The organism is Methylobacterium litchii (genome assembly GCF_038442315.1).
Classification (GTDB): Bacteria; Pseudomonadota; Alphaproteobacteria; order Rhizobiales; family Beijerinckiaceae; genus Methylobacterium; species Methylobacterium litchii.
Map to the genome: position 1 here is coordinate 874327 of NZ_JBBXMY010000001.1, position 54640 is coordinate 928966.

At 70.7% G+C, this 54640-nt stretch carries 60 protein-coding genes (2 of these 60 running past the window's edge); 26 read left to right on the plus strand and 34 right to left on the minus strand.

From position 1 onward, the window contains the following. The 7 genes from AAHF99_RS04475 to AAHF99_RS04505 form a co-directional block, all read right to left on the minus strand. Window positions 1-42, minus strand: partial view of an MFS transporter gene (locus AAHF99_RS04475; protein ID WP_007563927.1) — the 5' end (the start) only. The gene continues 567 nt to the left of window position 1, outside the view; 42 of the gene's 609 nt are visible here — the first part of the coding sequence; the start codon lies at window positions 40-42; the stop codon falls past the left edge of the window. 184 nt (window positions 43-226) lie between these two features. Then, a complete protein-coding gene (locus tag AAHF99_RS04480) occupies window positions 227-505 on the minus strand; it encodes a hypothetical protein (protein ID WP_238274681.1) in 279 nt (92 codons plus the stop codon). 225 nt (window positions 506-730) lie between these two features. Further along, window positions 731-1672, minus strand: coding sequence for a cation diffusion facilitator family transporter (locus tag AAHF99_RS04485; RefSeq protein ID WP_007563931.1), 942 nt, complete (start codon window positions 1670-1672; stop codon window positions 731-733). A 40-nt stretch (window positions 1673-1712) separates the two neighbouring features. Continuing rightward, a complete protein-coding gene (locus tag AAHF99_RS04490; protein ID WP_007563933.1) occupies window positions 1713-2270 on the minus strand; it encodes a hypothetical protein in 558 nt (185 codons plus the stop codon). Between the two features lie 5 nt (window positions 2271-2275). Beyond that, window positions 2276-5524 (minus strand): efflux RND transporter permease subunit, encoded by a 3249-nt coding sequence (locus AAHF99_RS04495; protein WP_007563935.1) that lies wholly within the window; start codon window positions 5522-5524, stop codon window positions 2276-2278. Window positions 5525-5535: 11 nt separating this feature from the next. Next, window positions 5536-6888, minus strand: a complete 1353-nt coding sequence (locus AAHF99_RS04500; RefSeq protein WP_007563937.1) for an efflux RND transporter periplasmic adaptor subunit — start codon at window positions 6886-6888, stop codon at window positions 5536-5538. A 120-nt stretch (window positions 6889-7008) separates the two neighbouring features. Further along, window positions 7009-7374 carry a hypothetical protein gene (locus AAHF99_RS04505; RefSeq protein WP_342162833.1) on the minus strand — a complete coding sequence of 122 codons (366 nt, stop codon included), beginning with the start codon at window positions 7372-7374 and terminating at the stop codon, window positions 7009-7011. A 230-nt stretch (window positions 7375-7604) separates the two neighbouring features. On the opposite strand from AAHF99_RS04505, the gene AAHF99_RS04510 reads away from it, so the two are divergent. Together AAHF99_RS04510 and AAHF99_RS04515 are read left to right on the plus strand one after the other, a co-directional pair. Continuing rightward, a complete protein-coding gene (locus tag AAHF99_RS04510; RefSeq protein WP_007563940.1) occupies window positions 7605-7841 on the plus strand; it encodes a hypothetical protein in 237 nt (78 codons plus the stop codon). 172 nt (window positions 7842-8013) lie between these two features. Beyond that, entirely contained in the window at window positions 8014-8253 is a 240-nt protein-coding gene (locus AAHF99_RS04515; RefSeq protein WP_007563942.1) for a hypothetical protein, read from the plus strand. A gap of 213 nt (window positions 8254-8466) precedes the next feature. Here the strand turns inward: AAHF99_RS04515 and AAHF99_RS04520 are convergent, their stop codons facing one another. The 6 genes from AAHF99_RS04520 to AAHF99_RS04545 all read right to left on the minus strand — a co-directional run bounded on the left by AAHF99_RS04520 (window position 8467) and on the right by AAHF99_RS04545 (window position 13403). After that, a complete protein-coding gene (locus AAHF99_RS04520; protein ID WP_007563945.1) occupies window positions 8467-8730 on the minus strand; it encodes a hypothetical protein in 264 nt (87 codons plus the stop codon). Between the two features lie 99 nt (window positions 8731-8829). Then, the gene (locus tag AAHF99_RS04525) at window positions 8830-10164 is read right to left on the minus strand and encodes an ATP-binding protein (RefSeq protein ID WP_007563947.1); all 1335 of its coding nucleotides are present in this window, start codon (window positions 10162-10164) and stop codon (window positions 8830-8832) included. After that, the gene (locus tag AAHF99_RS04530) at window positions 10161-10907 is read right to left on the minus strand and encodes a response regulator transcription factor (protein ID WP_007563949.1); all 747 of its coding nucleotides are present in this window, start codon (window positions 10905-10907) and stop codon (window positions 10161-10163) included. The genes AAHF99_RS04525 and AAHF99_RS04530 overlap by 4 nt, the downstream gene beginning before the upstream one ends. 12 nt (window positions 10908-10919) lie before the next feature. Then, window positions 10920-11606 carry a ZIP family metal transporter gene (locus AAHF99_RS04535; RefSeq protein ID WP_007563950.1) on the minus strand — a complete coding sequence of 229 codons (687 nt, stop codon included), beginning with the start codon at window positions 11604-11606 and terminating at the stop codon, window positions 10920-10922. Between the two features lie 7 nt (window positions 11607-11613). Further along, a complete protein-coding gene (locus AAHF99_RS04540; RefSeq protein ID WP_050735097.1) occupies window positions 11614-12600 on the minus strand; it encodes a cation diffusion facilitator family transporter in 987 nt (328 codons plus the stop codon). A 47-nt stretch (window positions 12601-12647) separates the two neighbouring features. Next, window positions 12648-13403, minus strand: coding sequence for a cation transporter (locus AAHF99_RS04545; RefSeq protein ID WP_050735098.1), 756 nt, complete (start codon window positions 13401-13403; stop codon window positions 12648-12650). Between the two features lie 67 nt (window positions 13404-13470). Here AAHF99_RS04545 and AAHF99_RS04550 point away from each other — a divergent pair, with 67 nt between their 5' ends. Further along, a complete protein-coding gene (locus tag AAHF99_RS04550) occupies window positions 13471-14016 on the plus strand; it encodes a MerR family transcriptional regulator (RefSeq protein WP_007563954.1) in 546 nt (181 codons plus the stop codon). A 145-nt stretch (window positions 14017-14161) separates the two neighbouring features. Here the strand turns inward: AAHF99_RS04550 and AAHF99_RS04555 are convergent, their stop codons facing one another. Beyond that, window positions 14162-14587, minus strand: a complete 426-nt coding sequence (locus AAHF99_RS04555) for a MerR family transcriptional regulator (RefSeq protein WP_007563956.1) — start codon at window positions 14585-14587, stop codon at window positions 14162-14164. A 69-nt stretch (window positions 14588-14656) separates the two neighbouring features. On the opposite strand from AAHF99_RS04555, the gene AAHF99_RS04560 reads away from it, so the two are divergent. Together AAHF99_RS04560 and AAHF99_RS04565 are read left to right on the plus strand one after the other, a co-directional pair. Beyond that, window positions 14657-15079 (plus strand): hypothetical protein, encoded by a 423-nt coding sequence (locus AAHF99_RS04560; RefSeq protein WP_007563959.1) that lies wholly within the window; start codon window positions 14657-14659, stop codon window positions 15077-15079. Further along, window positions 15079-15303, plus strand: coding sequence for a GDCCVxC domain-containing (seleno)protein (locus AAHF99_RS04565; RefSeq protein WP_007563961.1), 225 nt, complete (start codon window positions 15079-15081; stop codon window positions 15301-15303). Before AAHF99_RS04560 ends, AAHF99_RS04565 begins: the two co-directional genes overlap by 1 nt. Before the next feature lie 129 nt (window positions 15304-15432). Here the strand turns inward: AAHF99_RS04565 and AAHF99_RS04570 are convergent, their stop codons facing one another. The 11 genes from AAHF99_RS04570 to AAHF99_RS04620 form a co-directional block, all read right to left on the minus strand. After that, window positions 15433-15834: a MerR family DNA-binding transcriptional regulator gene (locus AAHF99_RS04570; protein ID WP_308445189.1), complete on the minus strand. Its 402-nt coding sequence runs from the start codon at window positions 15832-15834 to the stop codon at window positions 15433-15435. 201 nt (window positions 15835-16035) lie between these two features. Then, window positions 16036-17340, minus strand: a complete 1305-nt coding sequence (locus AAHF99_RS04575) for an ABC transporter ATP-binding protein (protein ID WP_007563965.1) — start codon at window positions 17338-17340, stop codon at window positions 16036-16038. Window positions 17341-17406: 66 nt separating this feature from the next. Then, window positions 17407-18204 (minus strand): GNAT family N-acetyltransferase, encoded by a 798-nt coding sequence (locus tag AAHF99_RS04580; protein ID WP_342162834.1) that lies wholly within the window; start codon window positions 18202-18204, stop codon window positions 17407-17409. Window positions 18205-18325: 121 nt separating this feature from the next. Further along, on the minus strand, window positions 18326-18853 hold the full coding sequence (locus AAHF99_RS04585) for a transglycosylase SLT domain-containing protein (protein WP_373320056.1): 528 nt from the start codon (window positions 18851-18853) through the stop codon (window positions 18326-18328). 182 nt (window positions 18854-19035) lie between these two features. Continuing rightward, window positions 19036-19746, minus strand: a complete 711-nt coding sequence (locus AAHF99_RS04590) for a copper-binding protein (RefSeq protein ID WP_342162835.1) — start codon at window positions 19744-19746, stop codon at window positions 19036-19038. Between the two features lie 75 nt (window positions 19747-19821). Continuing rightward, a complete protein-coding gene (locus AAHF99_RS04595; protein WP_050735102.1) occupies window positions 19822-20112 on the minus strand; it encodes a copper-binding protein in 291 nt (96 codons plus the stop codon). A gap of 163 nt (window positions 20113-20275) precedes the next feature. Beyond that, the gene (locus tag AAHF99_RS04600; protein WP_342162836.1) at window positions 20276-21694 is read right to left on the minus strand and encodes a multicopper oxidase family protein; all 1419 of its coding nucleotides are present in this window, start codon (window positions 21692-21694) and stop codon (window positions 20276-20278) included. A 41-nt stretch (window positions 21695-21735) separates the two neighbouring features. Continuing rightward, window positions 21736-23268 carry a TolC family protein gene (locus AAHF99_RS04605; RefSeq protein WP_050735103.1) on the minus strand — a complete coding sequence of 511 codons (1533 nt, stop codon included), beginning with the start codon at window positions 23266-23268 and terminating at the stop codon, window positions 21736-21738. A 47-nt stretch (window positions 23269-23315) separates the two neighbouring features. Further along, window positions 23316-23612, minus strand: coding sequence for a hypothetical protein (locus AAHF99_RS04610; RefSeq protein WP_050735104.1), 297 nt, complete (start codon window positions 23610-23612; stop codon window positions 23316-23318). A 168-nt stretch (window positions 23613-23780) separates the two neighbouring features. Then, complete coding sequence (locus AAHF99_RS04615) at window positions 23781-24209, minus strand: hypothetical protein (RefSeq protein WP_238195257.1); 429 nt, start codon at window positions 24207-24209, stop codon at window positions 23781-23783. Window positions 24210-24454: 245 nt separating this feature from the next. Further along, window positions 24455-25066, minus strand: coding sequence for a DUF2231 domain-containing protein (locus AAHF99_RS04620; RefSeq protein ID WP_050735106.1), 612 nt, complete (start codon window positions 25064-25066; stop codon window positions 24455-24457). Window positions 25067-25588: 522 nt separating this feature from the next. Between AAHF99_RS04620 and AAHF99_RS04625 the strand changes: the two genes are divergently transcribed. From AAHF99_RS04625 to AAHF99_RS04660, 8 genes are all read left to right on the plus strand, one after another. Further along, window positions 25589-26143: a sigma-70 family RNA polymerase sigma factor gene (locus AAHF99_RS04625; RefSeq protein ID WP_039903061.1), complete on the plus strand. Its 555-nt coding sequence runs from the start codon at window positions 25589-25591 to the stop codon at window positions 26141-26143. Further along, window positions 26140-26790, plus strand: coding sequence for an NrsF family protein (locus AAHF99_RS04630; protein WP_050735107.1), 651 nt, complete (start codon window positions 26140-26142; stop codon window positions 26788-26790). Before AAHF99_RS04625 ends, AAHF99_RS04630 begins: the two co-directional genes overlap by 4 nt. Window positions 26791-27149: 359 nt before the next feature. Further along, the gene (locus AAHF99_RS04635; protein ID WP_039903393.1) at window positions 27150-27392 is read left to right on the plus strand and encodes a hypothetical protein; all 243 of its coding nucleotides are present in this window, start codon (window positions 27150-27152) and stop codon (window positions 27390-27392) included. Window positions 27393-27969: 577 nt separating this feature from the next. Beyond that, window positions 27970-28383, plus strand: coding sequence for a hypothetical protein (locus tag AAHF99_RS04640; protein ID WP_050735108.1), 414 nt, complete (start codon window positions 27970-27972; stop codon window positions 28381-28383). 81 nt (window positions 28384-28464) lie between these two features. Beyond that, on the plus strand, window positions 28465-28869 hold the full coding sequence (locus tag AAHF99_RS04645) for a FixH family protein (RefSeq protein WP_050735155.1): 405 nt from the start codon (window positions 28465-28467) through the stop codon (window positions 28867-28869). Beyond that, a complete protein-coding gene (locus AAHF99_RS04650) occupies window positions 28866-30389 on the plus strand; it encodes an efflux RND transporter periplasmic adaptor subunit (RefSeq protein WP_050735109.1) in 1524 nt (507 codons plus the stop codon). Before AAHF99_RS04645 ends, AAHF99_RS04650 begins: the two co-directional genes overlap by 4 nt. Beyond that, window positions 30386-33538, plus strand: a complete 3153-nt coding sequence (locus AAHF99_RS04655) for an efflux RND transporter permease subunit (protein ID WP_050735110.1) — start codon at window positions 30386-30388, stop codon at window positions 33536-33538. Before AAHF99_RS04650 ends, AAHF99_RS04655 begins: the two co-directional genes overlap by 4 nt. A 20-nt stretch (window positions 33539-33558) precedes the next feature. Continuing rightward, complete coding sequence (locus AAHF99_RS04660; RefSeq protein ID WP_050735156.1) at window positions 33559-34035, plus strand: DUF411 domain-containing protein; 477 nt, start codon at window positions 33559-33561, stop codon at window positions 34033-34035. A gap of 242 nt (window positions 34036-34277) precedes the next feature. On the opposite strand, the gene AAHF99_RS04665 is transcribed toward AAHF99_RS04660, so the two are convergent. Genes AAHF99_RS04665 through AAHF99_RS04685 form a run of 5 tightly spaced genes read right to left on the minus strand, consistent with a single transcriptional unit; the run spans window position 34278 to window position 38081 of the window. After that, entirely contained in the window at window positions 34278-35438 is a 1161-nt protein-coding gene (locus tag AAHF99_RS04665; RefSeq protein WP_050735111.1) for an MFS transporter, read from the minus strand. A 7-nt stretch (window positions 35439-35445) separates the two neighbouring features. Continuing rightward, complete coding sequence (locus AAHF99_RS04670; protein ID WP_342162837.1) at window positions 35446-36741, minus strand: arsenic transporter; 1296 nt, start codon at window positions 36739-36741, stop codon at window positions 35446-35448. Window positions 36742-36776: 35 nt separating this feature from the next. Then, entirely contained in the window at window positions 36777-37202 is a 426-nt protein-coding gene (arsC, locus tag AAHF99_RS04675; protein ID WP_050735113.1) for an arsenate reductase (glutaredoxin), read from the minus strand. Further along, entirely contained in the window at window positions 37202-37729 is a 528-nt protein-coding gene (locus AAHF99_RS04680) for an arsenate reductase ArsC (protein ID WP_050735114.1), read from the minus strand. Before AAHF99_RS04680 ends, arsC begins: the two co-directional genes overlap by 1 nt. Next, window positions 37722-38081: an ArsR/SmtB family transcription factor gene (locus AAHF99_RS04685; RefSeq protein ID WP_050735115.1), complete on the minus strand. Its 360-nt coding sequence runs from the start codon at window positions 38079-38081 to the stop codon at window positions 37722-37724. The genes AAHF99_RS04680 and AAHF99_RS04685 overlap by 8 nt, the downstream gene beginning before the upstream one ends. Before the next feature lie 50 nt (window positions 38082-38131). Here AAHF99_RS04685 and arsH point away from each other — a divergent pair, with 50 nt between their 5' ends. The 9 genes from arsH (at window position 38132) to AAHF99_RS04730 (ending at window position 46417) form a co-directional block, all read left to right on the plus strand. Continuing rightward, window positions 38132-38878: an arsenical resistance protein ArsH gene (gene arsH, locus AAHF99_RS04690; protein WP_050735116.1), complete on the plus strand. Its 747-nt coding sequence runs from the start codon at window positions 38132-38134 to the stop codon at window positions 38876-38878. Between the two features lie 35 nt (window positions 38879-38913). After that, window positions 38914-39219 (plus strand): hypothetical protein, encoded by a 306-nt coding sequence (locus AAHF99_RS04695; protein WP_124262909.1) that lies wholly within the window; start codon window positions 38914-38916, stop codon window positions 39217-39219. Between the two features lie 131 nt (window positions 39220-39350). After that, window positions 39351-39563: a heavy-metal-associated domain-containing protein gene (locus tag AAHF99_RS04700; RefSeq protein WP_050735117.1), complete on the plus strand. Its 213-nt coding sequence runs from the start codon at window positions 39351-39353 to the stop codon at window positions 39561-39563. Window positions 39564-39657: 94 nt separating this feature from the next. Beyond that, window positions 39658-40134, plus strand: a complete 477-nt coding sequence (locus AAHF99_RS04705) for a hypothetical protein (protein ID WP_050735118.1) — start codon at window positions 39658-39660, stop codon at window positions 40132-40134. Between the two features lie 371 nt (window positions 40135-40505). After that, window positions 40506-40838, plus strand: coding sequence for a four-helix bundle copper-binding protein (locus AAHF99_RS04710; protein ID WP_050735119.1), 333 nt, complete (start codon window positions 40506-40508; stop codon window positions 40836-40838). 50 nt (window positions 40839-40888) lie between these two features. After that, on the plus strand, window positions 40889-41392 hold the full coding sequence (locus tag AAHF99_RS04715; protein WP_246410790.1) for a DUF305 domain-containing protein: 504 nt from the start codon (window positions 40889-40891) through the stop codon (window positions 41390-41392). 84 nt (window positions 41393-41476) lie between these two features. Next, window positions 41477-43918 (plus strand): heavy metal translocating P-type ATPase, encoded by a 2442-nt coding sequence (locus AAHF99_RS04720; RefSeq protein ID WP_050735120.1) that lies wholly within the window; start codon window positions 41477-41479, stop codon window positions 43916-43918. An 8-nt stretch (window positions 43919-43926) separates the two neighbouring features. Next, entirely contained in the window at window positions 43927-44661 is a 735-nt protein-coding gene (locus AAHF99_RS04725; RefSeq protein WP_050735121.1) for a DUF4396 domain-containing protein, read from the plus strand. Between the two features lie 637 nt (window positions 44662-45298). Continuing rightward, window positions 45299-46417 carry a DNA-binding protein gene (locus AAHF99_RS04730; RefSeq protein ID WP_050735158.1) on the plus strand — a complete coding sequence of 373 codons (1119 nt, stop codon included), beginning with the start codon at window positions 45299-45301 and terminating at the stop codon, window positions 46415-46417. Between the two features lie 464 nt (window positions 46418-46881). Here AAHF99_RS04730 and AAHF99_RS04735 read toward each other — a convergent pair whose 3' ends face one another. The 4 genes from AAHF99_RS04735 to AAHF99_RS04750 form a co-directional block, all read right to left on the minus strand. Then, a complete protein-coding gene (locus AAHF99_RS04735; RefSeq protein WP_342162838.1) occupies window positions 46882-48204 on the minus strand; it encodes a type II restriction endonuclease in 1323 nt (440 codons plus the stop codon). 188 nt (window positions 48205-48392) lie between these two features. After that, window positions 48393-48707, minus strand: coding sequence for an ArsR/SmtB family transcription factor (locus tag AAHF99_RS04740; protein WP_050735123.1), 315 nt, complete (start codon window positions 48705-48707; stop codon window positions 48393-48395). Between the two features lie 627 nt (window positions 48708-49334). Beyond that, entirely contained in the window at window positions 49335-49667 is a 333-nt protein-coding gene (locus AAHF99_RS04745) for a hypothetical protein (RefSeq protein ID WP_050735124.1), read from the minus strand. A gap of 17 nt (window positions 49668-49684) precedes the next feature. Then, complete coding sequence (locus AAHF99_RS04750; protein WP_050735125.1) at window positions 49685-50470, minus strand: hypothetical protein; 786 nt, start codon at window positions 50468-50470, stop codon at window positions 49685-49687. 795 nt (window positions 50471-51265) lie between these two features. Here AAHF99_RS04750 and AAHF99_RS04755 point away from each other — a divergent pair. The 4 genes from AAHF99_RS04755 to AAHF99_RS04770 form a co-directional block, all read left to right on the plus strand. Then, a complete protein-coding gene (locus AAHF99_RS04755; protein ID WP_007565570.1) occupies window positions 51266-52294 on the plus strand; it encodes a hypothetical protein in 1029 nt (342 codons plus the stop codon). 89 nt (window positions 52295-52383) lie between these two features. After that, window positions 52384-52815, plus strand: a complete 432-nt coding sequence (locus tag AAHF99_RS04760) for a hypothetical protein (RefSeq protein WP_050735126.1) — start codon at window positions 52384-52386, stop codon at window positions 52813-52815. A 54-nt stretch (window positions 52816-52869) separates the two neighbouring features. After that, on the plus strand, window positions 52870-53661 hold the full coding sequence (locus tag AAHF99_RS04765; protein ID WP_050735127.1) for a metallophosphoesterase: 792 nt from the start codon (window positions 52870-52872) through the stop codon (window positions 53659-53661). Window positions 53662-53745: 84 nt separating this feature from the next. Further along, a protein-coding gene (locus AAHF99_RS04770) for an AAA family ATPase (protein WP_050735128.1) crosses the window boundary here: on the plus strand, window positions 53746-54640 show its 5' portion. Its footprint extends 1049 nt past the window's final position; only the first 895 of its 1944 coding nucleotides appear in the window; its start codon is at window positions 53746-53748; its stop codon lies beyond the right edge, outside the window.

Here is a 54640-nt window from a genome sequence, read left to right on the forward strand (position 1 = left end):
CATGGCGCCGGCCGCCGCGACGGCGAAATTCAGGGCGAGCAACCCGCGCAGGCGCGGTGTCGCCAGGAAGATCCGCCATGCCCAGTTGGCACTCGATACGGAGACGCCTAAGCCTCAGTGACGGGCCGGGCACCGAGCACAGAAAAGGCGACAGGCGCGTCAGGTCCGCGGGACCTCTGCTCTCCGTCACCAACACTCGATAACTGATAAATGGTCTCATCGGATTTCAACCAAGAGATCTACGCAAATCTTGGACGAATGCCTTCGCGAGCGCCGGCGCCTCGGCCACCACCTCTTCGTAGAACTTGGTCCCCACGGGGCCTGCCTGGGAATAATCCGGGGTCAACTCACCGATTGTCGCCGCGATCTCTGCGAAAACCTCTTCCCGTTCAGGTGCTGAAAGTTTTTGCATGAGAAGGGTCATCATGGCGATGGTCGATGTTCTCAGAACCGCAAGCATCGCCGTTGTCGTCACGGCAAAATGGTGCGTTTGTAGATCATTCATTGAAAACACCTTGCATAGTCAAGCATCATTACTCAGGCATCACTTCATGAGGTGCTTGAAGTATTGGAGAAACAATACGGCCAGAGGCAATCCGATACAGATCGCTATCATCATTCGATCCGCGGCTTTGCGGACGTATGGCCTGACCCGTCGCTTGCGCCGAGGATTTGGCGCCCACTCGCTCTGCAGCCGCGCCGATTTCTTGCTCATGCCGGATGCTCGCCGTCACACGGGCAGGCGCGCGGCCTCGGCCGAAAGCGCCTCGTCCTCGACCTGGACGGTGACGTGCTCGATGCCGTGTCGCTCCTTCACCAGACGCCGGACCGCGCGGATGAGGTCGGGTCCGGCGGCGACGTCGTCCATGACCACGTGGCCGCTCATCGCGTCGAAGCCGGAGGTCAGCGTCCAGGCATGAAGGTCGTAGGCGCGCCGCACGCCAGGCATCGCCTCGATCTCCGTTCGTAGCGCGGCAAGATCGACACCCAGAGGCGTTCCCTCCAGCAGGATGTGAAGCGCCTCGCTCAACAGGCGCCAGGTGCGCGGCACGATGAACAGGCCGATGCCGGCGCCGACCAGCGGATCGACCCATCGCCAGCCCGTCGCCATCACCACGAGGGCCGCGGCGATGACGCCGACCGAACCCAGCATGTCGGAGAAGACCTCGAAGTAGGCGCCCTTGACGTTGAGGCTTTCCGACGATCCGCCCGCGAGGAGTCTCATGCTGGCGAGGTTCACCCCGAGGCCGACGAACGCGACCAGCATCATCGGCCAGCCGAGGATCTCGGTCGGCTCGAAGAAGCGCCGGTAGGCCTCGTACAGGATGTAGGCCGTCACCCCGAGCAGCACGACGGCGTTGGCGAGGGCCGCCAGGATCTCGAAGCGCATGTAGCCGAAGCTCTTGCCCGGCGACGGCGCCTTGGCCGCGTAGTGGATGGCGAGCAGCGACAGCGCGAGGCCGCCGGCATCCGTGACCATGTGGGCGGCATCGGCCAGCAGCGCGAGGCTGCCGGTGAGCAGGCCGCCGACGACCTCCGCGGCCATGTAGGTCAGCGTCAGGGCGAGCGCCCAGGCTAGGCGCCCCTTGTTCCTGCCCGCCGCCGAGCCCGCGGGTATGCCGCCGCCGTGCGAATGCCCGTGGCCGCCGCCGTGCGCGTGTCCGTGTCCCATGTCGCTCCCAGTCTTTCGTTGCCGTCCCGGACCGGCCGCCTCAGGGGCCGGAGGAGCCGATGAGCTCGGCCACGTGCGCGCCGGCGGGGTGTCCGGTCGCGGCGAGGTGGGCGGCCGAGCAGGCCGCGTAGCCGGGACCGAACGCCGCCATGACGAGCTCGTGCCGCCCGTCCGGAGCCTCGCGGCTGGCCAGGAGAGCCCGACCGCCGGGCCAGAGCTCGGAATCGGCCGATGGCCCCGGTGTCGGCTCGCCGTAGCGGCGCACCCCTTCGTCGTGGATGGCGCGGCGCACGCGCGCGAGTTCCTCGCCCGCCAGGGGGAGCCCCACCCAGACGACCTCCTGCAGACCCTCCTCGCGGCAGACCACCAGCACGACCTCGGCCGTTGCCGACCCGACGGCCGGCCGCCAGCCACGCGGGTAGTACAGCGCGGTCAGGTTGGCCTCGCGGTCGGCCTTGAGCGGGCGCGGCACGTCGGCGACGGGCCCCCACGCGAGGCCGAACGGAGCCTCGCCGACGCCTCCGTCCGCGCCCGGAGCCGCACCCGTCAGCGCGAGGAAGGCGAAAGGAGCCGCCAACCAGGTTGGGACGCGTCGCATCTCGTCTACTCCGCCGCCTTGAGGTGTCGTGGCCCCGGCTCCCGCGGCCGCTCCGCGACCTTCGGGACGACAACCTTGCCGAACCGGGCGTACAGGGCCGGCAGCACGATCAGGGTCAGCAGGGTGGCGCTGATCAGGCCACCGATGACCACGGTGGCGAGCGGCCGCTGGATCTCGGCGCCGGTCTCGGTGGCGATGGCCATGGGCACGAAGCCGAGCGAGGCGACCAGCGCCGTCATCGCCACCGGCCGCAACCGGGTCATGGCGCCCTCCAGGATGGCCTCGCGCTTCGGCCGGCCCTCCGCCACGAGCTGCTTGATGAAGGTCAGCATGACGAGGCCGTTGAGGACCGCAACGCCCGAGAGCGCGATGAACCCGACCGCCGCCGGTACCGAGACCGGCATGCCGCGCAGCCAAAGCGCGAAGATGCCCCCGGTGAGGGCAAGCGGCACCGCGCTGAACACCAGTAGCGCGTCCCGCGGCGAGCCCAGGGCCGAGTACAGCAACAGGAAGATCAGGAAGAAGCAGACCGGTACCACCACCATCAGCCGCCGCTTGGCCGAGGCGAGGTTCTCGAACTGCCCGCCCCAGGTGAGGTAGGAACCTGGCGGCAGCTGCACCTGGCTTCCAACCTTCGCCTGCGCCTCCGCGACGAGCGAGCCGATGTCCCGCCCGCGCACGTTGGCCGTGACCACGACCCGCCGCTTGCCGTTCTCGCGCGAGATCTGGTTCGGTCCCTCGGTGACCGAAAAGCTCGCCACCTGCTTGAGCAGGACCGAGCTCGCCCGGCCGTTCGGGCCCGCCGGCAGCGGCACCGGGATGTTCTCCAGGGCCTCCCGGTCCTCGCGGACCTTGTCGGTCAGGCGCACGACGATGGGGAAGCGACGGTCGCCCTCGAACACGACGCCGGCGTCCCGTCCCCCGATGGCCGCGCCGATGACCTCCTGGATCGCCCCGGTGCTCAGGCCGTAGCGCGCCGCCTCGGCCTTGTTGATCTTGATCTCCAGGAACGGCAGGCCCGCCGTCTGCTCGACCTTGACGTCCTCGGCGCCGTCGATGCCCTTCAGGACCGCCGCGACCTGGTTGGCCGCCTTCAGCATCGGCTCGAACTCGTCGCCGAACACCTTCACGGCGAGGTCGCCCCGGGTGCCGGCGAGCAGCTCGTTGAAGCGCAGCTGGATCGGCTGGGAGAACTCGTAGACGTTGCCGGCGAGCGCCCCGACCGCCTTCTCGATCTGCTCCTGCAACTCGGCCTTGGACAGGCTCGGCTCGGGCCACTCCTCCTGGGGTTTCAGGATGACGAAGGTGTCTGAGGAGTTCGGCGGCATCGGGTCGGAGGCGACCTCGGCGGTGCCGGTCTTCGAGAAGACGTAGGCCACCTGCGGGAATTTCGAGACCACCTTCTCGACCTTGAGCTGCATCGCCTGCGACTGGGTGAGGGAGGTCGATGGGATTCGGGTGGCGTTGAGGGCGATGCTCTTCTCGTCGAGCTGCGGGATGAACTCGGTCCCGAGGCGGGTGAACAGGATGCCCGCCCCGACGAGCAGCAGGAGCGCCGCGCCGACGAAGACGAACGGCGCCCGGACCGCCGCGCCGAGCACCGGGCGGTAAGCGGCCTTGAGCGCCCGGATGATGAGGTTGTCCTTCTCCGTGACCTTGCCGGTGATGACGATGGCGATGAGCGCCGGCACGAAGGTCAGCGACAGCACGAAGGCCGCCACGAGCGCGATGATCACGGTCAGCGCCATCGGCTCGAACATCTTGCCCTCGACCCCCGTGAAGGTCAGGAGCGGGACGTAGACCAAGATGATGATCGCCTGCCCGTAGAGCGACGGCTTGATCATCTCCTCGGCTGAGGCGCGGACCGTCTGGAGGCGCTCCTCGGTGTCGAGCCCCCTGCCCAGCTCCTGCTGCTTCTCTGCGAGGTGGCGCAGGGCGTTCTCGGTGATGATCACCGCCCCGTCGACGATCAGCCCGAAATCGAGGGCGCCGAGGCTCATCAAGTTGGCCGAGATCTTCGCCTCGACCATGCCGGTCATGGTCATCAGCATGGCGACCGGGATGACCAGGGCCGTGATGATGGCGGCCCGGATGTTGCCGAGCAGCAGGAACAGGATGACGATGACGAGAGCCGCGCCCTCGGACAGGTTCTTCACCACCGTCTTCACGGTCGCCTCGACGAGCCGGGTCCGGTCGAGGACGGTCTGGACCTCGACGCCGGGCGGCAGGCTCTTGCGGATCTGTTCCATGCGCGCGTCGACCGCGGCAGCCACCGTGCGGCTGTTCTCGCCGATCAGCATCAGGGCGGTGCCGACGACGACCTCCTGGCCGTCCTCGCTGCCCGAGCCCGTGCGCAGGTCGCGCCCGATGCGGACCTCGGCGATGTCCTTGATCCGCACCGGCACGCCGCCCCGGGTGGCGACGACCACGTCGCCGATCTCGTCCATGCTCTCCAGGCGGCCGGCGGCGCGCACGACGTAGCCCTCGCCGTTGTCCTCCAGGTAGCGGGCGCCCTGGTTGGCGTTGTTGGCCTCCAGCGCCCGGGCGACGTCCGAGAAGGACAGGTCGAGGGACGCGAGCCGCGTCGGGTCGGGCTGGACGTGGTACTGCTTCTCGAAGCCGCCGATGCCGTCGACCCCGGCCACGCCGGACACGGTCTTGACTAGGGGGCGGATGATCCAGTCCTGGACGGTGCGCAGGTAGGCGGTCTGCTCCAGCTCGGTCTTCAGGCGCTGGCCCTCGGGGGTCAGGTAGCTGCCATCGGGCTGCCAGCCGGGCTTGCCCGCCTTCGAGACCGTGCGCTCGCCGGGCTTCGCGTAATGGATCGACCACATGTAGATCTCGCCCAGCCCGGTCGAGATCGGCCCCATGCTGGGCTCGGTGCCGGGCGGCAGGTCCCGCCTCACCTGCGCGAGGCGCTCGGCGACCTGCTGGCGGGCGAAGTAGATGTCGAGCTTCTCCGCGAAGACCGCGGTGACCTGCGAGAAGCCGTTGCGCGAGAGCGAGCGGGTGTATTCGAGCCCCTTGATGCCCGCGAGCGCGGTCTCGACCGGGTAGGTGACCTGCTTCTCGATGTCGACGGGCGAGAGCGACGGCGCCGTCGTGTTGATCTGCACCTGGTTGTTGGTGATGTCGGGCACCGCGTCTATCGGCAGCTTGGTGACCGAGTAGCCGCCGAAGCCGGCGGCCAGCAGCGACAGGAGCAGAACCAGCCAGCGCTGGTGCACGGAGAAGTCGAGGATGCGGCTGATCATGTCGGGCTTCCTCAATGGTCGTGGTCGGCTTCGCTCTTCCCGAGCTCGGCCTTGAGGAGGAAGGTGTTGGCCACCGCGATGGTCTCGCCGGGCTTGAGGCCCGAGACGACCTCGAAGCCGTCGTCGTCGGAGCGCCCGAGCTCGACCTCGCGCTTTTCGAAGCCCTCGTCCGTGCGCACGAAGACGACGCGCTTGCCCTCGACGGTCTGGAGCGCCGACTTGGCGACCCGCACCGGCACTTGGTCCGTCGCGGTCTCGACCTCGGCGGTGACGTAGGTGCCGGGCCTCCAGGCCATGTCCTTGTTGGGCAGCGAGACCACGACCCGGGCGGACCGGGTGTCGGCGTTCAGCAGCGGGCTGACGAACACCACCTTGCCCTGCTCGCTGCGGCCGCCGCGGTTCACGGTGACCCGCGCGCCCTCCCGGACCTCGGCGAGGTCGGAGGTGGGGACCGCGAGCTCGATCCAGACGGTCGAGAGGTCGGCGACGGTGTAGACGTCGGCAGGGTCGCCCTCCTTGCCCACCGCCGTGCCGACATCGACCTTGCGCTCCACGATGCGGCCGGCGATGGGCGCCCGCAGCTCGTACTGGCGCAGCGTCGAGGCGTTCGGCGTCGCCTCGTCGCGTTTCTGCGCGGCGGCGACCTCGGCGGCGTTCAGGCCCAGCGCCGAGAGCTTCTGGCGGGCGAGGTCGACGCGCAGCTGGTTCTCCTGGAACACGGCCTTGGCGTTGTCGAACGCCGCCTGGGATGCCGCCGCCGACGCCAAGAGTTTCTGCTGGCGCTCGAAGTTGATCTTCTGGAGGTCGGACTGGACCATCGCGGTGAGGTACTCGCTCTTGGCGTCGGCGACTTCCCGGCTGTCGAGGAGGGCGACCACCTCGCCCTTCCTGACGTCGTCGCCCAGGCGCTTGCGCATCTCGGACACCGTGCCGACGACGCGGGCGGGGACGCGGGCGATCCGGTCGGTATCGGGCGTGATGGTGCCGGGCACCAGGACGTGTCGCGAGAGCGTCCCGCCCTCGGCCTTGGCGACGCCGATGTCCTGCCCCTCGACCTGCTCGGCCGTCATCTTGACGTGGCCTTCCTCGCCCTCCGCCTCGGAATGCTCGTGCTCGCCGTGAGCGTGGGCTCCCTCGGCCTTCGGCGCGGCGGCCTTGCCGTGGTCGTGGCCGTCGCCTTCGGCATGGTCGGCCTCATCCTTCGGCGCCTTCCCGCCAGGGGGCGGGCCGGCGGCGAAGGTGAGGATGGCCGGCGGCAGCCCGGCCGATGTCAGGAGGCCGCGGACGAACGCGGATATGGCGGGGACGGCGGCGCCGACGACGATGCCGGCGGCCACGAGGACCGCGGTGATGAGGATGCGCATGAGACCTGCTCGGCCGGGATCGGGCGCCGTTCGGACGGACGCGGCAGTCCCGCTTCTGTGGCGTGAGGAGTGGCCCGGAGCGCGGGCTCCGGGTTCGGGACGCGCCTCTGCGGCGTCACCTCAGGCGCGGGGGGGCCTCGGCAGGCGGTCCGGCGAGACGGAGGAAACCGTCTGGCTCAAATGCGCATAGGCCAGCCGGGCGACCCCGAAGACCGGCTCCGAGAAGTCCGCCACGGCGGGTGCCGCCTGGTGGCAGCCACAATGGAGGTGGCAGGCCATGCCGGGGTCGGTCGCGCCGGTGTCGGGCGCGGCCTCAATGCTCGCGATCTCCGTGACGTGCCTGCCGCCGCCATCGTGGTACGCGACGTCGGCGGCGAGGCCGGCGGCGGGCGCGACGAGGGACAGGGCGAGCGCGAGCAGGCGTGCGGCGAACGCCCACCATCCCCGTGCCGCCCACCTGCGGCTATGCCCGCGTCCTGAACCCATCTCCGGCCTTATGCGCGATTTATCCCGGATCGGACAAGGCATCGTCCTGGCCTCTTGAACCCGGTCTGAACAGATTTTGTGGCCGCCATGCAAGGTCAGCCGCGGTCACGACGCGAAAGCGGCCAAGCCGTTTCTCGCTCGGCCGAGACGAATACCGGGCGAGGAAAATCCGGGAACGGTTTCGCGGGGGGCCGCATTCCCGGCCGACCGCGAAACATGGAGATCCTTGGATGAAGATCATGTTCGCCGCCGCCGCCGCGGCCGCCCTGGCCCTCGCGCCGGTCGGTGCGCTCGCCCAGCACGTGGACGTCGGCCCCGGCGGAGTCGGGGTTCACGGCGACGGCCACCGCCGCGATGTCGACCATACGCACACCACCGTCGAGGAGAACCATCGCGACCGGCCGGTCGTGCACGAACATCATGACGACCATCACGAGAAGACCGTCGTGGAAGAGCACCGCCACTGAGCGGCTGACATCGCGACGGGGCCGGGCCGGGGGCAGCGACGTCCGGCCCGGCCCCTCGCATTTCGAGGACGTCGGCGAACCTGGGGTGACGGCTTCCTGAACGACGGTCTCAGAACCTGTTCAACGGCCGCCGCGCAAACCGCCGCAATAGGAATCCCCGGAGGAGACAGCGATGCGACGGCACCTAGCAGGCTTGATGGCGGCGGCCATCCTCCTCGCGCCGGCCGCGGCCTCGGCCCAGTATTACGAGCGCGGCTACGGCTACGGCGAGCGGCGGCCGCACGACCATGTCGATGTCTACCGCCACGGCAACCATGACGACGTCGTGGTCCGGCACCATCACCCGCGCCGCGAGGATTACGGGCCGGGCCGGTTCGAGCGGCACCATCACCATCACGACTTCGACGACTGAGGTCGCCGCCTGGCGTCGAGAAGAGGTCGCCCGCACCGGCTCGCGCCGGTGCGGGCGCATCACGACGCGCGAGGGGTCGGCGCATCGTGAACGACGTGCCGAGCAGGCTCAGCGAGCGCGTAGCCGATCACCGCGGCCAGGAGCGCGAAGACGACGAGCAGGGGCAGCATCCGCATGTCCGCGCCTCCCGCCCCCGCGGCCTGCCCGGCGAGCTCACTTCTTGCCGGGCTTGTCGTGGCTGTGCCCGTGGGCATGCCCGTCGTTGTCCGAATGCGCCGGCTTGCCGTCGGGCCGCTTCTCACGGGCCTCGCTGACGCGCGGGTCGTCGCGATGGGCCGGGCCGCCCGACACGCCACCGGTGTTCGGGACGGCGCGCTCGGGGTTCGAGGCATTGCCGTGGCTGTCCACGGCGAAGGCGGACCCCGTGGCCGCGGCCAGCATCCCGGCGGCGAGGACGGCGGCGAGCGTGCGCTTCATCTGTCGGTCTCCTGTTCGGCGCCGACCGCGTCGGCCGCTTCGAAGTCCGAGATAGCCAAGCCGTTTGTCTCCGGGACGCCGCGTTCGTGACGAAGTGTGTCAGCCGCCGCGCCCAGCCCGGGGCACGCGGATCTCGGCCCGCAATCCGCCCTCCGGCCTCGTGGTCAGGATGAGCGTGCCTCCCTCCGCTTCCACGGCCCGCCGCGCGATGGTCAGGCCGAGTCCGGTCCCGCCGGTGTTTCGGTTGCGCGACCCCTCCAGGCGGGTGAAGGGCTCGAAGGCGCAGGCGACGTCGCATGCCGGGATGCCGGGCCCGTCGTCGTCGATGCGCAAGACCAGCGCTGTCTCTTCGGCCGCCAGGGCGATGCGCACCCGCGCGCCGTAGCGCACGCCGTTGTCCACGAGGTTCTCCAGCGCCCGCCGGAAGGCGACTGGGCGCACCGTCGCCAGGGCCCGGCCGGGTCCTCCGTATGCGACCGCCCGGCCGGCATCCGCGGAGGCGTCGGCGACCCCCATCAAAATGCTCGCGACGTTGGTGACCTGCCGCGGCTCCGGGTCGGCGTCGCCCCCCAGGTAGGCCAGCGTCGCGTCGACCATCGCCTGCATGTCGTCGAGGTCGGAGGCCATGGCGCGGCGCCCGGCCGGGTCCTCGACGTGGTCGAGGCGCAGGCGGAGCCGGGTGATGGGCGTTCGCAGGTCGTGGGACACGGCGGCGAGCGCCTGCGTCCGCTCGCCGACCAGCCGGTGGATGCGCTCCTGCATCGCGTTGAGGGCACGGCCGATCCCTCGGGTCTCGTCGGGACCAATCTCGGGAACCCGGACGGGGGCGCCGTGGCCGATCCGTCCGGTGGCCCGGGTCAGCTCCCGCAAGGGGCCGGCGATCCGATGCATCAAGACGACCGCGGCCACCCCGACGAGGATGGCCATGGCGGTGGCGAGCGAGGCCCAGGGCGCGACGGGGACGAGGCTCGGGGCGTGCGCGGACCGGAAGGTCAGCGCGCTCCCGTCCGGAAGCGGGATGATCCCGCGCAGGTCCTGCCGGTGGAGCGGCTCGTCCGGCGCCTCCAGGTTCAGGGCGAGCCCCGCCCCGAGGACCGGTTCGAGGGCGAGGAGGCGGTCGCGCAGGTCCCGGAGCGCGGGATCGGTCGCCCCCGGGGGGCGAGCCGGCGCTGGGGCGTCCCAGCCGATCTCGAAATGGTTCGACGAGAGGGCCTCGGCCTCGTCAGCCCGCTCCTCCGGCGGGCGCCGCGACACGGCCTCGCGCGCGATGACGAGTTGGCGGGCGACCTCGGTGGCGAAGGCCTCGTCGGCGGCGGCCGCCGCCGAGAGGCGGTAGATCGCCAGCGCGCCGCCATGGACGAGGAGCACGGCCAGGAGCAGGACGACGACGGTGCGCCCCTCCAGGCTGCGGGCGAGGCCGAGGACGCCCCTCATGCCCGCTCGACCTTGGCGGCCAGCATGTAGCCGGTGCCCCGCACCGTCTTGATGACGGCGGCCGTCCCCGCGGGCGGTTCGAGCTTGCGCCGCAGCCGGCTGACCAGGGTGTCGACGCTGCGGTCCGACGGCGCGGAGAGGCGCCCGCGGCCCATCTCCAGGATCTGCTCGCGGCCGAGCACCCGGCCCGGGTGTTCCAGGAACACCAGCAGCAGGTCGTGCTCGGCGCCCGACAGGTCGACGGCGGCGCCTTCGGGATCGGTCAGGGCGCGGCTGCGCAGGTCGAGCCGCCAGCCGGCGAAGGCGAGGGATTCCGGCCGCGACGCCGCGCTCGGCACCGGCGCGAGCGCCGACCGGCGGAGCACCGCCCGGATCCGGGCGAGGAGTTCTGGGCGTCCGAACGGCTTGGCGACGTAGTCGTCGGCGCCCAGTTCCAGGCCGAGCACCCGGTCCGCCTCCTCGTTGCGGGCGCTCAGCATGATGACCGGGACGGTGCCCTTCGCCCGCAGGGCCCTGAGCAGGTCGAACCCGGACGCGCCCGGCAGCATGACGTCGAGGAGGACGAGGTCAACCGGCGTGTCGGGCAGGAGCGACCACATCTCGGCGCCGCCGCGGCAGCCCGTGACCCGGAAGCCGCTCTCCCGCAGGATGCGGCCGACGAGCACGCGCATGCCGTCGTCGTCCTCGACGAGCAGGATGTGGGCCTCGTCCGGGAGGGACCTGGTTTCGCCCGCGGCAAGCATTCCGGATACAGCCTAGCCGATCATCCCGTCGAGCAGGAGCAGCAGCAGGAAGCCCGCGAAGAACATCGCCGTCACCCAGGGGCGGTCCTCGGTCTCGTGCGCCTCGATGAGGAGTTCCTCGGTCACGAGGTACAGCAAGGCGATCAGGCCGAAGGAGAGGAAGCCGGCCTGGACGGCGGCGGGCAGCGAGCCGACGGGCCCGCCGAGCAGGGCTCCGAGCGGGAGCAGCAGCACGAGGGCGGCCGTCAGGCCGACCACCTTGCCCTTCGACGCGCCGCCCTCGCCGAGTTCGTTCGCCACGGTTAGTCCCAGGAACAGCACCTCGATGGTCAGCGCGACGGTGAGCAGGATGCCGGCCTTCGCCCCGGCCGCGAAGGCGATGCCGAGGACGAGGCCGTCCACCAGGATGTCGATGCCGGTGACCGACATCAGCCCGGCCGGCCCCTTCACCCGCTTCTCCAGGATACGGACGAGGAGCATCGCGGCGACGCCGAGCGCGCCCCCGACCAGCATGGCCCAGGGCGATCCGGCATGCTTGACGTCGGGCAGGATCTCGCCCGCGGCCGCCGCGAAGACGACGCCCGCGGCGAAGTGCTGGATGGCGCTGACCAGGACGGGGCCCGGCCGCAGGTTGACCGCCACCGCCGCGCCGACGACGGCGGCCGCGGCGGGGATCAGGGTATAGGACCAGGCTTGCATGCCGCGCTCAGACCACGTGGTCCGGAGCCAGGGCGCAGGCGGTGGCCTCGCTCGTCTCCACCTGGAGGGTCGTGTGGCTGATGCCGAACCGCTCCCTGATGCCGGTGGCCGCCGCCATCAGGAAGGCGTCGTCGGGACGGCCGCCGGGCATGAGGAGGTGCGCCGTGAGGCAGGTGTCCGTGGTGCTCATCGCCCAGATGTGCAGGTCGTGCAGGGCCGCGACGCCGGGCAGCCCTTCGAGGTGGCGGCGTACGGCGACCGGGTCGATGCCCGGCGGGACGGCGGCGAGGGACAGCGTAAGACTGTCTCGCAGGAGCCCCCACGTGCTCCAGACGATGACGGCCACGATGGCGAGGCTCACCACCGGATCGAGCCACGTCCATCCGGTGTAGAGGATGACGAGGCCGGCGATGACCACCCCGGCCGAGACGGCGGCGTCGGCCGCCATGTGCAGGAACGCCCCGCGGATGTTGATGTCGCCCTTGGCCCCGGAGGCGAACAGCCACGCGGTGATGCCGTTCACCAGGATGCCGATTGCGGCCACGACCATCACGGTCTTGCCTGCGACCGGGACGGGCTCACCGAACCTCTGGATCGCCTCCCACGCGATGGCGCCGACGGCGACCAGCAGGAACACGGCGTTGAAAAGGGCCGCCAGGATCGACGAGGCCTTCATCCCATAGGTAAACCGCGCGCTCGGGGCCCGCCTGGCCAGCACCGTCGCGATCCAGGCCACGATGAGGCCGAGCACGTCCGAGAGGTTGTGGCCGGCATCGGCGAGCAGGGCCACCGAGTTCGCCAGGACCCCGTAGGTCGCCTCGACGGCCACGAAGCCGACGTTGAGCGCGATGCCGATGGCGAATGCCGTCCCGAAGCTTGCGGGGGCATGGCTGTGCCCTGGCCCATGGGAATGCCCGGCATGGTCGTGACCCGCCTCGCCGTCGTGGTCATGCGATCCGTGATCATGTCCTGCGCGTGCGTCGTGTGATGTCATGGTCGTCCCTGTATCCGTCTTGGTCTGTACGCGGATCGGTGCGCGCCTTATCCGGACGCCGCGGTTCGCGTCGTGACGGCGCCTTCGCGATACTCCGCCCAGGCCTGCCGCAGGATCTGCACCGACGAGGTCAGGAAGATGCCGGCCATCACCGCCGCGACGGCGAGGTCGGGCCAGGCCGACGCGGAACCCCAGACACCGAGCGCAGCCACCATCACCACGACGTTGCCGATGGCGTCGTTGCGCGAGCACAGCCAGACCGAGCGCACGTTGGCGTCGCCGTCCTTGTAGGGGCGCAGCAGCAGTACCGAGCCGAGGTTGGCTGCCAGGGCCATCAGCCCGATGACGCCCATGACCTCGGCCTTGGGCACCCCGAGCACCAGGACGTGGTAGGCAGTCGAGCCAAAGACCCAGACTGCCATCACGCTGAGGGACAGCCCCTTGGCGAGCGCCGCCGTGGCCCGAGCCCTGAGGGACGCTCCGATGACCGCGAGGCTCAGGCCGTAGGTGACCGTGTCGCCCAGGAAGTCGAGGGCGTCGGCCTGGAGCGCCTGCGAGCCGGCAAGGTGCCCGGCGGCCATCTCGGTCAGGAACATGGCGCCGTTGACGGCGATGACCGTCCACAGCACGCGCTTGTAGCGCGGGTCGACCCCGTCGAAGACGGGCACGCCCCCAGAGCAGCCGCAGGCATCCCCCGTGCCGCAATCGCCCCCCGCGACGACCTGCGGCGGCGCCGCCGGATGCGCACGTTCCGCCCTCGATGCCTGACAGCCAACGGTCGAGCCGCAGCACTCCTTGGCCATGACGCCTCCTTTCCAAGTCGTGGACGACTGCCTACTTCCTCCAGCGACTAGAGGAGCAAGCGGAAAAATGGAGCTGTCGATAGGCGAGCTGTCGCGGCGTACCGGCGTGCTCGCCACGACCATCCGCTACTACGAGACGGCCGACTTGATGCCGCCGCCGCCGCGGACGGAAGGCGGCCGCCGCCGCTATGGGCGGGCTGACATCGAGCGCCTGGCCTTCATCCGCCACGCGCGCGAGCTCGGCTTCGAGGTGGACGCCATCCGTGAGTTACTGGCGCTGGCCGCCCAGCCCGACCGCTCCTGCGCCGAGGTCGACAAGATCGCCCGGCGTCACATGGCCGAGGTCGAGCGCCGCATCGAGCGGCTCATGGCCCTGAAGGGCGAGCTCGCCCGCATGACCGACGCGTGCGGCCAAGGCCGGGTCGGCGAGTGCCGTGTCATCGAGGTCCTCTCGGACCATGCCTGCTGCGAGGATGAGGGCCACCGCGCTACCCGGAGCCGGCGTCCCACAAGGCCGGAAGCGAAGCAGGGAGCCCGGCCCCGGAGCGCATCGTCGTCGACATTCGATCAGGAAGACGACATGATATTTCGGGAGGGCCGGGCTCAGCCGTGATTGGGACTTCCGAACATTCGAGGTTTGAAGCAACCGAATGCCAGGACCGCTTCCTGTAACCGCTCTGGTTCGCGGCCGGAGCGGACCGACGGTGGGGGCCTCTGGGTCTACCGAGGATGCAGGCGTCGGATGGGTGCTCCGAAGCTCACTCGGCGGGGTCGATCATATCGAGCACCGGGCATCCAGGAGCCGCCCCACCGGGGCACTGCTCGATGGTTTCGGCCAGGAGACGTTCGAGCCTTGACAGGTCCGCGATCTTCGCACGCACCCGGTCAAGGTGGTGCCTCGCGATCCCCTGTCCCTCGCGGCAGGTTGCCTTACCAGGCCGACGCAGTTCGAGCAGCGCCCGAACCTCGTTCGGCGTGAAGCCAAGTTCGCGTCCGCGACGGATGAAGGCCAGGGTGCGCTCGTGCTCGACGCCGTAGGACCGATGGCCACCCTCGGTGCGCGGGGGCGAAGGGAGTAGGCCGACCTTCTCGAAGTACCGGATGTTCTCGATGTTGACGCCGGTCCGCAGCGACAATTGACCGATGGTCAGGGCCCCGCTTCGCGCCCCCTTAGCCGTACCCATGAAGATCGCCCTTGATCCTGTAGTGGCTACAGGATGCAGGGTAGCCGAGGATCACGATGGATACGAGACATGACCCTCGATCAGACACCGCCTGCCGAACGACCCGTCCACGAACCGGCCGCGGTCAGCGTTGGCAGCATCGCTGCGCTCGGCGCCATCACGGGGCTCGGTGCCCTGGCGGCATCGTCGTGCTGCGTGCTGCCCATAGTCTTGGGCGGCCTCGGGATCGGTGCTGGGGTCTTCACGGTCCTCGGCGTGCTCGCCTCTCTTCGCACGCCGCTGATGCTCGTCAGCGTCCTGGCGGTCATCGCCGGCTGGTTCTTCTACGCGCGGCGGCGACGGGCTGCTTGCGGGCCGGATGGATCATGCCCAGCTCCGCGTCGGTCATCCGCCCCCCTGGTGCTTCTCAGCCTCGCCACGCTGTTCATCGCCGCCGCTGCGGCCGGGAGCTACTTTGAGCCCGCCCTGATCAAGATGCTGCGGACAGCCTGATGAAGCTGATCTCGATCCTGACCTGTCCGCATTGTGGGCACCGGGCTTCGGAAACGATGCCGACCGACGCCTGCCAGTTCTTCTACGAATGCCCTGGCTGCGGCACTCTGCTCCGCCCGAAGAAGGGCGATTGCTGTGTATTCTGCTCGTACGGCGATGTCCCGTGCCCGCCGATCCAGGAAGCTCAGGAACGAAATGAACCGGCGAGCTGCTGCAAGGGCTGAGCAGCCATACTGTTTAGCTCCATCACGCCCACCCGGTGAGTGGCGCTGCGCCAAAACCGAGGTCGGCTTGCGCAAACCCATCCGAACGCCGTGCGGGTCGCCTGATGCAAAGCGTCCCAGTCTGGCGCGCTAAGGACAAAAACACTGCCGGCGCAGCAGCCAGAAACCTGCCCAGAATCGTAGGATTGTGAACGTGGCGCACGCGCGCCCCATGGCAGCCAGCGGCGGCGCGACTATCGACGGATGCCGCGCGTGCACGAACCGCAGCCTGCGCACCTCGTCCTCGGCGTAAACCCGAAGGCCCGACACCGACCGGGTCGGTGTCGGGATCAGGCCCGTCCGCACGTAGTAGCGGATCATCTTGGGCGAGATCCCGCAGGCGCGTGCCACCTCCCCGATCCTCATCGCCCCACTCCTAGTTCCGTCGAGGCACGTCGGCGCACCCGGATGAGTCTGGACGCCGCGACCGACCCGGCCCCGCGACCGCTTCGCTCGGCTCGAACGCCGGTGTGATCCGGAGCGTGCTCGCATCGCCGCCGGCCGAGCCGCGCCGGACGGCCTTAGGGCACGCGACGTCGCCGTGGCCGGAAGCACCGACGGTGGAGCCCCGAGGGCCGCGGTCGCCTTCGCTACCGGGGGCGGCCGCGCCAGGACCTCGTATGGTGCGGGCCCCGGGAGGCGGAGCGGGGGGAGGCCGCGGTCGGGGAACGGCACAGGTTGGGCGCCCGTCGGCTAGGCCGCCTCCCGTGCCGAAACCGACCTCGTGATGCCTGGCTGAACGGCAGCCGGAAGGTCGACGGCCCGCGTGACCTCGGCGAAGCGCGCCGCCGCGTCCGACCAATCCTGGGCGAAATCGAACAGCTCCCTGAGGGCGGGCGCGATCTCCTTGTAGGCCGCGAGCGCCGCCACCAGGGCGCCGAGCGTGAGGCGGCCTTGCACGACGAGATAGCCGCCGATCAGGAAGAAGAAGAACGGCGTGAGGTTGGACGTGTAATTGTACAGGCTCTTGATGCCGCCCTTCATGTCGTTGATGGCGACGCGGAGCCGCTCAAGCTCCTCGACGTGCGCCATGTGGCGCCGCAACGACGAGGCGGATGCATCGCGCTCCGCCGCGGAAGGGGCGAGGCCCGGACGCCCGGCGACCTCGGGCGTGGTGACGAGGGCGCCCAGCGTCCGCGTGGCGAGGACGCGCTGCCGGACCTTCGCGTTCAGACGCCTTTGGAGGCGCGGCAGGACCGTAAGCTGCACCGGCAGCATGATCAGCGCGGCGAAGGCAAGGGCGACGTCCTGGAGCAGGAGGAAGGCGACGCTCGTGACCAGCACGCCCCCCTGCACGATGGGGACCGCGACGAGGCTGCCGCCGAAGTAGCCGATGGGCTCGACTTCCTGGACCGCCACGGCGGAGAGCGTCGTGCGGCGTTCGACCGAGCGCTCCGTCCGCACGCGCCGCAGGACGGCCAGGCGCAGGCGTCGCACGACCCGCTCGTTGACGCGTCCGCGGACCCGGTTCGCCGCGTACTTCAGGAGGCCGTTCACGGTGAGGACGGCGAGGTAGCCGGCGCACAGGGCGAACAGGAGTTCCGTGCGGCCGAGGGGGAGTCCCAGGAACGTCATGCCGGGATGCCCGTCGCCCCGCGCGTCGTCGAGCGTGTGGTTGACGATGTGCTTGGGTATCTCAAGGGTCAGCCAGGCGGCCGGCAGCGTGGCGAGAGACAGGAAGACCAAGCGGACCTGGATGCCCGCCGTGGCACCCAGGACGTATGCCTCCAGGCGCCGTCCCGGCCGGAGCGCGAAGCCGCGATGCCGACGGCCACGGGACGGGGCGTCCCGCAGGGCATCGGTGGCTCCCGCCGCGGCGACAGCATCCGCCGTCCGCCGACGGCGGCGCAGCGCGGCGCGGCCGACGAGCCACGCGGTCCACACAGGCGCCACGACGAAGACGAGGAGGGCATCGGCGACGATCCACCAGTGGCCGTGTGGGTAGTCGAGGCCCGTGAGCCTGTGGGCGAGGGCGTGGATGGCTTCGATTGCCGTCACGGGGCGGATCGGTCCGAATGTCCGGGAGGGGAGGGCGCGCTTCGCGGCCCGGCGTGATTGATGGGCTCAGTCGGCATCCGGCGGCTCCGCCTCTCGTGCGTCCACCTCCGACTGGATGCCGTCCCCTGGGTGAGCGCCGTAGCCCTCGTCCCGCAGCGTGGCGCGCGCGCCGCGACCCACGGCCCCCGCCCGCGGTTCGAATCGGACGGTTCGGAACGTCCCGAAGGCGAACTGGCGTCTCGTGCGGATCGAACAGGGTCTGAAGCCCGCCCGTTCGACCGCCTTGAGGGAGGCGGCGTTGTCGGCGTCGACGAAGGCCACCAAGTGTCCCTTGCCCAGTGACCGGGCGCGTTCGGCGATCAGGTACACGGCGGCGGCCATGGCGCCCAGGCCGCGGAAGCCCTTCGGCGTGAAGGCGTTCTCCAGCATGGCCTCGTCGGCTGCCAGAACCGGCAGGGCCCCGGACCGACGGACCGCGTCGCCGTAACCCGGGTCGGTGAGCCACTGGACGTGGCACGGGCGGCCCGACCTGACCTCTTCGAGCACGTAGCAGCGGCTCGGCAGGACGCCGTGCGCGGCGGCACGCAATCGCCACTCGACGTCATCGCGTTCGCGTTTCGCCGCCTCGTCGCCGCCGGAGGGGAAGAGGGCCGCGAGGTCGTCCGGCCGGAAGTCGCGCAATCGCACCGGGATTTTGGCGACCGGCGGTTCGATGGCGACCGACAGGTTCCGCCCAAAACCTATCGAGACCCGCCTGGAGTAGGGGCCCAGGGCGATGCGCCGGGCCACCCTGGCGCGCAGCATCGCCAAGCCATCGCCGAGGGAGCCGTCGCCGCGCGCGTGCGGGTAAGGCTTGAACGTCATGCCGAGCCTCCCTCCATTCGCCGCCGGCGCACCAGGGCGGCCATGCGTCGACGCGCACGGGTGACCGGCGCCTTCCGGCGCACCCAGGGGAGCGGCGGGAGCGCCGCCCATTCGGGCCGCATCAGCCGCCCTCCATGATCCGGGCGGTCCGGATCTCGACGGCCCGGACGCGCGCGACGTGCGCGGCCCAGAACCGGTTCGCGAGGAACATGACGGCCGTCGGCGCCGCGCGGGTTTTCGATGCGGATGTCCGCGGGATGCCGGGACCGGCCGTCGCCGCGACCGCCGCGAGCGGCGACCCCATGGCGGCCAGCCGGTCGTGGGCGCGCCGGCAGTGATCGACGGAGTGCGGCGTCATGCGCTCCTCGCCGTGGCCGGCACGATACTTGGCCAGGGCACGGCAGACATCGCCGCCCGCGAGGCTCCAGGCCCGTGCGAGGTAGGCGACGCCGAAGCGGATGTTCGTGGCAGGGTCGAGAAGTTCCGCGGCCGGCCCGCGATGACCGAGCATCGCCGCCGTGGCCGGCCGGACCTGCATCAACCCGAGTTCGCCGACCGTTCCGACCGCCCCGGCGTCGTAGCCGCTCTCGACGAACGCGACCGCCTCGGCGAGCGCGGGCGGGACCCCGCGTGCCGTCGCCTCCCGCATGAGGAGTTCGCCATAGGCGGTGCGACCGCGGGCCTTGGCGTTCCCGGGGGCCGTGGCCGTCGCGGATGGTCCCGCGGTGCCCTCCGCCGCGGCCGCCCCGGCGCCGGCAACGGCGGCGAGGCCGAGGAGGACGCCCAGGGCGCGAGGTGCCGCCGGGCGTGGGACGTTCCGGCCGTATCCCACTACTTGGCTTTCTGGATGCGGGTGACGGCGATCGAACCGTTCACGCGGTCGGCCGAGAACCGCACCCGCTCGCCGGGCCTCAGGCCCTTGAGCATGGCCGGGTCCTGGACCTTGTAGGCCATCGTCATCGCGTCCATCCCGATGTTCGGGATGGTCTCGTGGTCGAGGGTCACCTTGCCCGCGGCGTCGTCGACCTTCTTGACGGTTCCGGCGACGAGCGGGGCGTTCGACGGCGTCGCCTGCGGAACCGGCTGCGGGGCCGCCTTCTCCGCGGGGGGCGTTTCCGGCTGACCCTGGGCCGGGTCGCCCTTCGCTCGACGGTCCAACGGTCCCTCGCCCGACGGCGTCTGGTTCGGCTGCGGCCGGTAGCCGGCCTCGCGGCTGCGGACCTGCCACTGCTTCAGGGCGTCGATCTTGGCCTGCTGCTCGTCCTGGATCTTCTGCGCGAGCTCGCGCAGCTGCCGGTCACCGCCGTAGTCGAGCTGCGTCTTGGCCAGGAACAACGTCTCCTCGTAGCTGGCGATCAGCAGCTCCGCGAAGTCCCGGTCCGGGTCGCCGGTCAGCTTCGTGTCCCGGAAACGGTTCGACATCGTTTCGCGCGCCCGCTCCAGGGCTGCGGGCGCGCCCTTGGCGGGCTGCGCGCCGGCGTGCTGCGGGATCGGGGCGACGAGCGCGGCCGCGAGCGCGGTGGACAGGATCAGGCGTCGCATGGTTGCTCCATCTCAGGGCTCCGAAGCCCTCGCGCGGGACCGGGCGGAAGCCGCACGGGGCTTCCCTCCAGGGCGCTACTTCGTCTTCTGGATCTTCGTGACGGTGTACGCGCCGCCGGCCTCCGCGACGTCGAAATCGACCTTGTCGCCGGCCTTCAGATCCTTGAGCATCGCGGGATCCTTGACGGGGTACGCCATCGTCATCGCATCCATGTCGAGCTTCGGGATCGCCGCGTGGTCGAGCGTGACCTTGCCCGCGGCCGGGTCTACCTTCGTCACCGTCCCCTTCACGGACTGCGCCCATGCAGGCGCCGCGACCGCCAGGAAGGCCGCCGAAAGGACGGCGAGCGGGAACTTGCTTCTCATGGTTTCTTCTCCTCAGGTCGATTGAACCGCCACGCCGGCGCCGTTGAGGGGATCGGCGACCGGCGCGGCGGACTTCGGACGGGATCGCTCCCGTTCCGAACGGGTTCGCCTGCCTCGCTCGTGGCGATTCCGGCAGGCCGTCTGGCGCGTTGTGGGCGTCCGCCTAGTGCTCGTGGCCGCCCGCGTTCGAGGCCGTGCGGCGCGTCCGCGGATCGACGACCCGCAGGTCGGTCTGCCGGGCGCGCCGGGCCTTCGGGGTGTCCGGGGCGCGGGCCGGCTCCGGCATCGGCTCGCCGGTCCACTCGTATGCGAGGGTGCCTTCCGGATGCCTGTACCAACCGGGGTCGCGGTAATCGTCGGCCGCCAGTCCCGGACGGACCTTCAGGACCGTGAACATCCCGCCCATCTCGACCGACCCGAACGGGCCCGCGCCGGTCATCATGGGCAGCGTGTTCTCGGGCAGCGGCATCTCCATCTCGGACATCATGCCACCGCCCGTCGAACCCATCGGCATGTAACCTGGGGCGATCTTCTGGATCTGCTTGGCCGTGCTCTTCAGGTTCACGCCGATGTAGGTCCGCACGTTGTGGCCCATGGCGTTCATGGTGTGGTGCGACTTGTGGCAGTGGATCGCCCAGTCGCCCGGGTTGTCGGCGTTGAACTCGATGGCCCGCATCTGCCCGACCGCGACGTCGACCGACACCTCCGGCAACTGATAGTTTTCGTTGATCCAGCCGCCGTCCGTGCCGGTGACCTTGAAGTCGACGCCGTGGACGTGGATCGGGTGGTTGGTCATGGTCAGGTTGCCGAAGCGCATCCGGACCTTGTCGCCCTGGCGCGCGACCATCGGATCGATGCCCGGCCACACCCGGCTGTTGAAGCACCACATGTTCATGTTGAGCATCGTGTTGACCTTGGGCACATAGGACCCGGCCTCGATGTCGTAGGCGTTCAGCAGCCAGACGAAGTCGCGGTCGACCCGCCGCTCGGCCGGATCGCGCGGATGCACGACGAAGAAGCCCATCATGCCCATCGCCATCTGGACCATCTCGTCCGAGTGCGGGTGGTACATGAAGGTGCCGGAGCGCCGGAGGATGAACTCGTAGACGAACGTCTTGCCCGGCGGGATGCCGGGTTGGGTCAGGCCGGCGACCCCGTCCATGCCGTTGGGCAGCGTCTGCCCGTGCCAGTGCACGGCGGTCGCCTCCGGCAGGCGGTTGGTGACGAAGATGCGGACCTTGTCGCCCTCGACCGCCTCGATGGTCGGTCCCGGCGACTGGCCGTTGTAGCCCCAGAGCCGCGCGTCCATGCCGGGCGCCATCTCGCGCACGACCGGCTCGGCGATGAGGTGGAACTCCTTCCAGTCGCCGCGCATGCGCCACGGCAGCGTCCAGCCGTTGAGCGTCACCACCGGCTGGTAGTCCGGCCCGCTCGTCGGATAGAGCGGGGGCTGCATGGTCGCCTTGTCCATGATCGGGGCTTCCGGAAGCCCGGCGGCCTGGACGCGCCCGCTGATCATGGAGGTGCCGGCGAGCACGAGGCCGCCCGCACCCAGGATCCCCCTGCGCGAAATGTCTGTCATGGTTTCCCTCCGAATGTCATGGGCGGTCCGGGGTCCGGATCTCAGCCGCCGGGCGTCGCGACGGCGAGGCTCGTCCCCGGGGTGCCCCCGGCGGCCTCGCCGCCGAAGTTGCCCCCCGAGAAACCGCCGCCGACAGTCGCCGCCTTGAGGTCGGTCGCCGCGATCCAGAAGTCGCGCTGCGCCTCGATCGCCTGGATGTTGCTGAGGATCCTGGCCCGGGCGTCGACGATCAGCGTCGTGACGTCCAGCAGCATGCCGCTGTACTGGAGCAGCGCCTGGTCCTGGATCGTCCGCCGCAGGGGCAGGACGCTCGTCTGGTAATGCCGGGTGATGTCGTACTGGCCGCGATAGCGCTGGTACGCCTCGCGCACCTCGGAGCGGGCGTTGACCGCGCGCTCCGCCAGGCGGTTGGCGCTGGCGATGTAGCTTTCCTGCGCCCCCCGGACAGCGGTGGCCCCGAAGTCGTAGATCGGGATGACGAGATCCGCCGAGAACCCGTTCAGGCTGGCCTTGTCGACCTTCGGGGCACCGCCCTCGCCCCCCGCGGTCCTCGACCGCGAGAACCGGTTCGCGAAGCCCGCATCGAAGACGCTGACGAAGCCGCTGGCCTGGTTCAGCCCGAACTGCCCCACGAGCGATTGCAGCTCGAAGCGGGCGGCCTGCACGTCGGCCCGCTTGCTCATCGCCTCGGCCTCGATGGCGTGCCCGTCGACGAGCCTCCCAGGCAGGGGCGGCAGGCCGTTAGGCAGGCGGAAATCGATGTCCCGCCCCCAGAGACCGAGCAGTCGGGTGAGCCGCTCCCGTTCGGCGCGTTGCTGCACCCGCGCCTTGGCGAGCTGCGCGCCCAACTCGCTGTAGAAGGCGTGCTCGCGCGCCTGCTCCAGCTTGTTCAGCGCGCCCGTCTCGCCCAGCTGCTTGGCCAGCGTCGAGGCGGATTCCGCGCCGGCCAGCGCCTGTTCGAGGAAGGCGGTCGCCTGGTTGGCCGCCACGGTCCGGTAGAATTGCCGGCGCGCCTCGCCCCCGAGCCGCAGGACCTGCTCCGCCGCGTTGTACTGGTCGGCCGTGAACCGCTGCCGCGCGATCTCGGCGCGCACCGGGAGCGTCGCCAACTCCAGCACGCTGGCGGCGACGGCGCGCTCGATCTCCGTGTTGAACCCCAATCCCCACTGCGTGATCGAGAGGCGCGGCGAGGGCGGCAGCGTGGCCTGCACGTACTGCGCCTCGGAGACGCCGAGGTCGTTGAAGGCGGCCTGCAAGCCCCGGTTCCTCAGGAGTGCGACCTGCACCGCGCCGTCGGCGGTCAGGGGACGGCGCAGCAACGCGTCCACGCGCGCGTCCGCGCTCGGCGCGACGCCCTGGTCGTCCGCCTTCACGATGTCCTTGCGCAGTTCCAACGCTGCGTAGCCGCCTGCGACGGAGAGGCCCGCGTCCGGCGAGAAGCTCGCGCAGCCCCCCAAGGCGAGGCCGAGGCCGGTAACGCTCGCGGCCACGCGCACGAACCGCCCCCGGACGGCCTCGTCCGGCGGTCGCGCGGTCGTACCGGCGTGTCCCGGCGCGGTCGTCGTGCCACTCATGTCCGGTAGTCCGGCGCCGCCGCCCGTTTGGTTACAGCGACGGGCCATCACCGCCCCCCCGAATCGCGCTTGCCGCCCATGCCGGGCATCCCGTCCATGCCCGGCATGCCCCCCATCCCGCCGGACCCGGCCTTCGGCGCGACCTGACGATTGAGCTCGCGCCAATCCTTAGGGTCGACGACGCCGAAATCCTTCACGCCCTGCGTCACCTTGGCGTAGCGGGGCGGCCGGACCGGGATGTCCGGCTCCGAGGGCAGGACGAGCCCGGCGGGAACGGCGGCGGGCAAGCAGCCGGCGAGCGGCAGGACCGCCGCGAGCGCGGCCGGTCTCGGCAGCTTGAACATCTTGGATTTCCCGAATTGAGGCGGACGGCCGAAGGCAGTCCCAGGCGTTGCACGGGCCGCGGGCCGAGCGGCGACGGCGTCGCGCCCAGCGAAGGCGTCGGCTCGTTGTGGGTGTGCGAGGCCGTCCCTTCGGAGCGGCCGGGGGCGGGCGCTAGATCCGCCCGCGCGTCACGCTTGGCGCCTCGGCGGCCGCTCGATCCGTAGCGGATGCGCGTCGACGGCCCCGTCCACCTGGACGATCAGGACCCGCTCGGACGGATGAAATTCCAGGGTGATGCTCGCCCATGGCAGGGTGGGAAGCGCGGCTTGGCACGCGAGCGGGCAGCAGGTCGCCGGGCAGGGAGGATGCTTGGGGCGATGCCGATGGCCGGGGCATCCTTCGTCGGCGGCCGCCGCCGGCACGGCGAGGGAAGTCCCCCGTATCCCAGCCTCGTCCGGCTCGTTCTGGCCGCCCAAGGCGCCGGCGGCGTGCGCGAGAGGCGTCGCCGCGGCGGCTGCTATGTGGCGGTGAGCCATCGACTGCCGGCCCATGGTGCACGGCGCTGCCGGCGCGATGGCCAAGGCCAAGGCGAGTACGGCAAGCAGCAATGCGCGCACGACATTCACTGATCAGGGCCCCTGCCTAATCTTCGCGGACATTCTCACGCCGGGGTGGAAGCTGCAATCCGTGGTGCTCGACCGATGTCCCACAAACTCAGCGTGTTGGAAGTTCGCCACATGCCGGTGTCGACGGCGAAGCCGCACTCGGCGGATTGACCGCCACACCGGTGCCAGGACCCCCGCCGCGTTCATGCGACGGGCGCTTGGGGGTACCCGGGACGGGTATCACCGCGGCCCGTCCGTCAATGAGCGTGTTCGTGCGGTGTGGAGGGGGCGTCCGGCGCCGGGCGCGTCACTACCTTGCCCGCGGCGGCATCGGGCGTCTTTGGGGCGTCCGCGGTCTCGTGGTCGTGGCCGTGCTCATGGGGATGGCCGCCGCTTGCGGGGTGGACGTGGTCGCCCGATCTCGGGAGCGCCATGACGCCCAGGCCGTAACGGTAGACGTTCTCGCCGCCGAGCCAGCCCGTGACCACGAGGGCCCCGGAACCTCCGGCGAGGAGCACCAGCAGCAGGACGCCCGCGCCTGCGACCTTCCGGCGCTCCAGCCAGGCGACGCCGGCGGCGGCGAGGAACACGAGCGCGGTGGCGACGGCCCAGCGAAGGTGGACGGTCATGTTCGCGTGCGAGGGCGCGTCGTGATCGACCGTGTTGTACGCCGACCAACCCGTGGCGAGGGTCGCGACCGTGACTGCCGCGCCGATCGCGAGGTTCCATCGGGCGGCGGCCGTGAGCGCGCCTCCCGATGCCGCTTTCCTGAACAGGGTCCCCGCGGCGAAGAGGACGCTGGCCGTGATGAGGAGGGCGACCGTGAAATGGACCGCGACCGGATGCCAGTTCGGGATCACCTCGATCATGATCGTACTCCTAGGAAAACGTCGATGGCGGGACGGGCCGGCTTCTTGCCCGGACCGCCCGCGGTGAGGGGAAAAGCGATGGCGCCGAACGCCGGCCCCGGGCCGAGCCCGCCGTCTTCCCCGGATCGGAGACCGCCCTCTCCGCGGCGCTCTCGGCAAGCCTGTCCATGCGAAGGGAGAGCGCCGGCGGCGAGGCTCCGGAGGCTTCCCGCCCGGCCCGTGGCGTCGGGTACGGCTGGGTCTAAGATCGGGGCATAGGCTTGGCAATTATGCGCGGCACATGCCTACGCTCCCGGGCATGCCGCGAGCGCTGTAACGTTTCGGCGGCCGCTTGCGGATTGTTCTCCGAGCGGCGCGGCCGATCATACGTCGCTTTCGGCCGACGAGCCTCAGGGCGCAGATCGCCGTACGACACGCTCCTACAGGATGGTGCTGCGGTCGTGAGGACACGGTGGGGTGGCGGAACATGCGACGTATCTCTGACATCCGCTCAGCGGCTACGAACCGGCCCGCCTAGTCCCGGTGCTGCAGGTGGAAGAGGAACTGCGCGCGCTGCTCATCGCCAGCCTTGCGGGCAGCGCGGCCGACTACCGGCGCTTCCTGGGGCGGCTCGGGTCGCACCTACGCGCGTATTACAAAGGCAAGCTGGCTCGCTCCGGCCGTACCGACACCGAGGCGGAGGATCTCGTCCAGGAGACGCTGATGGTGATCCATGTGCGGCGGCACACCTATGACGTCACGCAACCGGTGACGCCGTGGATCCACGCCATCGCCCGCTACAAGCTCATCGACCATTTTCGGCGTACGCGTACGGCCGCGGCCGACGTCCCGGTCGAGGATGCCGGCGTGCTGGTGGCTCGCGACGATCATGTCGCGGCGGAGAGCTCGCTCGACGTCGAGCGCCTCCTGGCGCACCTACCGCCCAAGATGAGGAACGCGATCCTCTCGACGAAGGTCGAGGGCCTGAGCGCCGCCGAGGCGGCCGAACGTGCCGGGATGTCCGAGACCGCGATCAAGGTGAGCGTCCACCGCGGCCTGAAGACCCTGGCCAATCTCGTGGGAGGCAAGGCGAGATGAAGACCGACGAACTCATCGGCCTGCTGGGCGCCAGCTTCGAGCGCGAACCGGTCGGGGCCCCCTGGATGACCCGCCGGCTCGCGCTGGCGGTCGCGGTCGGCGCGACGGCCGCGCTGTGCCTGGCGCTGGCGTTTCTGGGCCTGCGTCCCGGCCTGACCGAGGTCCGGCCGCTCCTGTTCCTCGCGTTCAAGTTCTCGTTCGCGGCCGCGGTCGGGAGTCTCGCGCTCCGGTATCTCGTCAGGGCGGTCAGGCCCGGCGGCGAGAGCCGCGTCCATCTCGGGGTCGCCGCCTTGCCGTTCCTCGTGGTCGCGGCGCTGGCGTGCGTGAGCCTTTTGATGGCGCCGACCGAACATTGGCACGGCATGGTATCCGGTCACACCTGGCTCGAATGCCTCATCTCGATCCCCGTGATCGCCGTCGTGCCGTTCGCCGTCGTCACCTGGGCGGTTCGACGGTTCGGAGCGCCGACGGATCTCGTGCGGGCGGGTGCCCTGGTCGGCCTCTCCGCGGGAGCCGTGAGCGCGCTCGGCTATTCACTGCACTGCATGGACGATACCGTACCGTTCGTCGCCGTCTGGTACGGGGGGACGATCGCGATGTGCACGCTCGTCGGAGCGCTCCTGGGACCGCGCCTCCTTCGCTGGTAGCGAGCCGGTTCGGAACATCCTCCGGATCGCCTGCCGGGGTTCAAGGGGCGACGCGACGGTTTGGGGGCCTGTCGCCGGCCGACGCTTCATGTCACGGGCCTCGCTGCGGTATCGCCGCGGATGGGATCCGGCACGACGACGGGCATGACCCTCCCACCCGCCCGGCCGCGCGAGGCAATGCGGCCGCCGCGCATCCCACAATCGCTTGCAGGATCATCCCCCCGGTGAGCGAGGCGCCGCGCCGGGCGACCCCGGCCCAACCCCACAAAGGTTCGCAGCGCGCTGTAACGGTACGTCCAAGACATCCGGACTTAAAGACAAGGAGCGGCAAGCTTCTCGTCAGATCAACGGGTTCCGCCATGAAAAGCAAGATCATCCCCGCCTTTGCAGGAATCGCCATGCTCGCCGGACTGCCGGGTTACGCGCTCGCGGGATGGATGGACAACGTCCCACCCCGTTTTCTGCCCCAGACGCATCAATCGCAACGGACCGAAACGCCTCAGGTCGAAGCTCCGGACGTCGGCCTGACGACCGGATCGATCAGCGCGGTGCCCCGTCGCCCTGCCGCCGCCCGGTCGGCACCCCCCGCCCAGCACTTCTGAACCTCCCGCGGGGTCCGAACCGCCGGACCGGCCGATTGGGGTTGTACGGGGTGAGGTTTGGCGCGCCGCCCTGCACCGCCTACCGCGCGGAGGGCCAAGTGTGCGGTAGGTTTCCCAGATGCCCGGACAGCACGCGCGCGGATGCCGGGAGCCCGGAACCTGCGCCCTTGCGATGGGCGGCCAGCGCAACAGCCCGAGGGCGACGACCGGCTCACGCCTGCGATGCACGCGACCATTCCCCTGTTGACCGCCTTCCAGATTGCGCGCCCGGCAGACGGCCACCCCATGTCCGCGGGCTTGCCAGGGGACCGACGGTGTCGATGCGGCTTCCATGGGTAGCGGCCTCGATCCGGCCTCTGCCTGCCGTTCGGGGACGGCCATGGCACGGCAGGCCGGACGCGCCATGGCGCGGTCCGGCGGGCTCACGAGAAACGGGTCGCCGAGACGCCCGCCCGGCGAGGTCGGTCGGCGGATCGACCGCCCGACGGAACGAAACCTTGACCCTCAAGACTTGAGACGCGCCGTCTCCCGTGACACTGGCCTTCCGCCCGGATCGAAAAGCTGGCATCGTACCTGCGTGACGTTCTTGATCGCCCTTCGGCGACTGTTGCCGCTCCTGGCGGTACTCAGCCTCGCCCTGACGCCGGTGGCCGCGCCCGCGGCCGCCGCGGGGATGCGCGCGTTCATCATGGCGCAAGCCGCGCCTGAGGCGACCTCGGCCATTGCCCATGCCGAGATGGAGGGGATGGACGTGGGCGACGCGGACATGGCCGACATGCCGTGCTGCCCGCCCGGGAAGGTGGCGAAGCCCGACTGCGCCAAGGCCGGCTGTCCGCTTTTGGCGCTCTGCCTCGCCAGCGTCGCCTCCCTCCTGCCGACCGCGGCGTCCGTCCCGGCCCCGGTGGCGACGCGGACGAGCCGGGTGTGGCCCGATGCGGCGTCCTTCGCCAGCCTGTCCGGCCGCCCCCTACCTGAGCCCCCCCGAGCCTGAGCCCGATGCCGCCGGCGTGAACGCCGGCACGACGCCGCGCGTCCGCGCGTGGCCATCCATCGCGTTCAGGAGACGAAATCCGTGACCACGTACCCCTTCGCGCGCGCCCTCGGTGCCGCGCTGCTCGGCGCCGCGCTGTCGGTCCCGGCCCTGCCGGCGCTCGCCGGCATCAAGGACTACGCCTTCGAGCCGACCCGGACGGAGGCGAAGGTCGGCGAGACCATCCTCTCGGTGCGCCTCATGGACAAGCGCACCGGCAAGCCCGTTCCGGACGCGGTGATCTTCGCCAAGCGCATCGACATGGCGCCCGACAGCATGGACGAGATGACCTCGACGATCGAGCAGGTCCCGTCGACGGAGCCTGGCATCTACCGCTTCAAGGCGAAGCTCACGATGGCCGGGGGCTGGCGGCTCTCGCTGGGGGCGAAGGTCCAGGGCGAAACCGGCACCGTCGAGGACAGGCTCGTCTTCCAGGCGGTCAAGTGAGCCGCTCGGCATGGCTCGCCGGGATCCTCGCCGCGTTGGCGGCGGGGGGCACCGGGTACTGGGCGGGGCGCGATGGCAGCCCCGTTCCGGTCCTCGTCGAGCGCGCACGGACCGAGTTCGCCCACTGGCTGCCGACCGGCATGCCGGGTCCGCAGGCACCGGCGCCGCCGAAGGTCACGGGTCCGGTGGTCTACTACCAGGATCCGGATGGGAAGCCGGTCTACTCCGCGTCGCCGAGAACGACTGCGGAGGGGCACGACTTCCGGGCGGTTCGGGCCAGCGAGGACGTGCGCTTCGACCAGGCACAAGGGAGCGAGACGACATCCCCCGACATGGCCGGCCACGACGTGACCGGGCACGGCATGGCGGCGCCTGGAACGGCGGCGGCCGGAAAGCCCGACCGGGGCACGCGCAAGGTGCTCTACTACCGCAACCCGATGGGCCTGCCGGACACCTCGGCGACCCCGAAAAAGGATTCGATGGGGATGGACTACATCCCCGTCTACGCGGGCGAGGACGAGGGCGGCAACGTCGTGACGGTCTCCCCCGGCAAGGTCCAGCGGACCGGCGTCCGAACCGAAACCGTGGAGCGGCGGGTGGTGGCGCAGCCGGTGCGCGTGCCCGGTACCGTCGCCCTCGACGAGCGGCGCGTGACGGTCATCGCGACCCGGTCGGACGCGTACGTCGACCATGTCGAGGACGTCACCACCGGCGACCGCGTCCGCAAGGGCCAGCCGCTGGTCCACGTCTACTCCCCCGACATCAATTCCGCCGCCGCGCAGCTCATCGCCAACCCCGGCTTCGACGGAGCTCGGCGACGCCTGCAGAACCTCAACGTCTCCGAGGCCGTCATCGACGACATGGAGCGCACCCGGAAGGTGCCGATGGCCATCACTTGGTCGTCGGCCCGGGACGGCTTGGTGCTGCAGCGCTCGGCCGTCGAGGGCATGAAGGCCGCGGCCGGCGACACCCTGTTCCGGATCGGCGACATCTCGGTCATGTGGGTGCTGGCCGACGTGCCCGAGCGCGACCTGGCCGGGGTTCGCGCCGGACAGGCCGTGACCGTGCGCCTGCGTTCGGCCCCGGGCCGGACCTTCTCCGGCAAGGTCGGGGTGATCTATCCGCAGGTAAACCCGGACACCCGGGCCACGCGGGTGCGCATCGAGCTGCCGAATCCGGACGGCGCGCTCCTGCCGGACATGTACGCCGAGGTCGAGATCGCCACGGGGGCGGGCAAGCCCGTCGTGGCGGTGCCCGACGACGCGGTCATCGACACAGGTGCACGGCAGGTGGTGCTGCTCGACAGGGGCGGGGGGCGCTTCGAGCCCCGCGAGGTCAAGGTCGGGGTTCGCGGCACGGGCTACGTCGAGGTCCGCGAGGGCGTCGACGCCGGCGACCGGGTCGTCACGGCGGCGAACTTCCTGATCGACGCCGAGAGCAACCTGAAGGCGGCGCTTCAGTCCATGTCCGCCCCGAAGGCGAGCGACCGGCAGGCCTCGAACCTTGAGGGCAAGCCATGATCGCGCGCCTCATCGGCTGGTCGGCCCGCAACCTCGTCCTGGTGCTGGTCGGCACCGTGTTCGCCGTGGCCGCTGGCGTCATGGCGCTGCGAACGCTGCCGCTCGACGCCATCCCCGACCTCTCGGACGTGCAGGCCATCGTCTACACCGAGTACCCGGGCCAGGCCCCGCAGGTGGTCGAGGATCAGGTCACCTATCCTCTCACGACCGCCATGCTGACGGTCCCGAAGGCGAAGGTGGTGCGCGGCTTCTCGTTCTTCGGGGTCAGCTTCGTCTACGTGATCTTCGAGGACGGCACCGATCCCTACTGGGGCCGTAGTCGAGTGCTGGAGTACCTCAACGCGGCCGCCAGCCGCTTGCCGGCGGGCGTGACCCCGACCCTCGGTCCGGACGCCACCGGCGTCGGCTGGGTCTACCAGTACGTGGTCGTGGCCAAGGAGCGCACGCTCGCGGAATTGCGCTCCCTCCAGGACTGGGTGGTCCGTTTCGGGGCGTCGCGGGCCGAGGGCGTGGCCGAGGTCGCGGGCGTCGGCGGCTTCGTCAAGCAGTACAACGTCGTGGTCGACCCGAACCGCCTACGGGCGCAGGGGATCTCGCTCAACAAGCTCCGGGACGCGATCCGGGCGAGCAACGCCGACGTCGGCGGCCGCACGGTCGAGCTCTCCGAGTTCGAGTTCATAGTGCGCGGACGCGGCTACCTGCGGAGCGTGGCCGACATCGACAACATCGTCCTGAAGACCACCGGTGGTGCTCCCCTGCGGGTGCGGGACGTCGCCCGGGTCGAACTCGGGCCTGACGAGCGGCGGGGCATCACCGAGATGAATGGTGACGGCGAGGTCGCCGGCGGCATCGTCCTGCAGCGGTTCGGCGCGAACGCCCTGACCGTCATCGAGAACGCGAAGGCGAAGCTCGCGGAGGTGGCGAAAAGCCTGCCGGCCGGCACCGAGATCCTGCCGGTCTACGACCGCTCGCAACTCATCGACGCGGCCATCGAGACGCTGCGGCACACGCTTGTCGAGGAGAGCGTCGTCGTCTCCCTCGTATGCATCGTGTTCCTCCTACACGTCCGAAGCGCGCTGGTCGCCATCCTGATGCTGCCCGTCGGCATCCTGATGGCGTTCGCCGGGATGAAGGCGCTGGGGCTGGGCGCCAACATCATGTCGCTCGGCGGCATCGCCATCGCGGTCGGCGCCATGATCGACGCGGCCATCGTGATGATCGAGAACGCCCACAAGCACCTGGAGCGGGCGCCGCCGGACAAGCCGCGGGTCGAGATCTTGGTCGAGGCGGCGGGCGAGGTCGGCCCCTCGCTGTTCTTCTCACTCCTCATCATCACCGTGAGCTTCCTGCCCATCTTCACCCTGGAGGGCGAGGAGGGGCGCCTGTTCGGGCCGCTCGCGCTCACCAAGACCTTCGCCATGGCGGCGGCGGCGCTCCTGTCGGTGACCCTGGTGCCGGCGCTGATGGTGTTGTTCGTGCGCGGACGGATCGTCCCGGAGCATCGCAACCCGGTGAACCGGCTCCTGATCTGGCTCTATCGCCCGGTCATCGCGGGCGTACTGCGGGCGCGGTTGCCCACGATCCTGCTCGCCCTCGGCGTCCTGGCGGTCACCGTCTGGCCGGCGCGCCAGCTCGGCTCGGAGTTCATGCCGGAACTCGACGAGGGGACGCTGATGTACATGCCGACGACCCTGCCCGGCATCTCGGTGACGAAGGCGGGCGAGTTGCTGGCGACCCAGGACCGGATCATCAAGTCCTTCGCGGAGGTCGCCTCGGTCTACGGCAAGGCCGGGCGCGCCAGCACCGCGACCGACCCGGCGCCGATGGAGATGGCCGAGACCATCATCAGCCTCAAGCCGAAGGCCGAGTGGCGCCCGGGCGTGACGCTCGCGAGCCTCAAGGCGGAGATGGACCGGGCGCTGCAGTTCCCGGGCGTCTCGAATGCTTGGACGCAGCCGATCCGCGCCCGCATCGACATGCTTTCGACCGGCATCCGGACCCCGGTCGGCATCAAGGTGCTCGGCACCGACCTCGGCGCCATGGAGAAGGTCGCCCGTCAGGTCGAGGCGGTGGTGCGCGACGTGCCGGGCACGTCGAGTGCCTACGCGGAGCGGGTCATCGGCGGGTACTTCCTCGACATCACGCCCGACCGGGAGGCGCTCGGCCGCTACGGGCTCATGGTGGGCGACGTCCAGGACGTGGTCGCCTCGGCTCTCGGCGGGCAGAGCGTCACCAACACGGTCGAGGGCCGCGAGCGCTACACCGTCAACGTGCGCTACCCGCGCGCCTTCCGCTCCGACCCGCGGGCCATCGCCGACGAGGTGCAGGTGCCGCTGCCGGCCGGCGGGACGGTGCCGCTCGGTGAGGTCGCGAAGGTCGAGCTCACCCGGGGGCCGACCTCGATCCGGACCGAGAACGGCCAGCTCGCGGTCTACATCTTCGTCGACCTCACGGGGCGCGACCTCGGCGGCTACGTGGCCGACGCGCGGGCCGCGGTCGACAGGGAGGTCAGGTTGCCCCAGGGCACGACCCTGCAGTGGAGCGGGCAGTACGAGTACCTGGAGCGCGCCGAAGCCCGCCTCAGGATCGTTGTGCCGCTGACGCTGCTCGTCGTGTTCCTGCTCCTCTACCTGAACTTCCGCCGTCTGACCGAGACCCTCATCGTCATGCTCTCGCTGCCGTTCGCGCTCGTCGGCGGCGTCTGGCTGATGTGGTGGATGGGCTTCAACATGTCGGTGGCGGTGGCGGTCGGCTTCATCGCGCTCGCCGGCGTCGCAGCCGAGACCGGCGTGATCATGCTGGTCTACCTCGACCACGCCCTCGACGAGGTCCGGGCAGGGTGCCGGCGTGAGGGACGCCCCCTCACGCGCGAGGACCTGCGGCAGGCCATCATGGTCGGCGCCGTCGAGCGGGTGCGGCCCAAGATGATGACGGTGGTCGCCATCATGGCGGGTCTCCTGCCCATCCTCTGGAGCACCGGTTCGGGCTCCGAGGTCATGCAGCGCATCGCCGTGCCGATGATCGGCGGGATGGTGTCCTCGACCGTGCTGACCCTCGTCGTGATTCCGGCCGTCTACGCGTTGGTGAAAGGTCGCGGGTTGCCGGAGGCCGCCGCGGAGGGTGCACGGATGCCTCTGGCGGCCGAATGAGGAATCAACAGGAGCGAATGATGAAGTCAGACATGATGCCGTCCCGGCGTGCCGTGCTCGCGGGCTTGGCGGCGGGAGTGTCGCTCGGACGACCCGTGATGGGGGAGAGCCTGCCGACCGTCGCCGTGACGAAGGACCCGAGTTGCGGCTGCTGCGCGAAGTGGGTGGACCACCTGCGACAGGCCGGCTTCACGGTGACGGTGACCGAGGGTCCCGTGAACCCGGTCAAGGCGCGTCTCGGCGTGCCGAGGGACCTCGCCTCCTGCCACACCGCTCTCGTGGACGGCTACGTGGTCGAGGGACACGTTCCGGCGGACGCCATCAGGCGGCTGCTGGCGGAGCGGCCGAAGGTGACGGGACTGGCCGTTCCGGGCATGCCGGCAGGGTCGCCCGGCATGGAGGTCGAGGGCAGGGAGCCCGACATCTACGAGGTGGTCCTGTTCGGGCCGGAGGGGCGCGGCGCCTTCGCCCGTTATCGTGGAGGCGCGCCGGCTTGAGCGCAGCCGTCGCGCGGGCGCTCGCCGTCACCGTACTCGTTCGGGGCGGTGAACCGACGTTGAGGCATCCCCCCAGGAGCCGATGCCCGGCTTCTCGCGGAGCTTGGTCGGCCGGCCGGTCCGCCCACCCTGGCCGAAGCGGACGGACGGCGTGGGGGGCGATTGTCCCGGGGACTGGGAAGTCGAAGCCAAGGATGCTGAAGCGCGACCGAGTTCCCATAGCTGCCGAAGCGGTGGAGCGATTACCGTGTCCGCCACAACCCGCCGACAAGTCCGAGGTTGGCGAGGCCGAGGATGAGCAGGAGCCACCAAAGGGCATCCGGGCTGGCGTAGGTCAGCACGAAAGCGCCGGCCGGCGGCGCTAGCGCCTGCGCGATCAGCCCCGGCCGTGCCAAGCGGCCGACGACCAGCGGATAGCGAACGGGGCCGAACAGGGCCAAGGGCACCGTGCCCCGCGCAATCGAATAGATGCCGTTGCCGCCGCCGTAGAGGACCAGCCAGACCCCGACGCCGGGCAGGCCGCCGGCGAGCAGCACCAGGCCGAGGGCGACGAGGCCAAGGGCTGCGGTCGGGGTCCACAGGGGATGGTGCCGGCCCTTGAACGACATTTCCGCGACGCGGGCGCCGACCTGAGCCGGGCCGATCAGCGCCCCGTAGGAGACGGCCGAAGCGAGCGCCACGCCCCGCGCCTGCAGGAGCGTCAGCAGGTGCACCGAAACAAGCGACATGATCGCGCCGCCGATTATCAGCACGCCGGCGAACAGCCGGAACGCCCGCCGTTCCTTCGCGGACAGCGGGCCGGTTCGGTCCTGGTGATGCCCCGCCGACGGCGGTGCCGGGGCCTTGGGGATCAGAAGGAGGACAAGCGGTAGCGTCACCGCGAGGTGCAGGCCGGCATAGGCCAGGCAGGCACCGCGCCATCCGAAATGCGCGACCAGGAAGGCGGAAAGTGGCCAGCAAACGGTGCTGGCGAACCCGCCCCACAGGGTCAGGGTGGTGATCGCCGGCCGCGCCGCCGCGCCGTAGAGCCGGCCGAGGGTCGCGAATGCCGGATCGTACAGGCCGCAACCCATGCCGAGGCCGAGCAGCAGCCAGCCGGCGAGGTAGACCGGCAGGATCGGAGCCAGCGCCAGCATGGTCAGCCCGGCAGCCAGCAGCAGCGCGGCCAGCGCCAGGATGGGCCGGCCGCCGTGGCGGTGGATCGCCGTCCCGATATGCGGCGAGGCGAACGCGGCGACCAGCAGGCCGAGTGACAGTCCGCCGACGACCCAGGCGAGCGGCCAGCCGGTGCTTTCGGCGACCGGGCCGGCAAGCACCGCCGGCAGGTAGAACGACGAGCCCCAGGTGAGGATCTGCACGACGCCGAGGGCGGAGATCACCGGCCAGCGGCGGGCCTCGGACACGGGCTGCCTACCGGGTGCCGAGAAGCGGCAGCCAAGCCGCCAGCGCCACGAGCGTGACCAGCAGCACGGGCGGGGTGATGACAAGCCCGACCTTCATATACTGGCCCCAGGTGATTTTCTGGCCCTTGCTGTCAAGGACGTGCAGCCAGAGCAGCGTGGCGAGGCTGCCGATTGGCGTGAACTTCGGGCCGAGGTCGCAACCGATCACGTTGGCATAGACCATTAGCTCGCGCGTCAGCGGGGACAGGTCCGGCGCCTGCTGGATCGAGAGCGCCCCGATCAGCACAGATGGCATGTTGTTCATCACGGACGACAGGATCGCCGCCGCGAAGCCGGTGCCGACCGTGGCGACCCACGGGCCATGGCCGACGAGCCAGACCAAGCCCGTGGCCAGCTCGTCGGTCAGGCCGGCGTTCCGCAGGCCGTAGACCACGAGGTACATGCCGAGGCTGAACAGCACGATCTGCCAGGGGGCGCCGATCAGCACCTTGCGGATCGGGATGACCCTGCCCCGGTCGGCAAGCAGTAGAAGAACGGCCGCACCGGCACAGGTGACGGCCGCCACCGGCACGCCGAACGGCGCGGTGACGAAGTAGGCGAGCAGGAGCACGCCAAGCAGCGGGAACGCCGCCCGGAACACCAGCGGATCGCGGATGGCCCCGACCGGGCGCTCCAAGGCGGCCGCCGGGTAGGCCGCCGGCACGTCGCGCCGGAAGAAAGCCCAAAGCACCACCAGGGTCGCCGCCAGGGACACCAGGTTCACCGGCACCATGACGGCCGCATACCTGCCGAAGGTCACGTCGAAGAAGTTGGCGGAGACGATGTTGACCAGGTTGGAGATCACCAGCGGCAGGGAGGTGCTGTCGGCCACGAACCCGCAGGCGACGATGAATGCCAGCGCCGCCGCCGGCTTGAAGTCGAGCCGGAGCAGGATCGCCAGCACAATCGGCGTCAGCAGCAGCGCCGCGCCGTCGTTGGCGAACACCGCAGCGATGGCCGCGCCGAGCAACACGACAAGCGGAAAGAGCCGCCGGCCGGACCCACTGCCCCAGCGGGCGACGTGCAGCGCCGCCCAATGGAAGAAACCGGCCTCATCGAGCAGCAGCGAGATGATGATGAGCGCCACGAAGGTGAAGGTGGCGTCCCAGACGATATGCCAGACCACCGGAATATCGCCCGGATGGATCACCCCCGTGGCGAGCGCGACCGCCGCGCCTGCCAGCGCGCTCCATCCGATCCCGAGGCCCCTTGGCTGCCAGATGACGAAGACGAGGGTGACGAGGAAGATGGCGAGCGCGAGCATCCGGGCGTTTTCTTCTTATGGGTCGGGGTTGGGGTTCAGGCAGTGCCGACGCGGCGGCCGTGCTCGTCCACGACCCGCTCGCCATCCTCTTTGACGAACTCGCCTTGCTGCCCCGGCAGGAGGTCCAGCACGGCTTCGGACGGCCGGCACAGCCGCACGCCCTTGGGGCTGACCACCAGCGGGCGGTTGAGAAGGATCGGATGCGCCTCGATGGCATCGAGCAGCTGCGCATCGGTCAATGCCGGATCGCCAAGGCCCAGCTCGGCGAACGGCGCGCCCTTCTCCCGCAGTGCGTCGCGGACGGGCAGGCCGGCCCGGGCGAGGAGCTGCACCAGCAGCGCCCGGGCGGGCGGCGTCTTCAGATACTCGATCACATGAGGCTCGATTCCGGCGTTGCGGATCATCGCCAGGGTGTTGCGGGACGTGCCGCAGTCCGGGTTGTGGTAGATGATGACGTCCATCAAGCGACCTCCGGCCGGAGCGCGGTGGCACCGGCTTGTTGGCCGATCTCTCTGACTTTGGCCGACAGGGCCGCCTGGTCGAGGCTGCCGAGCGGCAGGGCGATAAAGGCCGCGATGCGGTTCTTCAGGTAGCGCTGCGCTGTCACGAAGGCGCGCTTGCGCTCGATCTCCGAGCCTTCCGCAGCGGCAGGGTCCTCGATGCCCCAATGAGCGGTCACGGGCTGACCAGTCCAGAAGGGGCAGGGTTCGCCGGCTGCGTTGTCACAGACCGTGAACACGAAATCCATCACCGGAGCACCGGGCGCGGCGAACTCGTCCCAGGACTTCGAGCGCAGCCCGTGCACGGGGTAGTCGCTCTCCCGTAGCGTCTGCAACGCCAGCGGATGCGGCTCGCCCTTGGGCTGGCTACCGGCGGAGTAGGACCGGAAGCGGCCTTGCCCATCCTGGTTCAGCATCGCTTCCGCCAGGATCGAGCGGGCCGAGTTGCCGGTGCAGAGAAACAGGACGTTGTAGACGCGATCAGGCATAGAGGGTGTCTCCGGGTGGGCAGTTGCAGGCGGCGAGGGCGGCGACGGCCGGGGTGCAGACCTCCGGGTGGCCCTGACAGCAGTCGCGCATCAGGAACTGGATCAGGTCGGACAGGGCCGGATAGGCAGCACTGTAGATGATCGAACGGCCCTCGCGCCGCGAGGCGACCAAGCCCGCATGGCTCAGCTCCTTGAGATGGTGGGATACGGTCGCGGCAGAGACGCCGACCGCCTCGGCCAGAACGCCGGAGGCGAGGCCGCCTGGTCCGGCGGTCACGAGCGACCGCACCAGACGCAGGCGGTGTTCCTGCGCCAGGGCCGCAAAGGCGGCGAGGGCTTGCGGTTCATCCATTTTCGTTACAATCTTCAAACGATATTTTGAACGTACAAGAAAGACGTCCCTTGGACAAGCTCAGCCAGCCCTTCAAAGATGGCCTGCCGAACCTCAGCCAAGCGCATTTCGAGGTGCCGACCCGCGACAGCCTAGACGCGGCGGCGCCGTTCACCCATGCGCCCCGCTTCCTGATCCTCTACGGCTCGCTGCGGGAGCGCTCGTTCAGCCGCTGCCTCGCGTACGAGGCCGCCCGGCTCCTCGAAGCCATGGGCGGCGAGGTGCGGATCTTCCACGCGGACGGCCTGCCCCTGCCGGACGATGCGACCGCCGACCACTTAAAGGTGCAGGAGCTGCGCAATCTCTCGATCTGGTCCGAGGGCCAGGTGTGGGTCTCACCGGAGCGGCACGGTACCCTGACCGGCGTGATGAAAAGTCAGATCGACTGGCTGCCCTTGAGCGAGGGCAGCGTGCGGCCGACCCAGGGGCGCACCCTTGCCGTGATGCAGGTCTCCGGCGGCTCGCAGAGCTTCAACGCCGTGAACGCCTTGCGCGTGCTCGGCCGCTGGATGCGGATGATCACCATCCCGAATCAATCGTCCGTGCCGATGGCCTACAAGGAGTTTGACGACGCGGGCCGGATGAAGCCGGGGCCGCTCTACGAGCGGGTCGTGGACGTGTGCGAGGAGCTGGTGAAGTTCACGCTCCTGACCCGAGAGCGGGCCGACTACCTGGTGGACCGCTACAGCGAGCGGAAGGAGCGCGCGCCGGAGCGGCTGAGCGCGGTGGCCGCCGACATTGGCTTTGTGAAGCGCTGAGACCAGTCCCGGGAAACAACCCGAGGAGCATGCCGATGCTGACCCTTGAACGCCCGCACACGATGGCACCGGCCGCCGCCAGCGACATACCGCTGGGTGCCCTGCGCGCTGCCTGCGATACGCAGCCGGAGACGCCCATGGGTGTTCAGTCACGCCAGGCGGACGATCCAACGCGGCTGCCACGTCGCCGAGGTGAAGGCCGAACGGTTCGCCGCCCTCGAACGCGGCGCAAGCCCGGAAGCTTGATCGGATACCCTCATCCTCTCCGGGACGTGACCGAGGGCGACCGCACGCAAATGACCGTCGGCAAGTTCGCCGCGATCATCCGCACGGTGTCCTAACACGTCGGCCCCGACCTGGGCGCCCGCCCGAATCGACGCCATTCCCACCTGGCGGGAGGCATTCCGCGACCCTTGACCTTCCCACCATGGGAAGCCCCATCTGTGCGGGACGCCACCACAGGGAGAGCGTCATGTACCGCTACAAGGTCGACAGGATGGGTTGCGGAGGCTGCGCCAAGTCCGTGACCCGGGCCATCGCCGGCATCGAGCCGGGCGCCCTGGTCGAGGTGGACCTCGGGGCCAAGCTCGTGACCGTGTCCGGCGCGACCGGCCCTGCGGACCGCATTGCCGAGACCATAGTCGCCGCAGGCTTCCCCGCCGAGCCGCTGAGCCCGACGGCGTGAGTCGGGGGGACGAGCCGCAACCAAACCCGAATGCGCGCATTCACGTCCCAGGGACGACGCCGTCCCTACGTTTGGGCCGAGGTTGGCGACCGGCATGGGTTTCGACCGGCATATCGTGCGTCTGATGGCGGCGATGATCCTCGCGATCATCGCCCATGTCGCGCCGTCCGCCGTCCAGGCTCACGAGGGGCACGTCCACTGCGGCCACCGCGGTCGCATGGTCTCGGATGCCGCCACGGCGTCCCTTCCCGCGGCGAACCCGGGTCTCGACAAGGCGTCGGGCATCGCCGAGTTGGCGGTGACGCTGTTGACCGCGCCTCGCCTACGCGTGACCACCGGCAAGTCGACGGCATCCGTTCGGGCGGTCGATGCCGACCGATGCTGCTGCCCCGGCCCCTGCAAGCGACGCTGCTGTGGGACGACGGTGGGCGGCACATTCGGTGTTTTTGCCGGACCCGCATCACCCGCCATGCCCATGTTTCGGGCGGCCATGTTAATCCCGGATAATGTCGCCGGACGCGCGGGTATCGCTCCCGAGGCGCTGCGCAAGCCCCCACGAACCCTCGCGTGAGATGAGGCGCGCCCGAGGCGCGCGACGCCCGAGGTGCGACCGCAGTCGTGGCGTGCACCGACTATCCCGTGGCGAGGCCCATCTCTCATCTCGCGTTGATCCGGCGCCGCTGACGTAGGGTCCCTCTGCCGCTGTCTCAGCGGGATGCTCGCCCACGCTCAGCACAAGGTCGGCGACGCCTCGACGAGCCTCGCCGCCGCGTGCCCTCATTGCAGACCCGCGCCTAGACATACAGAAATATTATAGACAATAAATTGAACGTAATCCGACGAATATGGTTATGGATCTGATCGCAATTCAGCAAAAACGCAAATTACGTCTATGTATTTGCTGAACTTATGGCAGCACCCATCAACTTAAGGAGAACAAGGATGCACAAAATGTCTGGCGAGATGCAATCTTGCATCGACGAGTGCCTGCGCTGCTATCAAAGCTGCCTTGGCATGGCCTCCAACCACTGTCTCCCCGCCGGCGGCAAGCACGTCGAGCCGGAGCATTTTCGCCTGATGATGGCCTGCGCGGAAATATGCCGAACCTCGGCGCACTTCATGCTGATCGGCCTGCCCGAGCACACGCACACCTGTCGAGCCTGCGCCGAGGTCTGCGAGGCCTGCGCGCGGAGCTGTGAGGCGGTCGGCGACATGCAGGACTGCGTCGCGCAGTGCCGCCGGTGTGCCGAGACCTGCCGGAAAATGACCGCTTGAACCCTGACGGGGCGGCCGAGCCGGCCGTCCCGATTGATCAATTGGAGGAGATGATCATGAACGTTCGTACCCTGACACTCGCGATGACCCTGGCGCTGACCGGCATCGGCGCGGCCCTCGCCGCGGATAACGACCATGGCTCCAACGACCACGGCTCCATGCAGGCCCCGTCGTTCGAGCTGCCCGCAACCTGCAAGGCGGCGTCGGCCGGCAAGGAGTCCTCGATGAAGGACATGCAGGGCCACATGTCGATGGCGATGCAGGGCATGTCCGGTCAGGCGACCGACACCCAGAAGGGCCTGCAGCACGCCATGATGCAGATGAACGGCCCGATGATGGAAGGCATGATGGCCGGCGACCCCGACGTCGCCTGGATCTGCGCGATGATCCCGCATCACATGGGCGCCATCGCCATGGCCCAGGTCGGCCTGAGGAACGGCGACAATCCCGAGGCTAAGAAGATCGCCGAGAAGAGCATCCAGGAACAGGAGAAGAGCATCAAGGAGCTCACTGCCTGGCTCGACAAGAACGCCCGTAAGGAAGGCAAGCAGTAAGCCTGAGAGAACCACTTGTCCGCGGCCCAAATCGCGTCCGCTCTCGCGGGCCGCGGAGATCGAAGTCGCGCGGAGGGACCGGTCATGAGCAATTCGTCGAAAACGCATCTCGCCCCGGCGGCCCGCGCCTGCTCCGAAGGACACGGGCATGACCACTCCGTCGCTTCCCATGCGCACGACCATGCCGGCATGGCCGCGGATGACGCGGGTGCGTCCCGCGTGAAGGACCCGGTCTGCGGGATGATGGTCGACCCGCACGCGACCGAGCACCGGGCCGAGCACGACGGGCATCCCTACTACTTCTGCTCGAACGGCTGCCGGACGAAGTTCGTGGCCGAGCCGGTCCGCTACCTCGACCCCGGCCAGTCCGCAGCCAAGTCCGACCCGGTGCCGGAAGGCTCGATCTACACCTGTCCGATGCACCCGGAGATCAGGCAGGTCGGCCCCGGGGCATGCCCGATCTGCGGCATGGGGCTTGAGCCGGCGATGGTCGGCGCCGACGACGGCCCCAGCGAGGAGCTCGTCGATATGACCCGCCGGTTCCGGGTCGGGCTGGTCCTGACCCTGCCGGTGTTCGTGCTGGAGATGGGCGGGCACCTCTTCGGCCTGACCGAACGGCTCGGGCAGCAGACCTCGAATTGGATCCAGTTCGCGCTCGCCACCCCGGTGGTGCTCTGGGCCGGCTGGCCCTTCTTCGTTCGGGCCTGGCACTCCGTCCTGTCTCGGAACCTGAACATGTTCACCCTGGTCGCCCTCGGGACGGGCACGGCCTACCTCTACAGCGTGGTGGCGACCCTTGCCCCGGGGCTGTTCCCGGAAGCGCTACGCGGGCACGGCGGGGCGGTGCCGGCCTACTTCGAGGCGGCGGCGGTGATCACCGTGCTCGTGCTGCTCGGACAGGTCCTGGAGCTTCGCGCCCGCGAGAGCACCGGCGGCGCGCTGCGGGCGCTCCTCGACCTTGCGCCGAAAACCGCCCGCCGCATCCGGCCCGACGGCGAGGACGAGGAGGTGCAGCTCGATGCCATCGCCATCGGCGACCGGCTGCGCGTGCGCCCCGGCGAGAAGGTCCCGGTCGACGGCGCGGTGGTGGAGGGCCGCAGCGCCGTCGACGAGAGCCTCGTGACGGGGGAATCGATGCCCGTCACCAAGGAGGTCGGCGGCGCGGTGATCGGCGGCAGCCTCAACCAGTCCGGCTCGCTCGTGGTCGAGGCGACCAGGGTCGGGCGCGACACCATGCTGGCGCGCATCGTCCAGATGGTGGCCGAGGCGCAGCGTTCGCGGGCCCCGATCCAGCGCCTCGCCGATCAAGTCGCGGGCTGGTTCGTGCCGGCGGTCATTGGCGTGGCGGCGCTGGCCTTCGCCGCCTGGATGGCGTTCGGGCCGGAGCCGCGCTTCACCTTCGCGCTCCTCGCCGCGGTGGCGGTGCTGATCATCGCCTGCCCGTGCGCGCTCGGTCTCGCGACGCCGATGTCGATCATGGTCGGCGTCGGTCGCGGCGCCGGGGCCGGGGTGCTCGTCAAGAATGCGGAGGCACTGGAGCGGATGGAGCGGGTCACGACTCTTGTGGTCGACAAGACCGGCACCCTGACCGAAGGCAAGCCGGCCGTGACGCGGGTCGTGGCGGCGGCCGGGTTCGACGAGGACACGCTCCTGCGCCTCGCGGCGAGCGTCGAGCGGGCGAGCGAGCACCCGCTCGCCCTGGCCATCGTGGCGGCCGCCGGGAAGCGCGGGATCGCGACCGGCCCCGTCGCGGATTTCGACAGCCCGACCGGGAAGGGCGCGCTCGGCACCGTTGAGGGCCGCCGCGTGGCGCTGGGCAACGCCGCCTTCCTGCAGGAGCAAGGGGTCGACGTATCGACCCATGCGACCGAAGCCGACGAACTCCGGCGTGACGGCGCGACGGCGATCTTCGCCGGCGTCGATGGCCGGGTGGCCGGCGTCATCGCCATCGCCGACCCGGTCAAGGCCACGACGGCCGAGGCGCTGGCGGCGCTTCGGGCCGAGGGCATCCGGGTGGTGATGCTGACCGGTGACAACCGCACCACCGCCGAGGCGGTGGCACGCCGGCTCGGCATCGAAGAGGTCGAGGCGGAGGTGTTGCCCGACCAGAAGGCTGCGGTGGTCGAGCGCCACAAGGCGGCCGGGCAGGTGGTCGCGATGGCCGGCGACGGCGTGAACGACGCCCCGGCGCTCGCGGCGGCGGATGTCGGCATCGCCATGGGCACCGGGACGGACGTCGCCATCGAGAGCGCCGGGTTGACCCTGCTGAAGGGCGATCTCCTCGGCATCGTGCGGGCACGGCGGCTGTCGCGGGCGGTGATGGGCAACATCCGCCAGAACCTGTTCTTCGCCTTCATCTACAACGCCGCGGGCGTGCCCGTGGCGGCGGGCATCCTCTACCCGTTCCTCGGCATCCTGCTCTCGCCGGTCATCGCCGCGGCCGCCATGGCGCTCTCCTCGGTGAGCGTCATTGGCAATGCCCTGCGCCTGCGGGCGGCCAACCTCGACCCTTCCTCGGCCCGCTAGGAGCGCGCATGTTCCCGACCTGGCTCCATGCCATCTCGATCGCCGCGCTGCTGCTCGGGGCGGCCTGCTCGCTGCTGCTGTCGGCGCAGGTGATCCGTCACCCGCAGCACATGACCGTGATGAACGTGGTCTGGCCGATCAGCGCCCTGTTCGGGACGGTGGTCGTGGTCTGGGCCTATTTCAGTTACGGCCGGCTCGCGACCATGGAGGCGCACCACGACGCGAAGGAGCGGGGCGAGAAGCCGCCGAACACGACGGGGATGCCCTTCCCGGTGATGGTCGGCAAGGGTGCGCTCCACTGCGGCAGCGGCTGCCTGCTGGGCGATGTCGCCGCCGAGTGGCTCGCCTTCGTGGTGCCGGCCGTCGCCGTCTGGTTCGGCTGGCACTCCCTCTTCGATGAGAAGATGTACGCGGTCTGGGTCCTGGATTTCGTGTTCGCGTACGCGCTCGGGATCGCGTTCCAGTATTACGCCATCGTGCCGATGCGCGGGCTATCCCCCGGCGAGGGTCTGGTGGCGGCCGTGAAGGCGGACACCGTCTCGCTGATCGCCTGGCAGGTCGGCATGTACGGCTTCATGGCGTTCGCCCAATTCTTCCTGTTCCCGCACTGGGCCGGCCAGCGCGCCCCGGTGAACTCGGTCGAGTTCTGGTTCGCCATGCAGGTCGCGATGGTGGCGGGATTCCTGACCAGCTACCCGGTGAACTGGTGGCTCGTCGGCTCCGGCATCAAGGAGCGGATGTAGGCCGGTCCGCGCCTATCGGCGGATCACGAGGAGCCAGAAGAGGACGGCGCACGCGTCCGCGAGCATGCAGATCCGGTATGCCGCCTCGTTCGGGGAAGGGCGCATGCCCGCCCCGGTTGCGGCGCGACAGCTCGGGCACCTCGTCGCGTCGGTGCGAACCGTCCGCCCGCAGCAACCGCACTTGGATAAGAGCATGGGCGCCCCTGCCGTCCCGTGCCGAGATCTCGCGGGCCGCCGCACCTCGGTGAGGCCCCTGCGTACGGGCCGACAGGATCACCTTCTGGTCGGCCGCGACGGTCCTGAATGGCTTCGTAGTGCGGCGAGGCAGGCCGACGAAGTACGTCTTCGGTGGTAGCGAGGTTTCCGGCGGCTCAAGGCGGGATGGCGGCTGCTGCCGCCGGCGGTTGGCACGCGACTCCGAGGCGTACGCATAACGGGTAACGTTATGCGTACGCGTTACACGATGGGGGCGTTCGCCGACCGGGCGTTCCTCAATCCGAAGGCCTCCCGCGGCCTATCTGTCCGGTCGCCTTCGGGTCCGGCTCGCGCTCGCGCCCACACCGAGCCTCCACGCGGACCGCGACCGTTTCTTCACCGCTCGCGGCGATGATACCGGTAACGGCTTGGGATGGCGGGCATGGTGACGGAGAACGGGGTCTGGACAGCCGCGGATCGGATACGGGCCAGGCCGGCACCGCCCGGTGGCACCAAGGAGCGGGTCTCGGTCCGCACGGTCCGGAGGGAGCTCGGCGGCGGGTCGTTCGGCGACATCGCTCGCGAGCTCAGGAAGTGGAAGGACAGGGAGGACTACCGGCCGGCCATCGAACGGGCGGACCTGCCGGAGGCGTTCGAGAGGCGGCTTACGGTGATCGGGCGGGAGCTGCTTGAGTTGGCCCGGGTCGAAGCGGCTCGGGCGGGTCTGGCGGACTTCGTCGGAGCCGAGGATTGCAGGGCCGCGGCGAGGGATCTGCTCGACGAGGCGCTGGACCGGGTCGATCTCTTGGAGGAGCGGGTCGCGGCGTTGCAGGTCGAGCTCGACCGGGTGCGGGCCGTCGGCACTCAGGCCGGCGGGGCCGCGCCGCCCGTTTCCGCCGCGGGAGAGGCGGACTCCCTCGCGCAGGGTCGCGCCGGGCCCGGGTTTGTCGATACCGCGCACGGGCTCAAGCTGGCGCGAGAGGCGAACGACTTCTGGGGGCAGGTGCGGGACGCGGTCGAAGCGGCGGTGCGCCAACGCGGCCCCATGGCGGTCCACCCGCTCCTGAGAGCGCTCCCGACCCGGCTCAAGCAGGAGGGCGAGCGGGCGGGTTTCCCGCTCACCGAGGCGTGGCTGCGCTATCACCTCCTGCGCCTGGTGCAGGACGGCAACGGGCTGACCCTCGTCGGCCATCGGTTCGGGCTGGCCGAGCCCGAGCCGGACGTCGCGGCGACGCCCGAGCCGCCACTCGCCGAGGCGGTCGCGGCGATGGGAAAGCGGCCGTTCTGGCGCTTGTTCATGCGGGAGGTCCACGCCCTTCTCGCCAGAGGCGGGGCACAGACGGCGGAAGGCATCCTCGGCGGCCTGGATCCTGAGTTGGTCGCGGCGACGGGGCGCTTCCAGAGGATCACGCCCCGGCTGCTCCGGTGGAAGCTGCGCCAGCGCATAGCGGAGCGGAGGCCGTTCGAGGAACTCCCGGACGAGCGCTTCGCCGCCCTCGTGGGCGAGGCTCCCTGGGACGGTGAGAGCCCGGCCGAGGCCCCGGCGGCGAGGGCCGGATGACGCCCGCGGCCGAGGCCCGCGGCGAGCGGGGCCACCGCGACGCGACAGCCGACTTATCCGACGCCCGCTCGAAGGCTACGCCGCGGGGTCCGGCCGCACCGGCGGAGTTCGTTGTCGTGGGGCCACCGGCATCCCGGCCGACGGCGGAACATCGGCCGCGCCGCGAACGTCTTCGGTGACCGTCGGGATCCGCGCGTGCGGTCCGGCGCCCTCGGAACCCGCGCCCGCGGCTGGACGCCCGATGACGACGGCGGCCACCCGTGACACGGTGCTCGCCCATCGCGCGATGGTCGGACGGCACCAGCGGATCGGGTCCAGGGCGTCGGCGTGGTGGTTGGTCGGTCCCTCGTCGAGGACGGCGCGATAGTGGCCGATGCGGTTGCGCGACCTCCGGACGCTCTCGGCCAGCCGCTGGAATGACGACCGAATCCCTCCGGCCGGCTTCGTCGCGCCGGTCACCGGGGTCAGCGCGGACGCCCGACGGGCTTAGCGATGGCGAGCACGCCCTTCAGGCCGCTCCCGAAGCGGGCGATCGTCTCCCGGTGCCCGCGCAGCTCGCTGTAGGGCAGGTAGCGCAGGTCGAGCTCGGCCACCCGCGAGAAGGCGGGCCGGGCGAACTGCGCGCGCACGTCCTCCTCGCGGTTGTCGGGCGCCACCAGGAAGAAGTTGCGCGCGGCCCCGCCCTCGACCCCGAGCGCCAGGTCGAGCATCCGCACGATGCCCGAGTAGATGCTCGTCGTGTGCTCGACCTCGAAGGTGGCCGCGACGTCGCCGTCCGCCTTGTCCAGCCAGATCACGTCGATGAGCCGGACCATCTCGGCCGACCCATTCGCCGTCAGCCGCCCGGGCAGGCGGTCGAGGCAGCCGTCGGACAGGCGGCCGGAGGCATAGGGGCGGTTGCCGTCGTTCGACGCGATCCAGACGTCGAAGCCGAGGGCGAGGCCGAGGTCGCGCAGCCAGCCCTGGACCTCGGTGTGGGTGTGGTCCGCCTCACGCGCGGCGAGCGCCGCCTTGGAGGCCGTGGCCGCGGCCTCCGCCCGCACTCGGTCGAGATCCTCGCGCCAGCGCGCCAGCGCGGCGGCCCCGTCGCGCTCCGGCAGCGGGTATCGCCCGGACCCGACGTCGAACAGGAAGCCCGCGATGGCGCCGTAATCGTTGGAGAGCAGGCCGCGATGGGCGGCGTTGAGGGCGACGATGCCCCGGCGCATGGCGAGGTACTCGTCCCACTTGCCGAGCTTCACATTGGCGCCGGCGATGGCGTTGTAGCCCTTCACGATGGCCGTGTTGAACGGGGGCACAAGTGTGGGGTGCAGGAAGTACAGCAGGTTCGCCGCGGCCGGACCCAGCCCCTTGATGCGTTGCCGGTCGAGGCCGTGGATGGCGGCCAGCACCCCGTCCTCTGCACTGCAGCACAGGCAGGCGTCGAGGAACCGGCCGAACGCAACCTGGTTGGCGCGGTCTTCGTAGATGTCGGGGATGCGCAGCTTAGGCTTCCAGAGGAATGCGTGGTCGGCGCCCTTGAAGACCTGGCGCTGCTCCGCGATGGAGTGGACCACCGTTTCCAAGGACGAGCCGCGATAGGCGTTGCCGAACGCGTCGGCCCGGATCTCGTCTATCACCGCCTGGAGGCCGCGCCGGATCGAGCGGAAGTTCTTGATGCGCTCCTCCCACAGGAACCAGGTCCGATAGGAGGCGCCGGGGTCCTCGCGCCAATGCCGGATCAGGTTGCCGATCCAGGCCTCGTCCGAGGGGCGGTGATCCGTCCCGGTCTCTTCCGTCAGGCGCATCGGCGCGGCATTCCCAAAATCCGGATTCGGGCCGGAGCATACCATCGCCGCCCCGATCGGCGCTGTCGTCGGCAAGTCTCAGCGGCGCGCCTCCGCCGGGCAAGGCCGCGCGGGCCCGGACGGGTCGCGGCGGTCGGAACGGCGCCGGTCGAGCGAAGGTTGCATGCCCGGTCGCGGACAACGGTCGATCAGGCCGACATCGACGCGGGACCGGCCGACCGCTCCCGATGCCCACCCTCATCGAGGAAGCCGATCAGGGCGTTCATCGCCGGATCGACCGCCCGGCAGACCAGTGTCGTGGCTTGGCGTTCCTGGGCGACCAGACCGGTCTGGATCAGACGGTGGAGATGATGGGAGAGCGTCGAGGCCGGGACATCGACGCGCCGCTGGAGGGCACCGACCGGCAGGCCGTCTCGGCCCGCCCGCGCGAGCGTACGGTACACCCTCAGGCGGGTCAGATTGCCGAGGGCCTCCAACTGTCGTGCCGCGAGTTCGAGCTCCATGGAAGCACCATGGAGACGCGGCACGGGGTGCGCAACCCTTATTTCTGTATATCTAGAACTATGGCCGCGGCATGGGCGTCCGACCGCGCGCGCCGACGCACGGAGGTTCCGCTCCCTCGTGACCGGCCGCTGCGTCCCTGCACGCTCGCCAGTCCCGCCCCATCAGCGCGGCGCGGTGCCGTGGGGCAGCGGATGCATCGGCACCGGCGCCGAGACCGGTCGCGAGGCGCGTGACAACGGTGACCGGCTCCATCCTCCGGCACGCCCGGCGGACCCGAACCACCTCCGGTGCCTCCGCCTGCCGGGGCGTCCGGCCGCGGCGCGGCATCCTCGATGCGGCGTCGCCTCGTCCCTCCCGGAGACAACCTGGGCGGCTCGACCGACCGCTCCCCGACCATGCCACAACCCCGTGTCCCGGCTTCCCGATCAAGCCGAAGGGTCGACGCCCGTAACGCGTCACGCATAACGATACCCGCTACGCGTTCGCCGAGACGCCGCGTCCGAGACGATTTCTGAGGCTCCGAAAGCCGGTCCTTCGCCGTGCGCCGGCTCCCGCTGCGACGCGGAAGCCGGTCCGTGCCGGCTCGCATCCCCCGGGCGCCCTCGCCGTGGGGCCCCGGGAAGCGGTCACGCGTCGTCCGGCTCGTCGCCGCGGTACGGCGACAGCCCGACGAGGACGCACGGGTCCAAGTCCCAGTCGTCGAAACCGGGGTCGAGCAGGCCGACACCGTCCGCCGACAAGGCGTAGAACGCCTCGTAGGGGTTCGCGTCCCGGTGCGGGGGCGCCGTCGGCGCCCGGTCGCGGGAGAGGTCGCCCTGTCCGATCCGGGCGCGGGAGAAGCCCGCCCCGGCGCGCGCCCGGCGGGCGCTTCCGGAGCGACCGGGACGAGCGGTCCCGGGCGAGGCGACGCGCGGCCGGGGCGCTGGCGAGAGGCGGTTCGGTTTCGTGCGGTTGATCATCGCTCTGGTCCTTTCCGTCAGGCGCGAAGGCGGGCGGGTTGCGTTGCGCGGAGGCGAGCGGTCGCCACCGGCGTCGGGCGGGCTTTGCGGATTCGGTCGCCCGCGGCCTCGGCGGTGCCGACGGGGGCGTCTCGGAGAACCGGGTCGGCCAGGGCGGCAGCGCAGTCGAGGAGCCGCTCGTGCAGGGCACGGTCCCGGGCCGGGGAAAGCGGCGACATGAGCGCGGCCAGGTCACCCGCCTCGAAGCGCTCGGCGTCCGGATCCGCCGAGACGGCGAGGAGGGTGGCGGCGAGCGCGACCGCCGCGTACCGCATGCCGCCGCCGAGATCTCCCGCGAGCAGCCGCATCTGTTCCAGCGGCGAGAGCCTCGGCAGCCGGAGGGGCAGGACGCGCGGGGCGATCCGCCAGGCCGGCTGGCCGAGCCCGCTGTCGCAGCGAAGGTGCCACGCCCCCGACGCGGTCGCGTGCAGGGCCTGGGCCGCGGTCAGCCGGCACGCCGTGGCCACGACGCGAAGGTGCCCGGGTTCGCCCGGACCGCCCTCGCGAAGCAGGTCCGTCGGCAGGACGGCGATCACGTCGCCTTCCGACCGTGCCGCCAGTCCCGACAGGACGGCCGCCGCGTCGCCGGGATCGGGGCGGAGCAGGTCGAACGAACCCGAGAGGCGTGCCAGGCCACAGGCCTGGGCGCCGTTGGCGCCGACGGCGACGACGGTGGGACGGGAGCCGGCGGCGGTCAGGCCGCCGGCCACCAACGCTGCGGCCAGGAGGCCGGTGCGGTCGTTGGAATGGATGGTCGCGATCACGGCGTCCTCCTTTGGGCCGATGCATCGAGGGAATCTTGCCATCTGTATTTCTGTAAGTCTAGAAATACAGAAATTACTGGTTATCGGATCCCTGGTCGCTCCCGGCGCACTGTCTATCGCGCGTCGCGCGGTCCCGCGCTCGTGCCGACCGCCGTCGGCGTCCCGCCCTCCTCGGGGCCGGGCCGCGGGCACGGCCCCTTGTCGCGTCCGTCAGCGCCCGCGAGATCCGCACCCGTCAATTCCTGAACTGCCTGAGGCGTGGTCCCCCCTTGCGACCCGGCCGCCGGCTCGTCCCGGCATCGGTGCTGACCGGGCGACCGTCGCGCCGAACCGGCGGTCACGGCGGTCGGTCAAGCCCGGCTCTCAGGGGCGCAGCGGGTCATCTGCGCGACGACGGCATGGGGCGTGGGGATCCAAGCACCGGCCGGCTTCGACCGCAGGTCGCCGCTCGGGTCGCCGGGCGCGGTCCGGACGTGTCACACGGGGCCCCGTGCCGGTCGCAGGAAGCGTACCTCCGGCACCGTCACGCCGGTCCACCTCGCGCGTATGCGTAAGTAATCCGAAGCGCCCAAGACTATATGCCACGACGCCGTTAACCATCCCGAAAATATGGCTCTTGATAATAGTCAGATTATGCTGTTCATTTCCGCTCTTTTGCCTTAAGATTCACGGATCAATCACAACGTGTCCGACGTCGCGGGCCCCGGGGGCCATCCACCCGGCGCGCCCGGCCCCCGGCCCGGTGGCCATTCCACCGGGCGCGCCGGCGTCCGGATTCCGTCATGGAGATTGCCCTTGATCTCTGCCTTCTTCGGTTCCGCTGGCCGGACCCATGCCGCCTACGCCGCGCTCCTCCTCGCCGACGCCTATGGCGTTCTCGGCCGCCCCGTCACGCTCCTGCGCGTCAGGTTCCCCGAGGAGGCCCCGTTGCCGGGCCGGACGGTCACGGAGGAGGGCCTCACCGTCAGCGAGCGCGAGGCGCGCGACGCACGGGAGGCGGGAGAGATCGCGGCCGAGGCCGTGGGGCGGGACGACGATCTCGTCCTCGACCTGCCGGCGGCGTGCCTGGGGAACCTCGGGCTGAGGGCGCGCATCGACGCGCCGGTGCTGCCGGTGGGCCCGACCCCCTTCGAGGAGCATGCCGCGGCGTCGGCGCTCGCGGGCATGAACCCGTCGGAGGATTTCGGTCTGGACGTGGTCTCGCCGCCCTGGCTCCTCGGGTGCGGGCGCAGCGGCGGAGCCGCCGCTGCCGACGCGTTCGGCCGCGTCATGCGTGGGCACGAGGCGCTCGTGCCGGGTCGAGGCCGTGTCCGGACCCTGCCGACGGTCGTGCCGGCGTTCGGCCGCGGGGAGGCACAGCGCATCGCCGAAGGGGATCGCACGAGCCGCAGCCTCGGGGCCTCCGTCACGCTGCTCGCCGCCCTGCGCGCCGCCGCCGCGAACCCGCACGCCGCCGAGGTCGACCCCGCCGCGTTCGCCGCGAACCTCGGTGTCGACGTCGAACAGGCTCGGGCGCCGGACGAGCGCGAGGCCGGCGACCGGCTGCGCGACCTCGCCGACGAGCTCCAGGGGATCCGCGACCAGGTCAAGCCGACGCGGGAGGACCTGCACGGCGCCCCGCGCCTTGAGCGGTGGCGGGCCTCCACCCGGTCCGTGAGGGTGCTCACCGGCGAGGTCCACGGGCATCCGAACTTCCCCGACGGCCGCCGCATCACCACCAGCGATCTGTACGCCTCCGATGGCCGGCGCTGGGCGCGCACCCTGTCGAGGTACTTCGTCCTGGGCCAACCCGACACGGGCGCCGAGCGCCTCGACCGGCACTAGCCACCGCCATCCCGTCCGAACGAACCCCGCCCGCGCGCCTCGGCGCGCGGGAGCGGGTCCGTCTTGCCCGTCACGAGCCCGGAGGACGCATGCGCGCGAGCGACGATTCCCATCCCCGCGACCGGACCCTCCCGCGCCGCGAGCCGCCCGCGGGAAGCCATCCGCTCGCGCTCTGGCGCACGGCACGGCTTCCGGACATCGAGGCCTCCGCGATCCGGGAGGTCCGCCGAGCCCTCGCCGGCGGCGTCTGCCTGCATCATCGGTCCTGGCCCGCGGCCCGGAGGGGTGAGGCCGCGGCCGCCATCGCCGTCACGCTCGACCTCACGCGGCGCGCCGAACCGGACCCCGCCGTCGTGGACCTCGCGCTCTCGACGGTGCTCGTCGCCGCCTGGCGGGGCGATGCGGCGGCCCGCACCGTCCTCGCCCACGTCCTCGCCGGCCTACCGCCGGACGTGCGCGGCGGGCGTCCGGGCCGACCCGGAAGGCGGCGGGCCGGGCGCCGCCCCCCGCCTCGGCGGTGACCGCCGCCGCATCCCGAAGAGCGAGAAGTTCCCGAGAACCCCGGAGTCGATCACGTGCGGATCTGGATCTTCAGCGACTTGCATCGCGACCTGTCGGGGGCGCCGTGGACGCCCGGGCACATCCCCGAAGCCGACGTCGCCGTCGTCGCGGGCGACGTCGGCCAGGGTCTGGCGGACACCATCCTCTGGCTGGGCCAGGCCATCCGACCGATCATGCCGGTCGTAGTCGTGCCGGGAAACCATGAATTCTACGGCTCGGCCGTTGACGAGGAGCGCGCGCTCGGACGCCGGGCCGCGGAACGGCACGGCGTAACCCTGCTCGACGACGACACCGTCGAGATCGGCGGCGTCGCCTTCTCCGGCGGCACGCTCTGGACCGACTACGGCATCGACGGCGCGGGCAACCGCCGGCGGGCCATGGCGGCCGCGCAGGCCGGCCTCAACGATCACCGTTGCATCGCGACGACCCGCAACCCGGGCTGGCGCACATTCCGGCCGGGGGACGCGGCGGCCCTGCACGCCGCCAGCCGCGCCTTCCTGGAGCGCGCGCTGCTGGAGGTCGACCCGCCGGGCACGCGGGCGCGACCGCACGTCGTGGTCACGCACCACGCCCCCGCCCGTGCCTCGCTCGACCCGGGCTTCGCCGGCAGCGTGCTGAACCCGGCCTTCGCGAGCGACCTCGGCAGCCTCATCGCCGCCGGCCGCCCGGACCTCTGGCTTCACGGCCACGTCCACGCCCGCCGCGACCACCGGATCGGTCCGACCCGGATCCTGTGCAACCCCCTCGGCTACGACGGCGAGAACCCCGCCTTCGACCCGGCCTGCGTCGTCGAGGTGCCGTCGTAGGCCGTCGCCGGCGGATGCGTGCCGCGACCCGGGCCCGCCGTAACCCGGCCCCGGACCTCGACCCACCCTCGGAGCAAGGCGACCATGCCCCACCTGACATTCCTGCGCGACGACCTGAACGAGGCGGAGACCGGGGACGTCGCCGCCGACGAGCGCCGTCCCGCGACCGAGACGCTCGCGGCCTTCGCGCTCGAAGCGGCGCTCTCGCCCGCCCAGCGCCGCCGCATCGCCGCCGACCCCGCCTTCGCCCTCGTCGTCCAGGTTCCGGCCGCAGACTGGGTCGAGCCGGTCCGCGAGGCGTGCGGGCGCCTGGCGGCGTGGGGTTACGTGGCGGCGCGCACCGGCGCTTCGAGAAGCGAGGACCGTGCGGACCGCGGAAACGACCGGGTGGCGGACCGGCTCGCCCGCGGCGACCGGGTGCTCGGCGTCTCGCAATCGCCCGCGCGCTACCTGCCTTCGGCCCTCGTCGCCGCGGCGGACCTGCACGTGCGGCTCCCGGGCGCGACCGACGCCGTGATCGCGCGGGTCGTCCGGGCCGCCACGGGGCGGCGTCCGACCCTGCCGCCCGGGATCGCGCGCGGGCTGGACTTCTTCGAGATCGCCGCCGCGGTGCGCGGGACGACGGCGCGGGCCTGCGTCGCGCGCCTCGCCGCGGCGGCGCGCTCGAAGGCCACCGCGGATCCCGCCGTCGGGTCGGCGCCCGATTTCGCGACCCTGGTCGGCTTCGGCGATGCCCACGCCTGGGGCACGCGCCTCATCGACGAGATCGCGACCTGGCGCGCCTCCGGCGGCGCGCCCGCGTTCCAGCGGCTCGACAGGCACGTCGCCCTCAGCTCCGCCCCGGGACTAGGAAAATCATCTTTCGTCCGCTCGCTCGCGAAGGCCGCGGGCCTGCCGCTGGTCGCGACCTCGGTCGGCGCCTGGTTCACCGGATCCGACGGACATCTGGGTGGCGTGCTCCGCGCATGGGATGCCGCGT

What these genes read in the sequence shown, in the direction of transcription:
- AAHF99_RS04585 (WP_373320056.1), bottom strand. Translation starts at nt 18,853, where the DNA reads ATGCGGGAGGCGACGGCACGCGGGGTCCCGCCCGCGCTCGCCGAGGCG.
- AAHF99_RS04680 (WP_050735114.1), bottom strand. Translation starts at nt 37,729, where the DNA reads ATGCCTGATCGCGTCTACAACGTCCTGTTTCTCTGCACCGGCAACTCG.
- AAHF99_RS04700 (WP_050735117.1), top strand. Translation starts at nt 39,351, where the DNA reads ATGTACCGCTACAAGGTCGACAGGATGGGTTGCGGAGGCTGCGCCAAG.
- AAHF99_RS04610 (WP_050735104.1), bottom strand. Translation starts at nt 23,612, where the DNA reads ATGTTCAAGCTGCCGAGACCGGCCGCGCTCGCGGCGGTCCTGCCGCTC.
- AAHF99_RS04535 (WP_007563950.1), bottom strand. Translation starts at nt 11,606, where the DNA reads ATGCAAGCCTGGTCCTATACCCTGATCCCCGCCGCGGCCGCCGTCGTC.
- AAHF99_RS04525 (WP_007563947.1), bottom strand. Translation starts at nt 10,164, where the DNA reads ATGAGGGGCGTCCTCGGCCTCGCCCGCAGCCTGGAGGGGCGCACCGTC.
- AAHF99_RS04480 (WP_238274681.1), bottom strand. Translation starts at nt 505, where the DNA reads ATGAATGATCTACAAACGCACCATTTTGCCGTGACGACAACGGCGATG.
- AAHF99_RS04565 (WP_007563961.1), top strand. Translation starts at nt 15,079, where the DNA reads ATGAAGCTGATCTCGATCCTGACCTGTCCGCATTGTGGGCACCGGGCT.
- AAHF99_RS04520 (WP_007563945.1), bottom strand. Translation starts at nt 8,730, where the DNA reads ATGAAGCGCACGCTCGCCGCCGTCCTCGCCGCCGGGATGCTGGCCGCG.
- AAHF99_RS04505 (WP_342162833.1), bottom strand. Translation starts at nt 7,374, where the DNA reads ATGGGTTCAGGACGCGGGCATAGCCGCAGGTGGGCGGCACGGGGATGG.
- AAHF99_RS04590 (WP_342162835.1), bottom strand. Translation starts at nt 19,746, where the DNA reads ATGCGACGCCTGATCCTGTCCACCGCGCTCGCGGCCGCGCTCGTCGCC.
- AAHF99_RS04530 (WP_007563949.1), bottom strand. Translation starts at nt 10,907, where the DNA reads ATGCTTGCCGCGGGCGAAACCAGGTCCCTCCCGGACGAGGCCCACATC.
- AAHF99_RS04720 (WP_050735120.1), top strand. Translation starts at nt 41,477, where the DNA reads ATGAGCAATTCGTCGAAAACGCATCTCGCCCCGGCGGCCCGCGCCTGC.
- AAHF99_RS04540 (WP_050735097.1), bottom strand. Translation starts at nt 12,600, where the DNA reads ATGACATCACACGACGCACGCGCAGGACATGATCACGGATCGCATGAC.
- AAHF99_RS04605 (WP_050735103.1), bottom strand. Translation starts at nt 23,268, where the DNA reads ATGAGTGGCACGACGACCGCGCCGGGACACGCCGGTACGACCGCGCGA.
- AAHF99_RS04740 (WP_050735123.1), bottom strand. Translation starts at nt 48,707, where the DNA reads ATGGAGCTCGAACTCGCGGCACGACAGTTGGAGGCCCTCGGCAATCTG.
- AAHF99_RS04545 (WP_050735098.1), bottom strand. Translation starts at nt 13,403, where the DNA reads ATGGCCAAGGAGTGCTGCGGCTCGACCGTTGGCTGTCAGGCATCGAGG.
- AAHF99_RS04715 (WP_246410790.1), top strand. Translation starts at nt 40,889, where the DNA reads ATGATCATGAACGTTCGTACCCTGACACTCGCGATGACCCTGGCGCTG.
- AAHF99_RS04760 (WP_050735126.1), top strand. Translation starts at nt 52,384, where the DNA reads ATGCGCGCGAGCGACGATTCCCATCCCCGCGACCGGACCCTCCCGCGC.
- AAHF99_RS04580 (WP_342162834.1), bottom strand. Translation starts at nt 18,204, where the DNA reads ATGACGTTCAAGCCTTACCCGCACGCGCGCGGCGACGGCTCCCTCGGC.
- arsC (WP_050735113.1), bottom strand. Translation starts at nt 37,202, where the DNA reads ATGGACGTCATCATCTACCACAACCCGGACTGCGGCACGTCCCGCAAC.
- AAHF99_RS04555 (WP_007563956.1), bottom strand. Translation starts at nt 14,587, where the DNA reads ATGGGTACGGCTAAGGGGGCGCGAAGCGGGGCCCTGACCATCGGTCAA.
- AAHF99_RS04635 (WP_039903393.1), top strand. Translation starts at nt 27,150, where the DNA reads ATGAAAAGCAAGATCATCCCCGCCTTTGCAGGAATCGCCATGCTCGCC.
- AAHF99_RS04735 (WP_342162838.1), bottom strand. Translation starts at nt 48,204, where the DNA reads ATGCGCCTGACGGAAGAGACCGGGACGGATCACCGCCCCTCGGACGAG.
- AAHF99_RS04685 (WP_050735115.1), bottom strand. Translation starts at nt 38,081, where the DNA reads ATGGATGAACCGCAAGCCCTCGCCGCCTTTGCGGCCCTGGCGCAGGAA.
- AAHF99_RS04600 (WP_342162836.1), bottom strand. Translation starts at nt 21,694, where the DNA reads ATGACAGACATTTCGCGCAGGGGGATCCTGGGTGCGGGCGGCCTCGTG.
- AAHF99_RS04595 (WP_050735102.1), bottom strand. Translation starts at nt 20,112, where the DNA reads ATGAGAAGCAAGTTCCCGCTCGCCGTCCTTTCGGCGGCCTTCCTGGCG.
- AAHF99_RS04655 (WP_050735110.1), top strand. Translation starts at nt 30,386, where the DNA reads ATGATCGCGCGCCTCATCGGCTGGTCGGCCCGCAACCTCGTCCTGGTG.
- AAHF99_RS04745 (WP_050735124.1), bottom strand. Translation starts at nt 49,667, where the DNA reads ATGATCAACCGCACGAAACCGAACCGCCTCTCGCCAGCGCCCCGGCCG.
- AAHF99_RS04500 (WP_007563937.1), bottom strand. Translation starts at nt 6,888, where the DNA reads ATGCGCATCCTCATCACCGCGGTCCTCGTGGCCGCCGGCATCGTCGTC.
- AAHF99_RS04620 (WP_050735106.1), bottom strand. Translation starts at nt 25,066, where the DNA reads ATGATCGAGGTGATCCCGAACTGGCATCCGGTCGCGGTCCATTTCACG.
- AAHF99_RS04495 (WP_007563935.1), bottom strand. Translation starts at nt 5,524, where the DNA reads ATGATCAGCCGCATCCTCGACTTCTCCGTGCACCAGCGCTGGCTGGTT.
- AAHF99_RS04730 (WP_050735158.1), top strand. Translation starts at nt 45,299, where the DNA reads ATGGTGACGGAGAACGGGGTCTGGACAGCCGCGGATCGGATACGGGCC.
- AAHF99_RS04560 (WP_007563959.1), top strand. Translation starts at nt 14,657, where the DNA reads ATGACCCTCGATCAGACACCGCCTGCCGAACGACCCGTCCACGAACCG.
- AAHF99_RS04570 (WP_308445189.1), bottom strand. Translation starts at nt 15,834, where the DNA reads ATGCGAGCACGCTCCGGATCACACCGGCGTTCGAGCCGAGCGAAGCGG.
- AAHF99_RS04670 (WP_342162837.1), bottom strand. Translation starts at nt 36,741, where the DNA reads ATGCTCGCGCTCGCCATCTTCCTCGTCACCCTCGTCTTCGTCATCTGG.
- AAHF99_RS04710 (WP_050735119.1), top strand. Translation starts at nt 40,506, where the DNA reads ATGCACAAAATGTCTGGCGAGATGCAATCTTGCATCGACGAGTGCCTG.
- AAHF99_RS04515 (WP_007563942.1), top strand. Translation starts at nt 8,014, where the DNA reads ATGCGACGGCACCTAGCAGGCTTGATGGCGGCGGCCATCCTCCTCGCG.
- AAHF99_RS04695 (WP_124262909.1), top strand. Translation starts at nt 38,914, where the DNA reads ATGCTGACCCTTGAACGCCCGCACACGATGGCACCGGCCGCCGCCAGC.
- AAHF99_RS04550 (WP_007563954.1), top strand. Translation starts at nt 13,471, where the DNA reads ATGGAGCTGTCGATAGGCGAGCTGTCGCGGCGTACCGGCGTGCTCGCC.
- AAHF99_RS04725 (WP_050735121.1), top strand. Translation starts at nt 43,927, where the DNA reads ATGTTCCCGACCTGGCTCCATGCCATCTCGATCGCCGCGCTGCTGCTC.
- AAHF99_RS04705 (WP_050735118.1), top strand. Translation starts at nt 39,658, where the DNA reads ATGGGTTTCGACCGGCATATCGTGCGTCTGATGGCGGCGATGATCCTC.
- AAHF99_RS04630 (WP_050735107.1), top strand. Translation starts at nt 26,140, where the DNA reads ATGAAGACCGACGAACTCATCGGCCTGCTGGGCGCCAGCTTCGAGCGC.
- AAHF99_RS04490 (WP_007563933.1), bottom strand. Translation starts at nt 2,270, where the DNA reads ATGCGACGCGTCCCAACCTGGTTGGCGGCTCCTTTCGCCTTCCTCGCG.
- AAHF99_RS04660 (WP_050735156.1), top strand. Translation starts at nt 33,559, where the DNA reads ATGAAGTCAGACATGATGCCGTCCCGGCGTGCCGTGCTCGCGGGCTTG.
- AAHF99_RS04485 (WP_007563931.1), bottom strand. Translation starts at nt 1,672, where the DNA reads ATGGGACACGGACACGCGCACGGCGGCGGCCACGGGCATTCGCACGGC.
- AAHF99_RS04510 (WP_007563940.1), top strand. Translation starts at nt 7,605, where the DNA reads ATGAAGATCATGTTCGCCGCCGCCGCCGCGGCCGCCCTGGCCCTCGCG.